36 protein-coding genes (1 of these 36 only partly in view) are annotated in these 46,280 nt (G+C 70.4%); 17 read left to right on the top strand and 19 right to left on the bottom strand.

Annotation, left to right across the window (positions count from 1 at the left end):
- Positions 1-1,227: 1,227 nt before the first annotated feature.
- The gene (locus tag IMZ11_RS18665) at positions 1,228-2,007 is read right to left on the bottom strand and encodes a DUF4253 domain-containing protein (protein WP_228643146.1); all 780 of its coding nucleotides are present in this window, start codon (positions 2,005-2,007) and stop codon (positions 1,228-1,230) included.
- Positions 2,008-2,071: 64 nt separating this feature from the next.
- A complete protein-coding gene (locus IMZ11_RS18660; protein ID WP_228643144.1) occupies positions 2,072-2,752 on the bottom strand; it encodes a TetR/AcrR family transcriptional regulator in 681 nt (226 codons plus the stop codon).
- 124 nt (positions 2,753-2,876) lie between these two features.
- Here IMZ11_RS18660 and IMZ11_RS18655 point away from each other — a divergent pair, with 124 nt between their 5' ends.
- Genes IMZ11_RS18655 through IMZ11_RS18645 form a run of 3 tightly spaced genes read left to right on the top strand, consistent with a single transcriptional unit; the run spans position 2,877 to position 6,348 of the window.
- On the top strand, positions 2,877-4,454 hold the full coding sequence (locus tag IMZ11_RS18655) for a bifunctional 3-(3-hydroxy-phenyl)propionate/3-hydroxycinnamic acid hydroxylase (protein ID WP_228643142.1): 1,578 nt from the start codon (positions 2,877-2,879) through the stop codon (positions 4,452-4,454).
- 8 nt (positions 4,455-4,462) lie between these two features.
- Positions 4,463-5,335, top strand: coding sequence for an alpha/beta fold hydrolase (locus IMZ11_RS18650; RefSeq protein ID WP_228643140.1), 873 nt, complete (start codon positions 4,463-4,465; stop codon positions 5,333-5,335).
- Entirely contained in the window at positions 5,332-6,348 is a 1,017-nt protein-coding gene (locus IMZ11_RS18645; RefSeq protein ID WP_228643138.1) for a VOC family protein, read from the top strand. Before IMZ11_RS18650 ends, IMZ11_RS18645 begins: the two co-directional genes overlap by 4 nt.
- Before the next feature lie 27 nt (positions 6,349-6,375).
- Here the strand turns inward: IMZ11_RS18645 and IMZ11_RS18640 are convergent, their stop codons facing one another.
- Positions 6,376-7,347: a LuxR C-terminal-related transcriptional regulator gene (locus IMZ11_RS18640; protein ID WP_061261489.1), complete on the bottom strand. Its 972-nt coding sequence runs from the start codon at positions 7,345-7,347 to the stop codon at positions 6,376-6,378.
- Positions 7,348-7,463: 116 nt separating this feature from the next.
- On the opposite strand from IMZ11_RS18640, the gene IMZ11_RS18635 reads away from it, so the two are divergent.
- From IMZ11_RS18635 to IMZ11_RS18625, 3 genes are read left to right on the top strand one after another with little or no spacing between them, the layout of a single operon-like run.
- Positions 7,464-9,077 carry an ABC transporter substrate-binding protein gene (locus tag IMZ11_RS18635; protein ID WP_228643136.1) on the top strand — a complete coding sequence of 538 codons (1,614 nt, stop codon included), beginning with the start codon at positions 7,464-7,466 and terminating at the stop codon, positions 9,075-9,077.
- Positions 9,074-9,997 (top strand): ABC transporter permease, encoded by a 924-nt coding sequence (locus IMZ11_RS18630; protein WP_228643134.1) that lies wholly within the window; start codon positions 9,074-9,076, stop codon positions 9,995-9,997. Before IMZ11_RS18635 ends, IMZ11_RS18630 begins: the two co-directional genes overlap by 4 nt.
- Positions 9,990-10,904 carry an ABC transporter permease gene (locus tag IMZ11_RS18625; RefSeq protein ID WP_228643131.1) on the top strand — a complete coding sequence of 305 codons (915 nt, stop codon included), beginning with the start codon at positions 9,990-9,992 and terminating at the stop codon, positions 10,902-10,904. Before IMZ11_RS18630 ends, IMZ11_RS18625 begins: the two co-directional genes overlap by 8 nt.
- A gap of 95 nt (positions 10,905-10,999) precedes the next feature.
- On the opposite strand, the gene IMZ11_RS18620 is transcribed toward IMZ11_RS18625, so the two are convergent.
- The 3 genes from IMZ11_RS18620 to IMZ11_RS18610 are packed head-to-tail and all read right to left on the bottom strand — an operon-like array spanning position 11,000 to position 15,715.
- Positions 11,000-12,292: a M20/M25/M40 family metallo-hydrolase gene (locus tag IMZ11_RS18620; RefSeq protein ID WP_228643129.1), complete on the bottom strand. Its 1,293-nt coding sequence runs from the start codon at positions 12,290-12,292 to the stop codon at positions 11,000-11,002.
- A gap of 22 nt (positions 12,293-12,314) precedes the next feature.
- Complete coding sequence (locus IMZ11_RS46250) at positions 12,315-14,276, bottom strand: prolyl oligopeptidase family serine peptidase (protein ID WP_228643127.1); 1,962 nt, start codon at positions 14,274-14,276, stop codon at positions 12,315-12,317.
- Entirely contained in the window at positions 14,273-15,715 is a 1,443-nt protein-coding gene (locus IMZ11_RS18610; protein ID WP_228643125.1) for a C39 family peptidase, read from the bottom strand. The genes IMZ11_RS46250 and IMZ11_RS18610 overlap by 4 nt, the downstream gene beginning before the upstream one ends.
- 262 nt (positions 15,716-15,977) lie before the next feature.
- On the opposite strand from IMZ11_RS18610, the gene IMZ11_RS18605 reads away from it, so the two are divergent.
- Positions 15,978-16,316, top strand: coding sequence for a hypothetical protein (locus tag IMZ11_RS18605; protein WP_228643123.1), 339 nt, complete (start codon positions 15,978-15,980; stop codon positions 16,314-16,316).
- Positions 16,317-16,399: 83 nt separating this feature from the next.
- Here the strand turns inward: IMZ11_RS18605 and IMZ11_RS18600 are convergent, their stop codons facing one another.
- Positions 16,400-17,575, bottom strand: a complete 1,176-nt coding sequence (locus tag IMZ11_RS18600; RefSeq protein ID WP_228643121.1) for a DUF5925 domain-containing protein — start codon at positions 17,573-17,575, stop codon at positions 16,400-16,402.
- A gap of 120 nt (positions 17,576-17,695) precedes the next feature.
- On the opposite strand from IMZ11_RS18600, the gene IMZ11_RS18595 reads away from it, so the two are divergent.
- Entirely contained in the window at positions 17,696-18,553 is an 858-nt protein-coding gene (locus tag IMZ11_RS18595) for an oxidoreductase (RefSeq protein WP_228643118.1), read from the top strand.
- 115 nt (positions 18,554-18,668) lie between these two features.
- Here IMZ11_RS18595 and IMZ11_RS18590 read toward each other — a convergent pair whose 3' ends face one another.
- Positions 18,669-19,103: a VOC family protein gene (locus IMZ11_RS18590; protein ID WP_228643116.1), complete on the bottom strand. Its 435-nt coding sequence runs from the start codon at positions 19,101-19,103 to the stop codon at positions 18,669-18,671.
- A gap of 190 nt (positions 19,104-19,293) precedes the next feature.
- On the opposite strand from IMZ11_RS18590, the gene mtnA reads away from it, so the two are divergent.
- The 6 genes from mtnA to IMZ11_RS18560 all read left to right on the top strand — a co-directional run bounded on the left by mtnA (position 19,294) and on the right by IMZ11_RS18560 (position 28,638).
- Positions 19,294-20,364, top strand: coding sequence for an S-methyl-5-thioribose-1-phosphate isomerase (gene mtnA, locus IMZ11_RS18585; RefSeq protein WP_228643114.1), 1,071 nt, complete (start codon positions 19,294-19,296; stop codon positions 20,362-20,364).
- Between the two features lie 367 nt (positions 20,365-20,731).
- Positions 20,732-21,502, top strand: a complete 771-nt coding sequence (locus IMZ11_RS46245; RefSeq protein WP_228643112.1) for an N-acetylmuramoyl-L-alanine amidase — start codon at positions 20,732-20,734, stop codon at positions 21,500-21,502.
- Positions 21,503-21,663: 161 nt separating this feature from the next.
- A complete protein-coding gene (locus IMZ11_RS18575) occupies positions 21,664-23,481 on the top strand; it encodes a methylmalonyl-CoA mutase family protein (protein ID WP_228643110.1) in 1,818 nt (605 codons plus the stop codon).
- The gene (scpA, locus tag IMZ11_RS18570; protein ID WP_228643108.1) at positions 23,478-25,595 is read left to right on the top strand and encodes a methylmalonyl-CoA mutase; all 2,118 of its coding nucleotides are present in this window, start codon (positions 23,478-23,480) and stop codon (positions 25,593-25,595) included. The genes IMZ11_RS18575 and scpA overlap by 4 nt, the downstream gene beginning before the upstream one ends.
- On the top strand, positions 25,595-26,563 hold the full coding sequence (meaB, locus tag IMZ11_RS18565) for a methylmalonyl Co-A mutase-associated GTPase MeaB (protein ID WP_228643106.1): 969 nt from the start codon (positions 25,595-25,597) through the stop codon (positions 26,561-26,563). Before scpA ends, meaB begins: the two co-directional genes overlap by 1 nt.
- 131 nt (positions 26,564-26,694) lie before the next feature.
- On the top strand, positions 26,695-28,638 hold the full coding sequence (locus tag IMZ11_RS18560) for a CehA/McbA family metallohydrolase (RefSeq protein ID WP_228643104.1): 1,944 nt from the start codon (positions 26,695-26,697) through the stop codon (positions 28,636-28,638).
- 28 nt (positions 28,639-28,666) lie between these two features.
- On the opposite strand, the gene IMZ11_RS18555 is transcribed toward IMZ11_RS18560, so the two are convergent.
- The 6 genes from IMZ11_RS18555 to efeU form a co-directional block, all read right to left on the bottom strand.
- Positions 28,667-30,247: a hypothetical protein gene (locus tag IMZ11_RS18555; protein ID WP_228643102.1), complete on the bottom strand. Its 1,581-nt coding sequence runs from the start codon at positions 30,245-30,247 to the stop codon at positions 28,667-28,669.
- 15 nt (positions 30,248-30,262) lie between these two features.
- Positions 30,263-31,825, bottom strand: a complete 1,563-nt coding sequence (locus IMZ11_RS18550; RefSeq protein WP_228643100.1) for a serine/threonine-protein kinase — start codon at positions 31,823-31,825, stop codon at positions 30,263-30,265.
- Positions 31,822-33,423 carry a serine/threonine-protein kinase gene (locus IMZ11_RS18545; protein ID WP_228643098.1) on the bottom strand — a complete coding sequence of 534 codons (1,602 nt, stop codon included), beginning with the start codon at positions 33,421-33,423 and terminating at the stop codon, positions 31,822-31,824. Before IMZ11_RS18545 ends, IMZ11_RS18550 begins: the two co-directional genes overlap by 4 nt.
- Positions 33,424-33,555: 132 nt before the next feature.
- Positions 33,556-34,806 (bottom strand): iron uptake transporter deferrochelatase/peroxidase subunit, encoded by a 1,251-nt coding sequence (efeB, locus tag IMZ11_RS18540; protein WP_228643096.1) that lies wholly within the window; start codon positions 34,804-34,806, stop codon positions 33,556-33,558.
- A 58-nt stretch (positions 34,807-34,864) separates the two neighbouring features.
- Entirely contained in the window at positions 34,865-35,998 is a 1,134-nt protein-coding gene (efeO, locus tag IMZ11_RS18535; RefSeq protein WP_228643094.1) for an iron uptake system protein EfeO, read from the bottom strand.
- Positions 35,999-36,059: 61 nt separating this feature from the next.
- Entirely contained in the window at positions 36,060-36,920 is an 861-nt protein-coding gene (efeU, locus tag IMZ11_RS18530; protein ID WP_228643092.1) for an iron uptake transporter permease EfeU, read from the bottom strand.
- Between the two features lie 456 nt (positions 36,921-37,376).
- Between efeU and IMZ11_RS18525 the strand changes: the two genes are divergently transcribed.
- Together IMZ11_RS18525 and IMZ11_RS18520 are read left to right on the top strand one after the other, a co-directional pair.
- Positions 37,377-39,056, top strand: a complete 1,680-nt coding sequence (locus IMZ11_RS18525) for an ABC-F family ATP-binding cassette domain-containing protein (protein WP_228643090.1) — start codon at positions 37,377-37,379, stop codon at positions 39,054-39,056.
- A gap of 199 nt (positions 39,057-39,255) precedes the next feature.
- Complete coding sequence (locus IMZ11_RS18520) at positions 39,256-40,227, top strand: hypothetical protein (RefSeq protein ID WP_228643088.1); 972 nt, start codon at positions 39,256-39,258, stop codon at positions 40,225-40,227.
- 79 nt (positions 40,228-40,306) lie between these two features.
- Here IMZ11_RS18520 and IMZ11_RS18515 read toward each other — a convergent pair whose 3' ends face one another.
- From IMZ11_RS18515 to IMZ11_RS18505, 3 genes are all read right to left on the bottom strand, one after another.
- The gene (locus IMZ11_RS18515; RefSeq protein WP_228643086.1) at positions 40,307-41,365 is read right to left on the bottom strand and encodes a DUF916 domain-containing protein; all 1,059 of its coding nucleotides are present in this window, start codon (positions 41,363-41,365) and stop codon (positions 40,307-40,309) included.
- Positions 41,366-41,511: 146 nt separating this feature from the next.
- Entirely contained in the window at positions 41,512-43,041 is a 1,530-nt protein-coding gene (locus IMZ11_RS18510; protein WP_228643084.1) for a metallophosphoesterase family protein, read from the bottom strand.
- Positions 43,042-43,158: 117 nt separating this feature from the next.
- The gene (locus IMZ11_RS18505) at positions 43,159-44,370 is read right to left on the bottom strand and encodes a HupE/UreJ family protein (RefSeq protein WP_228643081.1); all 1,212 of its coding nucleotides are present in this window, start codon (positions 44,368-44,370) and stop codon (positions 43,159-43,161) included.
- Between the two features lie 176 nt (positions 44,371-44,546).
- Between IMZ11_RS18505 and IMZ11_RS18500 the strand changes: the two genes are divergently transcribed.
- A complete protein-coding gene (locus tag IMZ11_RS18500; protein WP_228643079.1) occupies positions 44,547-45,218 on the top strand; it encodes a hypothetical protein in 672 nt (223 codons plus the stop codon).
- A 159-nt stretch (positions 45,219-45,377) separates the two neighbouring features.
- Here IMZ11_RS18500 and IMZ11_RS18495 read toward each other — a convergent pair whose 3' ends face one another.
- Entirely contained in the window at positions 45,378-45,653 is a 276-nt protein-coding gene (locus tag IMZ11_RS18495; RefSeq protein WP_228643077.1) for a zf-TFIIB domain-containing protein, read from the bottom strand.
- A 97-nt stretch (positions 45,654-45,750) separates the two neighbouring features.
- A protein-coding gene (locus IMZ11_RS18490) for a phosphotransferase family protein (protein WP_228643075.1) crosses the window boundary here: on the bottom strand, positions 45,751-46,280 show its 3' end. It continues 667 nt past the right edge of the window; the window shows 530 of its 1,197 coding nt (coding positions 668-1,197); its start codon lies off the right edge, out of view; it ends in the stop codon at positions 45,751-45,753.

Here is a 46,280-nt window from a genome sequence, read left to right as displayed (position 1 = left end):
CGACCGCCGAAACCAGCCGATCCCGCGCGAACAACAGATCCTCCGCCTCGGCCAGACACACCCCCGCAGACTCCGGCACCACCGCGAGAGCCAGAGCGGACGCCATCTCCCGAACCGACGCCACCAACGGCCACGACACCCGACCCGCGCCCCTCGCAGTAGCACCGGAGGGGTCGTCGGCGCCTGAAGCCCCGGCGGCCTCGCCCCCACTCAGAGGCTCGCTCCCACTCAGAGGCTCATCTCCGCCGGGAGCTGCGTCCTCGCCCGGAGCGTCGCCGTCGCTGGAAGTCTGGTCACGGGCAGGGGCATCGGCATGGCTTGGGGCGGCGGCCGTGCTGTGGTCGGTGGCGCTCAACCTTCCGTCGTCCGTGGGGCCCTCGATGGGGAAAAGGGGAGATTCGAGAGAAACGCTGTGGTTGTCAGTGGCTGCGCCCGGCTTTTCATTGCCGGCGCGAGCGGAAGGAACGGAATCCTTGTCGGGGGCGAGAGCCGAGCTGCCGTCCGATTTCCAGGCCTTCGTTCGAGCCGTGATTTGTTCCCACCACTCGGCATCGCATGGACCGGCCTGAGAAGGGCGCTCGTGCCGCGAAAGGAACTCCGATGACCCGAAGAGCTCCATCACGCCCGCCCCCTCTCCTCGAATATTCGAACGCGCATATGAATAATGTCATGTCTGAACGAGTGATCGCAATGGATTTGTGGCGAGGATTAGGAAATTAGTTTGAAATCAAATTCCATAATATGTCCCTTATTAGTGGGCATAGTGGTGCACCACGGGTCGGAACGGACGAGGCGTCTTTTGGGTGGCCGACATGTGTCTGTCTACCGGCATACATCTGTCGATGCGTCTCGGGTTCGTCCGCCGCTTCCGGTTAGCGTGCCGTCACGCCCCTTCGGCGCTTGTTGCTTATCGGCGGGCCGACGTCGGCTCGCAACGGGTGGCGCATGATCCCTGACCTTCGCAACTCGATGGTCGTCCACTCATGGTCAGGGAGCGGTGACCTCGGTCGGGTCCGCATGCGCCGGTGGATGCTCTGCCATTCGGATTCCGGGTCTTGCCGAATCGCATGCGGTCACGGTCAGTCGCTTGGCGCAGTCTGAATCCACACAAGAGTTGGCCTGGGGGTGAAATGTCCCCGCTGGGCGTCATAATGGGCGATCGGGACCACTCTCCGCGTGCATTCGGTCCGCATTCTGGCCAATTAATTCAAGACGTCACATGCGGGATCAGTCCCACCAGAATGACCAGGCGTTCTTGCCGCAGATCTGCTCGGCGTAGTCCGCGAGCGTTCCGGGCCCCTGCAGGATGCTGTCGGGGCAGAACGTCCAGTGCTCGGCGGCGACGTGCAGCGCGTGCTCGAAGGTGGCCGGAGGCGCGGCGACGCTGAGGTCGAGGGTGTTGAATCCCATGCCGATCACCCGTACGCCGAAACGTTCCTCCCAGCTACGCACGACGGCGGCCAGGGGGACGGCCCATTCGTTGTGGTGCACCGCGCCCTGCCAGCCCATCACCGCGAGGACGTCGGCACCCCGCTCGACCGCCGCCAGCCCGAGCGGGGTGCGGCGTCCGGCCACGATCCGGGCGTACCAGTCGGCCACCACCTCGGGGTCGGCCACCAACCGGCCGGGTTCCGCTGTGCCCGGACAGTCCTGGCCGTAGGGTGCGAGGTCGGCCACCCCGCCGGCGAGCAGGTCCTGCCAGACCTCCGCCATGAAGGCGCCGGCCCGGTAGTTGTCGATCTCGGACGCCGGCTCCGGCGCGATCTGCCCCGCCGACCAGGGCTGTACGGAGTCCTCCAGGAGTACGGGCCACAGGCCGGACCGGGGGTGTTCGGCCCGCAGGTGGGCCCACAGCGACGCGGGGACGGGCGCGTCGCTGAGCCAGAACGAGGGGCGGCGGTGTGTCCGGAGCTTGTCGTACTCCGGATCCGGCCACACCAGGGACCCCGGCGGGAGGCCGGACGGGAGGGCGCGGTCGCCTTCGCCGTCCGGAAACAGCAGCCCCAAATGTTCACCATCGTCCGTTCTGATCGCCACTACACCAGGATCTCAGAATCACTCTCGGAGGGATCTAGGGAGTTCGCGGCAGTTCTTGTCGGCTTTCATCCGGATGTCGTCCGCCGCTTTCGGCGGCCATGCGGTCGGCCGCTTCGTAGACCATCCGCGCGTGCAGCTGGAACATCTCGATGAGGTCGACGCCGTCGCCGAGGATCTCCCGCTGAACGAACAGGCCGTCGGCGCCGGCGACGGCGTAGGTGGTGAGGGTCCGCACGGCCTGCTCGTCGAGGCCGGGCGCCAACGTTCGGATCACCTCGGTGACCTTCTGGCGGGCGATGTCGCGAACCTGGAGGAACACTGTTCGCCCCCGCGGCTCCTGCGGACGCCGCTCCATGGCGAGCATGAGCCCCAGGCGCAGGAAGTCCGGCGCCTCGACCAGCGACTTGGCCACTTCGGCGGCCATGGCGACGCCGCGCTCCAGCGGCGTTCCGGCCTCCTCTCCCGGCAACCGCACCGCCGCCAGCCAGGTCTGGAAGCTCTGCTCGATGACCTCGGCGATGAGGTCGTCTTTGTCCTTGAAGTGCCAGTAGATGGAGCTGGGCGGCAGCCCGCACTTGGCGCTGACCGCCGCGATGCTGGTGCCCTCATAACCACGCTCACCGGTGACCTCGATCGCGGCGTCGAGGATGCGCCGGCGCGACTCCACACCGTTGGCGCGTTTACGTACCGCGGATTTGGTCGGCGGCTTGGTCATCGGCGCGTCCCTTCTGTCGGTGCCCCTCGGTACTTGACCTCCTCAGGTGACCAGCTTAGCGTAGCGTTCACTCCAATTGGAGTGAACGCTACAACAAGAGTGATCCCTACAGTAAGGCGGCCGGGTGAACGATGACGATGCCTACGACGTGGCGGTGGTCGGATACGGCCCGACCGGCGTCACCGCGGCGAACCTTCTGGGCGCGATGGGTCTGCGCATCGTCGTGGTAGAACGCGACGCCGACATATTTCCGCGGGCCCGAGCCATCTCCACCGACGAGGAGGTCGTGCGCATCTGGCAGCGCAGCGGCCTGGCCGAGCGGCTCAAGCAGGACATGCTGACCGACCTGCCCATCGATTTCGTCGACGAGCAGGGGCGCTCCTTCGTCAGCGCGCACCTGCCCTCTCGCGGCCACGGCCATCCGCCGCAGATGTTCATCTACCAGCCGGCTCTGGAGCAGGTCCTCCGCGAGGGGGCCGCCCGCCATCCCAACGTCGAGATCCTGCTCGGGCACGAATGCCTGCGGGTGCGCCAGGACGACGACGGGGTCGAGCTGACCCTCGCCCACCTCGGTGACGACACTGTCCGGCGCCTGCGCGCCTCCTATCTGATCGCGGCCGACGGCGGCTCCAGCCTGATCCGGGCACAGCTGAACGTCGGCTACGAAGGACGCACCTACGAAGACCACTGGGTGGTCATCGACACCGAGATGCTCACGACCTGGCCCGGCCACGATCGGTTGCGCTTCCACTGCGACCCGTCCCGGCCGGCCGTGGACTGCCCGACGCCGCTGGGACACCACCGCTGGGAGTTCCCGATCCTGCCGGGCGAGGACGACAGGCGCCTGACCACCGACGAGGCGGTGCAGGACCTGGTGGCCCGCTACGGTGTCGCCAAGGACAGCATCAGAATCCTGCGCGCCACCGTCTACAGCCACCATGTCCGCTTCGCCACCCGCTGGCGCGTCGGCCGGGTCTTCCTCGCCGGTGACGCCGCCCACGCCATGCCGCCCTGGATCGGCCAGGGCATGGCGGCCGGGGTGCGGGATGCCGCCAACCTCTGCTGGAAACTGGCCGCGGTCCTGGCTGGAGAGCTCCCAGAGAGGGTCCTCGACACCTACGAAGCCGAACGGCAGCCCCACGTGCGGGAGATCACCAAACGCGCCGTGTTCGTCGGACGGATCATCACCGAACGGCGCCGGTTCATCACCCAGGTACGCAACCCCGCCCTGCGGGCGCTGGGCCGCGTGCCCGGCCTCCACCGGTTCCTGCAGGGCGCCAGCTGGATACCGGCCGCGCGCTACACCTCCGGGCTGCTCGCCGCACCGCGCACCCGTGCGGCCGGGTTCCTCCTTCCGCAACCGTGGGTCACCCGACCCGATGGCACGCGGGTGCGGCTGGACGACGCGCTCGGCCCCGGCTGGCTGTTGCTGCGCACCGGCACCGCCACGGCTCAGCCCTTCTGGACCCGGCTGGGCGTCCCATCGGTGACCCTCCGCCCCGCCGGATCCCCGGCCGCCGAGGACAGCCTGGTCGACGCCGACGGCGTCCTGCTGGCCTGGATGGCCCGGCACAGCGCCGCGACCGTCGTACTGCGCCCCGACGGATACGTCTACGCCGCGGCGCCCCAAGGAGCCCCGCTTCCGCCACCCCCACACGGATTCACGCCCGCGGCCCGCCCGGCCGCCACCACCAACCCCTGAGGACCGCCATGACCACCCAGACCACCTCGGCGGAGATGCGGGAGCATCTGCTCGACGTCGACGGTAAGAAGATCTTCGTCGCGGAGACCGGCGACGGCCCATCGGTGCTGCTGCTGCACGGCGGCGGCCCCGGCGCCTCCGGCGTCTCCAACTACAGCCGCAACATCGCGGCCCTGGCCACGGAGTACCGCGTCATCGTCCCCGACCTGCCCGGCTACGGCCGCAGCACCAAGGGCGTCGACCCCGACGACCCCTTCGGAGACCTGGCCGCAGGCGTCCGCGGCGTGCTGGACCGGCTCGGCATCGACCGGGCGCACCTGGTCGGCAACTCCTACGGCGGCGCCTGCGCCCTGCGCCTTGCCCTCGACACTCCCCACCGGGTCCACAAGATCGTGCTCATGGGTCCCGGCGGCGTCGGCACCACCCGCTCCCTCCCCACCCCCGGCCTGCGGAAGCTGCTCGCCCACTACACCGGCGAAGGCCCCTCCCGCATGAAGCTGGAGAGATTCATCCGCGAATACCTCGTCTTCAACGCAGCCGACATCCCCGACGCCGTCATCGACGAGCGGTACCAGGCCAGCATCGACCCCGAGGTGATCGCCTCTCCGCCGCTGCGCCGGCCCACCGGCCCCAACGCGCTGCGCACCCTGTGGAAGATGGACGTCACCCGCGACCGGCGACTTTCCCGCCTCCCCGTGCCGACCCTGGTGCTGTGGGGCGCCGAGGACAAGGTCAACCGGCCCAGCGGCGGCCAGGCGCTGGCCCGCATCATGCCGAACTGCGACCTCTACCTGGTCGCCAACACCGGCCACTGGGTGCAGTACGAACGCCCAGAGCTGTTCAACCGCCTCTGCGCCGACTTCCTGGCAGGCCGCCGATGACCACCTCCACGCCCACGCCGTCGGTGTTCGGAGCCGTCCACCTCGGCTATCTCGTCATCGAGACCGACCGCTTCGCCGACTGGCGCCGTTTCGGCACCGACGCCATCGGCATGCACCACGACACCCTCGACACCGATCGCATGCGCTTCCGCCTCGACGACCAGGAATGCCGCTTCCTACTGCGGCGCGGCCCCGCCGAAGACGTCGTCGCCATCGGCTGGCACGTCGACGACCACGCCACCTTCGAACAGATCGAAGCCCGCATCCGTACCCATGGCGTGCCAGTCACGGAGGGCACCGCGGAGGAGGCCGCCCTGCGCGGTGTCGAACGGCTCGTGCGCTTCCCCGGCCCCAAAAGGATCGCCCAGGAGCTCTACACCACCCCCGTGAAGGCCACCCGACCGTTGCGCATGCACAGCGCGGGATTCGTCACCGGCGCCTCCGGCATGGGCCACATCGCCCTGACCTCCACCAAGCCGGCACACATCCGCGGCTACTTCACCACCGTCTTCGACGCCCGCCTGACCGACTACATCGACGAGACCATCAGCGGCGCCAAACTCAGAATCCGCTTCCTTCGCGTCAACGAACGCCACCACTCCATCGCCGTCGCGGCCACCCGGGGCCTACCCGTCGACCCCATCCGCACCCGGATACAGCACCTCAACGTCCAGGTCCGCGAGCTGGACGACCTCGCGCAGAGCTATCAGCGAGTGTGCGAACTCGGCTTCGACATGGCCCTGTCCGTCGGCCAGCACACCAACGACAAGGAACTGTCCTACTACGCCCGCACCCCCTCCGGCTTCGAATGGGAGGTCGGCTGGAACCCCATTGTCGTCGACGAATCCACCTGGCAGCCCGCCACCCACCAGGGCATCAGCATCTGGGGCCACAAACCCGTAGGACAGACCATCGTCGACAAACTCGACCAATTCCGCCGCGGCGCCCGCTCACTGACCCGACACGAAGACGTTGTCCCCGCACTCAGCGGCACCGGCATCCCCGACGACTGACATCGCGAGCCGACAGGGGCTGCGCGCTCAGGGGAGATCCAGCCGGCAGAGGCCTTCGGCCAGGGCCTTCGTGGTCAGGCGCGTACGGCTGTCGCACCCCAGCTTGGCGAAGACGTGCTCCAGGTGGGTGGTGACCGTTCGGACGCTGAGGACCAGTGCGGCGGCGATCTGGGGGTTGGAGTCGCCCCGTGCGACCCGGGTGAGCACCTCCAGTTCCCGCGCCGTCAGCTCGTACGGCAGGGCGCAGGGACGCTCGGCGATGAGGGCGCCCTGGATGGAGCCGTGGAACCCGACACCGGCGCGGTGGACGCGAAGCTCGCGCCACTGGCCGGCCCCGTCGAGCCACAACCCGCGCCGGGAGAGCTCACGCGAGTCGATGAACTCGCGGGCCAGTGCCGCCATGGCCGGCTCGGTGGCCAGCGCGTCGGACGGGGGCCAGCCCGCCACGGTACGGCACCGCCCTCCGCGCTCGAACGCCAGCGCGCGGAAGCCCGGCGGCAACCCGAGCGTGTCGATGACGCACCGGGTGAGGTCCGTGACGTGCGCCAGCGCGGGGGAGACCGCGGAGATCACAGCGGTGGTCTCCGGAGGAAAGGCGTCCCGCGTGTGGAGGTGCAGCAGCCCGGTGTAGCGCCCCTCGGAAAGGAACAGCGGCGTCGTGATCCCGGCCTGCCAGCCGTACGGCTCCAGGTGGCGGCGGAAGTACCGCTCGGTGCCGGGGGAGCCCATGACCAGGGGCTCCTTCAGCGACATCGCCCGGCGATAGGGGGCGAGGCTGGTGTACTCCTCCGCGGCGTCGGCGTCGACGCGGGCGTACCCGGCGGACACCAATGACCGGTGGCGCCCGGTCGCCGGATCGAACGCGACGAACTCGTAGGCCTCCACCGGGATCACCTGACGCAGCGCCGTCATCGCACCGTGCGCCCCGTCCTGGGCTACTCGAAAGCCCAGTTCGGCGACCGCGTGGAGGTGGCGCGCGCTCAGGCTGATCTGATCCATGGGGTCCTCCAGGATTAGCGTGCCCGAGATCGGTTTGGCAAGGAATACGTAAACCATCCGATGTAGGCGCTTGAACCGCTCTTTACCCTCACCGCAACAGTAGAGGCGGAGGATCAGTGACGCTCAGCAGAAGACGAACCGCCGCGCTCGCGGTGGCGGCGGTCATCCTCGGCGGGGTCAGCGGATGCGGCGGTTCGGGCGACGGGCAGGACAAGCAGGGCGGCGGGGACGCGCAGGCGCCGAGCCGGTTCTCGGTCGCGCTCACCGAGCCGGACCACCTGACACCGGGCAACACGTCGAGCAGCTATTCGATCGCGGTGCTCGACACCATCTTCGACACCCCCGTGTACATCGACGCCGACGGCAAGCCGCAGATGCGCGCCGCGGAGTCGGTGACCAGTTCGGACCAGAAGGTCTGGACCATCAAGATCAAGCAGGGTCAGAAGTTCAGCAACGGCGAACCGGTCACCGCCGAGAGCTTCGCGGACTCGTGGAACGCATCGGCGTACGGTCCGAACGGCTGGACCAACAACTACTACTTCGGCAACATCGAGGGCTACGACGCGCTGAACCCCGAGGAGGGCCAGCCGACCACGGACAAGCTGTCCGGACTCAAGGTCGTCGACCCCAACACGTTGGAGGTCACCCTCACCGGCGCGTTCAGCCAGTTCCCGATCACGCTGGCGTACATCGCGTTCGCGCCGATGCCGAAGGCCGCGTTCAAGGACCTCAAGGCGTACGACCAGGCTCCGATCGGGAACGGCCCGTTCGAGCTCGACGGCGCGTGGCAGCACAACAAGCAGATCGCGGTCAAGAAGTCGTCCGCGTACGCGGGTGAGCGCACGGCCCAGTCGGACGGCGTCGACTTCAAGATCTACGCGAGCAGGGACACCGCCTACACCGACCTGCGGGCCGGCAAGGTGGACCTGCTGACGACGATCCCCCCGGCGAGCGCGCCCGAGGCGAAGAAGCTGCTCGGTGACCGCTTCGTGTCGACCGCCGGTGGCACGATGGACTACCTCGGCTTCCCGACGTTCGACAAGCGGTTCGCCAACGCCGACCTGCGCAAGGCCGTCTCGATGGCCATCGACAGGCAGGCGATCGTCGACGCCGTGTTCAACGGGGCGTTCAAGCCGATGTCGTCGCTGGTCGCCCCGCTCGTGCCCGGCTATCGCGAGGGCGCCTGCGGTGAGAGCTGCGCCTACGACCCGGCGAAGGCCAAGCAGCTCTTCGACAAGGCCGGAGGGTTCAGCGGCACGCTCAACCTGTACTTCTCCAACGCCGACCCCAGCTACGAGCAGTGGATGACCGCGGTCGCCAACCAGCTCAAGCAGAACCTCGGCATCCAGGACATCAAGTTCCGCAAGATCCCCGCCTCCGACTACCTGACCACGCTCAGGGAGAAGAAGGAGGACGGTCCGTACCGGAACAACTGGGTCATGGACTATCCGAGCCCGCAGAACTACCTCGAGTACATGTGGGGTGAGGGCAACCGGATGGGCTGGGAGAGCAAGCAGTTCAACGACCTCGTCAAGCAGGCCAACGAGGCGGCCAGCGTCGAGGCCAGCCTCCCGCTCTACCAGCAGGCCGAGGACGTCGCGCTCGCCGAGATGCCGATGATCCCGCTGTGGAACTGGCAGGACCAGTCCGGCTACAGCAAGAGGCTGGGCAACGTCAAGCTCACCGCGTACACCAACAACCTCTACACGATCACGGTCGACCGGCAGTGAGGTACGCCGTCCAGCGCCTGATCCAGGCCGTCCCGGTGTTCATCGTGACCACCTTCCTGATCTACACGATGGTGTTCGCGCTGCCGGGAGACCCGATACTCGCGCTGGCCGGCGACAAGCCGGTGCCCGAGCAGGTGCTCGACGTCATGCGCGAGCGCTACCACCTGAACGACCCCCTGCTCGTCCAGTACGGGCACTACATGCTCGGGGTGTTCAGGGGGGACCTCGGTGAGACCTTCACCGGGCAGCCGGTGAGCGAGCTGCTCCAGGACCGGTGGGCGGTGACCGCGCAGCTCGCGGTCACCGCCTGGATCTTCGAGCTCGTCGTCGGCATCGGCCTGGGGGTCCTCGCGGGCCTCCGTCGCGGCGGAGTCGCCGACACGGCCGTCCTCGCCGGTACGACGTTCGTCATCGCGGTCCCCGTCTTCGTGGTCGGGTACACCGCGCAGATCCTGTTCGGCCTCAATCTGGGGCTGTTCCCGACGGCGGGCACGGACGAAGGCTGGCCGGTCAGCTACCTGCTGCCCGGCATGGTCCTCGGCTCGTTCGGCCTCGCCTACGTCGCCCGCCTCACCCGGACCTCGCTCGTGGAGAACCTCCGCGCCGACTACGTCCGTACGGCCACGGCGAAGGGGCTGCGACGCGGGCGGATCATCGGGCTGCACGCCCTGCGCAACTCGCTGATCCCGGTGGTGACGTATCTCGGCATCGACTTCGGCAACCTCATGGCCGGGGCGGTGGTCACCGAGGGCATCTTCAACCTGCCCGGCATCGGCCAGCAGGTGTTCCAGTCCATCCAGCTCCAGGAGGGTCCCGTCGTCGTCGGCGTCGTCACCCTGCTTGTCATGATCTTCATCGTCGCCAACCTGGTCGTGGACCTCCTGTACGGCGTGCTCGACCCGAGGATCCGCCGTGCTTGAGACCATGCCCCAACCCAGGCCGGAACCCGTGTCCGACGTCCCGGACGAGACCGAGAAGGCCCGCGGCTCGCTGTGGCACGACGCCTGGATGGAACTGCGCGGGCGGGTCGTGTTCTGGCTGTCGGCGGTCATCCTCGTGCTGGCCGGCGCGATGGCGGCCGTCCCCGACGTGTTCGCCGCGATGGGCCCGAACGAGAACTGCAACCTCCGCATGTCGAAGCGGGGCCCCGGCGGCGGTGCGGTCTTCGGCTACGACCTGCAGGGCTGCGACTACTGGTCGCAGATCGTGCACGGCGCCCGGGCGTCCATCATGATCGGCGTCGCGGTCACCGTCTTCGCCTTGGTGATCGCCATCGTCCTCGGGCTGGTCGGCGGTTACTACGGGGGCGTGCTTGACGCGCTGATCTCCCGCGTGACGGACGTCTTCTTCGGCATCCCGTTCGTCCTCGGCGCGACCGTCGTCCTGGTGGCCTTCCCCGGCCACGGGATGTGGGCCATGACGCTGGTCCTCGTCGTGCTGGGATGGACGACGATGACCCGGCTGATGCGCGGTCAGGTGATCGCCGTGAAGGACATGGACTTCGTGGCCGCCGCCCGCATGCTCGGCGCGGGCGACCGGCGGATCATGTTCCGGCACATCCTCCCGAACGCGATCGCGCCGGTCTTCGTGGTCGCCATGCTCAACGTCGGCAACGTGATCGCCGGTGAGGCCACTCTCGACTATCTCGGCGTCGGGCTGCAGTACCCCGACGTGTCGTGGGGGCTGCAGCTCAACGTGGCCCAGGCGTTCTTCGCGGAGTATCCGCACCTGCTCGTCTTCCCCGCGCTGTTCCTCACCGCCACCGTGCTGAGTTTCCTCATGCTCGGTGACGTCGTCAGGGACGCCCTCGACCCGAAGCTCAAATAGCGGCCTCGGCGCCCCGGCGGAAACAGAAGTCTCCGGCACCGTCCTGACCCGGTACCGGAGACTTCGTCGTTCTCGGCTGTCCTGAGGCCGCGTTCTCAGGAGGCGGAGGGTGCCGCCGGGCCGTCGACGAGCAGCCGCTCCAGCACGCGGACGCCGAACTCCAGCCCGTCCACCGGCACCCGCTCGTCCACCCCGTGGAACATCCCGAAGTAGTTCAGGTCACGAGGCAGCATCAGCGGCGCGAAGCCGTACCCCCGGATGCCGATCTTGGCGAACGACTTCGCGTCGGTGCCGCCGCTCATCACGTACGGCACAGGGTGGCCGGTCGGATCCTCGGCGCGGAGGGCCGCGGTGAGGCTGTCGAACAGGCCCTCGGCGGGGGAGGAGACCGCGTCGTCGAGGCTGACGAACTCCCGGGTGACCTTCGGGCCGAGCAGCCGGTCGATCGTCTCCAGGAACTCGTCCCGGAACCCCGGGAGAAACCGGCCGTCCACGTGCGCGTGCGCCGCGCCCGGGATGACGTTGACCTTGTACCCGGCCTCCAGCATCGTCGGGTTGGCCGAGTTGCGCAGGACGCCCCTGAACAGCGTGGCCGCCTGGGGCAGCCGCTCGATCTCCTCGTCCAGCCGGTCGATGTCGATCGTCGTGCCGAGCGCGCGGGAGAGCCCCTCGATCAGTTGCGCCACCGCGGGCGTGAGCCGCACCGGCCACGCGTGGTCGGCGATCCGGACGAGTGCCCGGGACAGCTCCACGACGGGGTTGTCGGCGGCGGGCTTGGAGCCGTGCCCGGCGACACCCTTGGCCGTGAGCCGCATCCACGCGGTGCCTCGCTCGCCCACCGCCACGGGATAGATCCGGGTGCCGCCCTGGTGCCAGCTGAAACCGCCGGACTCGCTGATCGCCTCCGTGCAGTCGGCGAACCAGTCCCGGTGCTTCTCGACGACGTAGCCGGCGCCGTACTCGCCGGTGGCCTCCTCGTCGGCGACGAACGCGAGCACGATGTCGCGCCGGGGACGCACCCCGCGCCGCGCCCACTCGCGCACCGCCGTCAAGGTCATGGACAGGGTGCCCTTCATGTCGACCGCGCCGCGGCCGTGGACGCAGCCGTCCTCCACCTCGCCGGAGAAGGGGTGCAGCCGCCACTCGGACGGGTCGGCCGGGACGACGTCGAGGTGGCCGTGGATCAGCAGCGCGTCCGGGTCCGTGCCGTCACCGGGGATCCGGGCGAGCACGCTGGTGCGCTGCGGGGCGGACTCCACCACCGTCGGCTCGATGCCGACCTCGTCGAGCAGGCCGGCGACGTACTCGGCGGCCTTCCGCTCGCCGGAACCGGGATTGGTGGTGTCGATCCTGATCAGGTTGGAGCAGATGTCGGCGACCTCGGTCATGCGGTATCTCCAGGAGTGAACGTCACGGGTTGGGGCCCCTCAGCACGAGCGGCGGGACCTCAGGCGTCGGGAAGTCGAAGATCAGGCCGTAGAAGGCGAGCTCGGCTTCCAGCACCGCGACGATCGTCTCCTCGCGCCGCCACCCGTGTTGTTCCCCGGGGAACGCCAGGTACGCCCAGCGTCCGCCGTGCCGGTCCAGCTCGGCGGCGAACCGCTCGGCCTGGGACGGATCGACGATCGCGTCCTCCAGGCCGTGCATGAGCAGCGCGGGGCCGGACGCCTGGGCCGCGTGCAGCGCGGGAGAACGATCGATGTAGCGCTGCCGCGTCTCGGGGAGCGGGCCGATCAGCCCGTCGAGGTACCGCGACTCGAAGTCGTGGGTCTCCGCCGCCCAGCTCTCCGGGTCGGCGATCGCGTAGTGGGCGACGGCCCCGCAGAACACGTCGCTGTGCACCAGCGCCGCGAGGGAGGTCCAGCCGCCCGCGCTTCCGCCTCTGATGGCGACCTTCCCGGCCCGGCCGTCGGCGAGCAGCCGGCGTGCCACGGTCTCGGAGTCCCGGACGTCGACGATCCCCCAGTTGTGCCGCAGCCGTTCACGGTAGGCCCGGCCGTACCCGGTGGAACCGCCGTAGTTCACCTCGGCCACGCCGATGCCGCGGCTGGTGAAGTACGCGACCTCCAGGTCGAGGATCGGCGCGGCGGCGCTGGTCGGCCCGCCGTGCACGAACACGACGTACGGCGGAGGCCCCTCGGCCGTGCCCTCCGGTGAGGGCGAGCGGAGCGGCGGGTAGAGATGGGCGTGGACCCCGTCGATCGTCACCGACTCCGGCGTGGGCAGCAGCTCCGCCGGGGGCAGGTTCTTCGCGGGGGACAACGTCTCCCGCACGCCGGTCGCGAGCTCGATCCGCACCACCTCGTAGGGCCGGTACGGCGAGGCCGCCACGCCGACGACGTGGGTGCCGTCGGTGGACAGGGTCGGGGACCAGTAGGTGGCGTCGCCGCCGATCTCCCTCGGCGGCGCGCCGCTCTCGTCGAGCACGCCCAGCCGCCGCCGGTCGGCGGTGCCGTACATCGTGACGAGGCTGCCGCCGGAGACGGCGAAGAACGTCTGGCCGAGCTTCCACACGGCGTCGCCGAACTCCATGGGCAGCGGCGTGAGATTGCGGGCCACCGCGCCGGTCGACGCCGTCTCCGCGCCGCCCGTCTCCGCGCCGCCCGTCTCGCCGCTGTCCGGGGCGCCGGGCGGGAGGTCGAGCGGGACGAGGTGGATGTTCCACCAGCCGGTCGTGTCGGTCACCGCGTACAGGCTCCGCGCGTCGCGCCACTCGGCCTGGGCGACGGCGCCGCCCGCGACGACCGTGTACGGCCGGTCCCCGAGGGGGGCCTCCTCGGCGGAGGCTCCGGACGTGCCGTCGAGAGAGGCCACGCAGAGCTCGGTGGCGTCCCATGGCATGTCCGGGTGGTTCCAACCGATCCACGCGATGTGCCGCCCGTCGGGGGAGATGCGCGGATTCATCAGGAAATGTTGGGCTTGGATGACGACACGGAGCGGCCCACCGTCGAGGGGGACCGCCACGATGGCCCGATCGCGGCCGATCTCCCGTACGCACCACACCTCGTCGCCGTGGATCACGAGATCGCCGTACCGGGCCGGGCCCTCGGGGGTGAGCGGAACCGGCTCACCGCCGGGAGGGCAGCGGTAGAGCCGCTGGTCCGCCCAGTTGGTGAACACCAGCGAGCCCTGATGGGAACGCCACGACCGCCCGCCGTACTCGATCACCCGGTTGCGGGCGTTCCAGCCCTTGGGGAGCACGTCCTCGACGGTCCCGTCGGCGCGGCGCCGTACGACGCAGCGACGGCCGCCCTCATGTGGGCGCGGCTCATCCCACCACACTTCATTACCGGAAATTTCCACCCAAAGCGGTCGATCATCCACCCGGGCCACGTCGATGGCGCTGATGCTCACCGGTTCGGTTCGGCTCACCAGTTTCCTTCGGAGAGAGGGAGTGGGACGTCCGGCGGGTGGACCACATGGACGATCCCCCCGCTGCTGGAGCCGCGCAGCCAGACGTTCTGGAACGCCTCGCGCGGATAGACCCGTCGCACGGTCTCGTCTGAGGGTGCGGCCGGGTCGTTGGCGATCACGTCGCCCGCCGGAGTGATGCCGGTGACGACCATGATGTGCCCGCTGGTCGAGTAACCCGATCCGGGCAACTCATGCTCCTTGAACGACTGCGACGTGATCACCGGGATGCCCGCGCAGATGAAGAGCTCCAGCTCTGACAGTGAGCGTAGCCGGGTGACGAACCCCTCGAGCCCGTAGCGGCCCGCGTAGGCCACCCCGAACGGCCAGTTGCCGGTGCCCTGGTAGCCGTGGTCGTACATGTCACGCGCGGCGTGGTCCACGCCGGGGCACGGATCGTCGGGGGAGACCCACTCCAGGTCCTCCGGGGACGGGCCGCGCCCCCAGTAGCCCAGCACCATCGTGAACGAGGCCGGGCTGCACCAGGACTCGCCGCCGCCGTCCCACTGCGGCTGGTGGCCCGCGTGCACCTTCTGCGACCGGCGCGGCACGTTCAGCTCGACGCCCGCCGCCTCGGCGCGGGGCGCCCGTGCCGACCGCGCGTCCTGCGCGAGCCGCGCGATCCGGGTCGGCTGTGCGTCCCGAGCGTCGTGTGCGTCCTGGGCGTTCGGAGCGGGGGTGGCCGGTGTGGCCAGGAGGGCCGCCGCGGTCAGAGTGGCATGGGTGGCCTCTGCGGCCATCGTGGTGTTCGCGGCCGATGCCGGTTCAAGGGCCGGTTCAAGGGCCGGTTCGAGGGCCGGGACCTGGTCCGGGACCTGGTCCGGGGACTCGTCGGCGAGGGGCCGTCCGGCCGGCGCCGCTCCCGCGCCTGTCGTTCCCGTCACCGCGGTGCTGACCGCGCTCGCGGGTCCTCCGGGGGGCACGGCCGACGCCATCACGCCGATGGATCGTATCGAGGCGCCCTCGCCGTACAGGGTGATCCGGATCCGGTAGGCGACGAGCGGGCGGGTGGCGACGAAGGTGTCCACCGCGACGTCGCCGTCCTGGTCGCCCTGTCCGGGCAGGGAGGTGCGGTGGATGTCGGTGTCACCCTCGGCCCAGCGGCCCATGCAGTACCACTTGGTGAGGGCGCCGCCCACCGTGCGCGCCTGGAGCTCCACTTCCAGCCATGCTCCGGGAGGTGTGTTCGCGGTCCAGGACGGCACCAGCTCCGTCGCGGGGAAACCGATCTCCCGTTCCGGCGAGGTCCAGCGGGTGTACGTCCAGCCCCTGCCACCGTCACCGTCGATGTCGCCGTTTCCGCCGGGGTTGCCGGGTGGGAGGCCGAACGGATCGAGGTAGACGGCCACGCCGCTCTCTTGGCCCTCGAAGGACCACCGGTGGAGTACAACGCTGCTCACGCGTGCCGACGACGGGGTGACCACCTTGTTGATTGTGGTTTGCGACCCTAAGCGGCGCATCGGATGGTTTACGTATTGGTTTACCTAACCGAAACATTGACCGTGCATGCGGTGGGCTGCGTTCACCTCCGGACCGGACATATGCGACAAAACGGTGCGTAGTACTCTCGTCACTGTACGTCGAGGGCCCCTTCGCAGGCGGACGCGTATGGCACCACACATGCGGACACCTGAGGTGAGGCCGTCAACCGGGGGTGTCTGCATGGATACATTGCGCCTCGTCCTGGTTTTCCTCCATCTCATTGGATTCGCCGCCCTGCTCGGCGGTTTTCTTCGCCAGATGCAGCTGCGAATGATGGTGATCGGCCGTCCCGTCATCATCGCCGCCGTCGCCCAGTTCGTCACGGGCGCCGCGCTCGTATGGGTCCGTACCGCGCTCGACATGTCGGTCGCCGACGCGAAGATGATCGTCAAGGCGGGCCTCGACCTGGCCATCCTGCTCCTGGCGGTCGCCGGAGTGCGGGCCAGGCCGCCGTGGATGTTCTACGGCGTCGGCGTCCTGGCCGCGGCGGCCACCGGAGTCGCGGTCTTCTGGGTCTGACCGGCACCGCGTGCCGGGGATCGGCCGATGCGATCTGTGCCGCACGCGCCGACGATGATGTGCGCCTCGTCCGCCCCTCGGCCTCAGAGGTAGAGGCCGGTGGAGGCGGTGGTCTCCGGTGCCGCGAGCCCGCGCCCCTCCCGGAGCGCGAACAGCTCCGCGAGGGTGGCTCCCTCCGGCCCGATGCCCGCCGCGCCGTACGGGGAACCGGACGCGCCGGACGCGGTGCCGGACGTGCCGTCCGACGTGATGAGCCAGGCCGCGGCCTCGTCTGGAGCCAGACGTCCGATCTCGATCTGCGCCAGGCATCGGCCCGGCCGGACCACCGCGGGGTGGAGCTGGTTCAGGTCCTCGTTCGTGGTGATCGCCACGAGGACGTCCCGGCCCTGTCCGAGCAGGCCGTCGGTCAGGTTGAGCAGCCGGGACAGGCCCTGACCGGTGGACTGCTTGGCCTCGGCGCGGATCAGCTCGTCGCAGTCCTCCAGAACGAGCATCCGCCAGCGGTGCTCCTCGTCGTGGTCGGGGCAGTCGCAGCCGACCGCCACGTCCATGAGGTATCCGGGGTTGTTGAACAGCCGCTCCGGATCGAGTACGCAGTCGACCTGGCACCAGCCGGCCCACTCGCGGGCGAGCGTACGCAGCAGAGTCGTCTTGCCGGTCCCCGGCGGGCCGTGCAGCAGGAGCAGGCGGCCGTTCACGTCCTTCGGCGTGATCGCCATGAGCTGGTCGAGCCGGGTCTTGGCGGCGCGCGGGTAGTTGGGCCTGATCCCGTCCCACGGGGAGGTCGTGATCGGCTTCGCGGAGCGGCGCTTGCCGTGGTCGGACAGCCACACGAAGCCCATCGCGACGTGGTCCTCGTCCTTGGCGACCGTGTCCTCCGCGCCGCGGGTCGCCTCGTCGAGCACCGAACGGGCCAGCTCCTCGCTGGTCGCGGTCACGGTGAAGGTGGCGGACCTGCTGCTGTAGCGGACCATCCGCAGGGTCCAGCCCTCGCCAGAGATCAGGCGTGACTCGTGACCGTCGCTGTGCTGGGCGACCCGGAGCACCCGCCCGCCCGTAGGGACCGTCGCGGCGTCCAGCCGGACCCGGTCGACGGTGGTGCTGCGGGACCACGGTTGCGTGCCCGTGGCGAACGGCGAGAGGGCGAGCGCGTCGATCACGTCGGCCGGGCTGTCACCGTCGTCGAGCCACACGTTCATCGGCAGCGGCTCGCGGGGTTCGGGGCTGGAGGAGAAGTCGACCTCCTTAACGATGGACATGCCTGCCATGATCCTCGTGCATTGTCGGCGTGTCGACGGATTTAGCACTGTTCGTCGATTACGTGTTCGCACCTCCCATCAGCACAACCACGATCCAGCCGGAGAACTAGGGTGGCGATCATGACGGCAGGACGATGGGCACTGGGCGGCGACTTGAACGTCGCGAGGATCGGGTACGGCGCGATGAAGCTGACCGGGTGGCCGAGGGGAGAGCGGCCCAGCCGGGACACGGCCCTGGCCATTCTGCGCCGGGCCGTGGAACTCGGGGTGAACCACATCGACACCTCGCACTACTACTCGCGTGACGGGGTGGCGGCCAACGAGCTGATCCGGGAGGCGCTGCACCCCTACCCGGACGATCTGGTGATCGTGACCAAGGTGGGCGCGCTGGTAGAGGGCTCCGATCTCGCCCTGCCGGCAGTGGAGAAGACCGGCCTCACCCCCGACAACCTGCGCCGTGGCATCGAGGCGAATCTGCTCTCGCTCGGCGTGGACCGCCTGGCCGTGGTGAATCTGCGGATGGGCGACCTCGACCGGACCGAGACTCCCTTGACCGCGCCCCTGGAAACCCTCCTCGCGCTGCGCGAGGAGGGCCTGATCCGGCACCTGGGCATCTCCAATGTCACAGCCGCCGAGTTCGCCGAGGCACGCAAGATCGCGCCGATCGCCTGTGTCCAGAACCCCTACAACCTGGCCCGCCGCGACGACGACCCACTGATCGACGCCTGCGCGGAGGCCGCCATCGCCTACGTTCCGTTCTTCCCGGTCGGTGGCTTCCAGCCGATCACGGCCGAGCACCTGGACGCGGTCGCCGCACGCCATCGTGTGACCGTGCCGCAGGTGGCCCTGGCCTGGCTGCTGGCCCGATCACCGAACATCCTGCCCATCCCCGGCACCGGCTCGCTCGACCACCTGGAAGAGAACATCGCCGCCAGCACGCTGAAGTTGAGTGCGGAGGACATCGCCGAGCTCGGGTAAGGGCAAGGCGACCTGTCCCCGCCGCGGCCGTCCTGACCGTTCCGCCCGGGATGACAGGTCGGTCGTTCCCTCCCTCGATCCACCATGGGGCCCGCGGGCCGTCATGGGGTCGGCGTCAGGCGGGCACCTTCCGCTGGAGGAACTCCAGGCGGTTGCCCATGGCGTCGTGGGCGTAGAAGCGGCGGTGGCCGGGGAAGTCGTCGTCCCAGACCACCTCGACACCGTGTTCCGTCAGGCGGGCGGCCAGGCCGTCGAGGTCGGCGACATGGATGCCGGGATGAGCCTTGCGAGCCGGCCGGAAGTCCTTCTCGACGCCCAGGTGGATCTCGACGGTGTCGGCCCGCACCCACAGCCCGCCGCGCGCGGCGAGCGCCGGCGGCTTGGGGATCTCGATCATGCCGAGCACGCCGACGTAGAAGGCGCGGCAGGCGTCCTCACCGCCGGGCTCGATCGCGAGCTGGACATGGTGCAGGCCGTAGCCGAAATCGGATACGTGGTCCGGGCCGTATCCCTTGCTGGAGATGGTGCTGGAGATGGTCTCCTCGGTCATGGGTTCTCCTCAGCGTTCGCCGGATCCGGTACGAGTCCGCATCAGAGATGACCTTCGCATGGCACGACATATTTCGCACATCCCCGATATACCTCTGGATGCCAGGTATCTCTGTGGAGACGCCGCGCATGTCGCATGTCGCATGTCGCATGTGCCATGCCAGGGCTGATATTTCGGTAGTTTGCCCGGTATGCGGACGATCGACTGGGTGGACGGCGCCATCGAACTCGTCGACCAGACCCGGCTTCCGGGGGACTGCGTCTTCCTGCGGATCGAGAGCGTCGCGGGCCTGATCGGCGCCATCCGGCGCCTTGCCGTACGCGGCGCGCCCGCGCTCGGCGTCGCCGGGGCGATGGGGGTCGCGCTCGCGGCGCGTACCGGCGAGCCGATCGACGCCCTCCGGGCGGCCAGGCCCACCGCGGTCAATCTCGCCTGGGGTGTCGACGAGGCGGCCCGGCACCTGCCGGACGCCGACGCCGTACTCGCGCGGGCCCTGGAGATCCGCGACGACGACATCGCCGCCTGCTATCGGATGGGCGCCCTCGGCGCCGACCTGGTACGCGAACTGACCGCAGGGCCGGACCGGTCCGGTGCGTCCGGTGCGTCCGGCGGCACGGGCGGGTTCCGCCGGATAAGGGTGATGACCATATGCAACACCGGCGGTCTCGCCGCGGTCGAGCGCGGCACGGCCCTCGGCGTCGTCCAGACTCTCCACGAGCGGGGCCTGCTCGCCGAGACGCTCGCGCTGGAGACCAGGCCGCTGTTGCAGGGGGCGCGGCTGACCGCCTGGGAACTGGGCAGGATGGGCGCGCCGCACCGCCTCGTCGTCGACGGGGCCGGGCCGTACCTGCTGGCCAGAGGAGCGGCCGACGTCGTGCTCATCGGCGCGGACCGGATCGCCGCCAACGGTGACACCGCCAACAAGATCGGCTCCTACTCCCTGGCGCTGGGCGCGCGGCGCGCCGGGGTGCCGTTCGTGGTGGTCGCGCCGGAGACGACGATCGACCCGGCGATCACCTCCGGCGACCGGATCGAGATCGAGGATCGGGGCCCCGGCGAGGTCCTCTCCATCCATGGCGTACGGCTCGCGCCGGAGGGGACGGGTGCCGCCAACCCGGCGTTCGACGTCACCCCGCACGACCTGATCACCGCCGTCGTCACCGACCGCCGGGTCATCCGCGTCGATCGCGGCGAGACGCCGTACGCGCCCGGGACGCCTGAACGCTGGCCCGCGGGGGAGGCGGCGGACCTCACCCTGTGACAGGGCCGCACTGTGACAGGGCCGCACTGTGACAGGGCCGCACTGTGACAGGGCCGCACTGTGACAGGGCCGCACTGTGACAGGGCCGCACTGTGACAGGGCCGCACTGTGACAGGGCCGCACTGTGAGGGCGGCGCGGGCGTCACGGGGCCTCGTGGGCGGTGCGATGGAACGCGGCACATCGACCAATTAGGGCGCCAGGAAAAATCTGGGAAACGATGTTATTTGCCAGGTATGGGGGTTAAGGTCTCTCTGCCAGTAATCCCCCGATCGTGTGCGCGTCCGCGATCGACCGCCGGTTCCGGTCCGATCCCGGGCAGGGACTCCGGCGCCTCCTGTCCGTCGTCGCTCACACGGGAGTACATCCGTGGCCATCGACCTCGTGTCCCGCGCAGAGTGGGGTGCCCGTGCCCCAAGGGGCTCCTACTCGCGGCTGACCTCCACAAAGGGCGTCAAGGTCCACTACACCGGAGGAAGGGTCGATCCGGCGATCGTGGACGACCACGCCCGGTGCGTCGCGGTCGTCAAGTCCATCCAGGGCTTTCACATGGACGGCAATGGCTGGATGGATATCGGATATTCAATGATCGCTTGTCCGCATAGAAAGGTATTTGTCGGGCGAGGTCCGCACAACCTGCCCGCGGCCAACGGGTCCGGCCTCAATTCCGGCCATTACGCCGTACTCGGCCTGGTCGGCAACTCCGGGTTGGTCGAGCCGCCCGAAGGCGTCCTGCACGCGATTCTCGACGCGGTCGACTACCTCCGGGCCCAGGGCGGTGCGGGCAAGGAGATCAAGGGCCACCGCGACGGCTATTCCACCGACTGCCCCGGCGCCGCCCTGTACGCGTGGGTCAAGAAGGGGGCGCCACGCCCGGGTGGCGGCGGGCAGGAACCGGATCCGGAGACCACTCCGAAGTGGCCGGGACGTCTCCTGAAATATCCGCCCATCATGCGGGGCGACGACGTACGCGACTGGCAGCGGCAGATCGCCCGGCTCGGCTACACGATCGAGGTGGACGGCGCGTACGGCCCCGAGTCCACGGCAGTCTGCGTCCGCTTCCAGAAGGACAGGAAGCTCGACCCCGACGGCGTCGTCGGGAAGCTGACCTGGGACGCCGCCTTCACGCCGCTGCCCTGACCGGGCGGCGAGGCGGCCTCGCTCTCGGCCTCGCCGGGGATCCCGGTCGCCCGCCGGTCGCCCGCGGATCATCGCCGGCGGCCCGCGATGTGAGACGTCCCCTCCCGGACATCGGGACCCCGGATAATTGTTCTGGAGGCCGTGCGCCTAGCATCCCTCGCATGACGGTGCCGCCTCTTGAAGTCGCCGCAGCGTTCCCGCCTGGCACGCGGGAGCAGTGGCGCACGCTCGCGCTCGGAGTCCTCCGGAAGTCCGGTGTCCTCGCCGAGGACGCCGCGCCCGCCGCCGCGGAGGAGGCGCTGTCCTCCACGACGTACGACGGCGTGACGATAGCCCCGCTCCACGACGCCTCCGACCTGCCCGGCGCCCCACGCGTCGTCCGGTCCGCGGGCCCATGGGGCGTACGGCAACGCCACGCCCACCCCGACCCCGCGGTCACCAGGGAGGCCGTGCTCGCCGACCTGGAGAACGGTGTCACCTCCATCTGGCTGGACCTGTCCTCCCTCGGCCCCGAGGCGCTGCCCCGGGTGCTCGACGGCGTGTACCTCGACCTCGCCCCGGTGGTCCTCGACGCGGGCGACCGGGCGGCTCCGGCGGCGACCGTCTTCCTCGACCTGCTGGCCGAGCGGGGCGTGACCGCCCCCGGCGGCAACCTCGGGCTGCCCGCGCCCGTCACGGGCACCCTCGATCCGGCCGTCGCCACGCTCGTACGGCGCTGCCTCGCCGAGCAGCCGGCCCTGCGCGCGTTCGTCGTGGACGCCCTGCCGTACCACGACGCGGGCGGCAGCGACGCCGAGGAACTGGGCTGCTCGATCGCCACGGGCGTCGCCTGCCTTCGTGCCATGACCGACGCCGGGATCTCCGTCGAGCAGGCGCTCGGGCTGCTGGAGTTCCGTTACGCGGCGACCGCCGACCAGTTCATGACGATCGCCAAGCTCCGGGCGGCCCGGCGGCTGTGGGCCAGGGTGGCCGAGGTCGTGACGACGACCGCGACGACCACGACGACCACGACGACCACCGGCGGTCCCGGTGAACAGCTCCAGCACGCGGTCACCTCGTCGGCGATGATGACCGCGAGGGACCCCTGGGTGAACATGCTGCGCACCACGCTGGCCTGCTTCGGCGCCGGGGTCGGCGGCGCGGACGCGGTGACCGTTCAGCCGTTCGACGCCGTCCTCGGCCTGCCCGACGCGTTCGCCCGGCGCATCGCCCGCAACACCCAGTCGCTGCTGCTGGAGGAGGCGGGTGTGGCCCGCGTCCTCGACCCGGCCGGCGGCTCGTGGTACGTCGAGCGGCTCACCGCCGATCTGGCGGAGCACGCCTGGGCGTGGTTCCAGGAGATCGAGCGCGCGGGCGGGATGGCCGTCGCGCTGGAGCGGCTCGTCCCCGAGCGGCTCGCGGCCACCCGCGCCGCGCGCGCGGACGGAGTGGCGCACCGCCGCGACCCGATCACCGGGGTCAGCGAGTTCCCCCACCTGAGCGAGAAGCTGCCGGAACGCGAGCCGGGCCCCGGCCTCGCCGTGGCGGGCGCGGCCACGGAGGTGGGCCTGCCCCGGATCCGGTACGCCGAGGAGTTCGAGGCGCTGCGCGACCTGGCCGACGCCAGGGACGAGCGGCCCACCGTGTTCCTCGCCACGATCGGCCCGGTCGCCGTGCACACGGCCCGCGCGTCGTTCGCGGCCAACCTCTTCGCGGCGGGCGGCGTCGCCACCGTGACCAGCGGGCCGGGAACCGACGCCACCGCGATCGCCGAGGCGTTCCGCGACGCGGGCACGCCCGTCGCCTGCCTGTGCTCCAGCGACCGGCTGTACGGCGAGCACGCCGAGGCCGTTGCGGCGGCTCTCCGCGAGGCGGGGGCGACGCGCGTCTGGCTCGCGGGCAAGGGCGAGTATGAGGGAGTGGACGACCGTGTGTACGCGGGATGCGACACGCTCGGCGTGCTCCGCACCACCTTCGACGACCTGGGAGTGAACCGATGAACATTCCTGACTTCTCGGGAATCGACCTGGGATCCGCCGCGGGAGCCGCACCGGACGTCGACGGCCGGGCGTGGGAGACGCCGGAGGGGATCGAGGTCAGGCCGTTCTACACGGCCGATGACCTCAAGGGGATCGACTTCCTGGAGACCTACCCCGGTATGCCGCCGTACCTGCGCGGTCCGTACCCGACGATGTACGTCAACCAGCCGTGGACGATCCGCCAGTACGCCGGGTTCTCCACGGCGGAGGAGTCCAACGCGTTCTACCGGCGCAACCTCGCCGCCGGGCAGAAGGGCCTGTCGGTCGCGTTCGACCTGGCCACGCACCGGGGCTACGACTCCGATCACCCCAGGGTCGCGGGCGACGTCGGCATGGCCGGCGTCGCGATCGACTCGATCTACGACATGCGACAGCTCTTCGACGGGATCCCCCTCGACAGGATGAGCGTGTCCATGACCATGAACGGCGCGGTCCTGCCGATCCTCGCGCTCTACATCGTGGCCGCCGAGGAGCAGGGGGTGGCACCCGAGAAGCTGGCCGGGACCATCCAGAACGACATCCTCAAGGAGTTCATGGTCCGCAACACCTACATCTACCCGCCGGGCCCGTCGATGCGGATCATCTCCGACATCTTCGCGTACACCTCGCAGCGGATGCCGAAGTTCAACTCGATCTCGATCTCCGGCTACCACATCCAGGAAGCCGGGGCGACCTGCGACCTGGAGCTGGCCTACACGCTCGCCGACGGCGTGGAGTACCTCCGCGCCGGTGTGGCCGCGGGCCTGGACATCGACGCGTTCGCGCCGCGCCTGTCGTTCTTCTGGTGCATCGGCATGAACTTCTTCATGGAGGTCGCCAAGCTCCGCGCGGCCCGGCTGCTCTGGGCCGAGCTGGTTCGCGGCTTCGGCGCGAAGAACCCCAAGTCGCTGTCCCTCCGCACGCACAGCCAGACCTCCGGGTGGTCGCTCACCGCGCAGGACGTGTTCAACAACGTCGTACGGACCTGCGTCGAGGCGATGGCCGCGACCCAGGGCCACACCCAGTCGCTGCACACCAACGCGCTGGACGAGGCGCTCGCCCTGCCGACGGACTTCTCGGCCCGGATCGCCCGCAACACCCAGCTCCTGCTCCAGCAGGAGTCGGGCACCTGCCGGGTGATCGACCCGTGGGGCGGCTCCTACTATGTCGAGCGGCTCACCAACGATCTCGCCGCCAAGGCGTGGGGCCACATCCAGGAGGTCGAGCGGGCCGGAGGCATGGCCCGCGCGATCGACCAGGGACTGCCCAAGCTCCGCATCGAGGAGGCCGCGGCCCGCACCCAGGCGCGCATCGACTCCGGCCACCAGCCGGTCATCGGCGTGAACAAGTACCGCCCCCAGGCCGACGAGCCCATCGAGGTCCTGAAGGTCGACAACACGGCCGTGCGCGAGCAGCAGCTCGACAAGCTCCGCAGGCTGCGCGCGGAGCGCTCGCAGGCCGACGTCGACGCCGCCCTCGCCGCGCTGACCACGGCCGCCGCGCAGGGCGGGAACCTGCTGGAGCTCGCCGTGGACGCCGCGCGCGCCAAGGCGACCGTCGGTGAGATCTCCGACGCCCTGGAGAAGGTGTTCGGACGGCACGCCGCGGAGATCCGTACGATCTCGGGGGTGTACCGGGAAGAGGTGGGCGAGAGGGTGGACGACGTCCGCGCGGCCTGCGCCGAGTTCGAGAAGTCCGAGGGGCGCCGCCCGCGCATCCTGGTCGCCAAGATGGGCCAGGACGGGCACGACCGGGGCCAGAAGGTGATCGCGACCGGGTTCGCCGACCTCGGCTTCGACGTGGACGTCGGCCCGCTGTTCCAGACGCCGGAGGAGGTCGCGCGCCAGGCCGTGGAGGCCGACGTGCACATCGTCGGCGTCTCGTCCCTCGCCGCCGGGCACCTCACGCTGGTCCCGGCGCTGAAGCGGGCGCTGGCCGACCTCGGCGCGGACGACATCATGATCGTGGTCGGCGGCGTGATCCCGCCCGGCGACTTCGACGCCCTGCGTGAGGCCGGGGCGGCGGCGATCTTCCCGCCCGGTACCGTGATCGCCGACGCCGCGCTGGACCTCCTGCGCGCCCTCTCCCACGCCTGATGACCGAGAACCAGCTCAACGACTACGTCAACGGCGTGCTCGCGGGGGACCGGCGGTGGATCGCCCGGTCCATCACGCTGGTGGAGTCCACCCGCGCCGACCACCGTGAGCTCGCCCAGCGCCTGCTCGCCGAGCTCACCCCGCACGCGGGGAAGGCCCGGCGGGTGGGCGTCAGCGGCGTGCCCGGAGCGGGGAAGTCCACGTTCATCGAGGCCCTCGGCACCCACCTCACCGGTCGCGGGCACCGGGTGGCGGTGCTCGCGGTCGACCCGTCGTCGAAGCGGTCCGGTGGCAGCATCCTGGGCGACAAGACCCGGATGGCCCGGCTCGCCACGGACCCGAACGCCTTCATCCGGCCGTCGCCCACGGCGGGGACGCTCGGCGGCGTCGCCACGGCCACCCGGGAGGCGATGGTCGTCGTCGAGGCCGCGGGCTACGACATCGTGCTGGTGGAGACGGTCGGCGTCGGCCAGTCGGAGACCGCCGTCGCCGACATGGTCGACACGTTCCTCCTCCTCACCCTCGCGCGTACGGGCGACCAGCTCCAGGGCATCAAGAAGGGCGTGCTGGAGCTCGCCGACGTGATCGCTGTCAACAAGGCCGACGGCGAGCACGAGATGGCCGCCCGCCGGGCCGCGCGTGAGCTCGCCGGGGCACTCAGGTTCCTCCGCTCGGGTGAGACGGCCCCCGTCCTGACCTGCAGCGGCCTGACCGGCGCGGGCCTCGACGAGCTGTGGAAGCACGTCGTACGCCATCAGGAGGGCGTCGACCTCGCGGGCAAGAGGCGCCGCCAGCAGGTCGAGTGGACCTGGGCGCTGGTGCGGGACCGGTTGCTCGCCCGGCTGCACGAGAAGGCCGGGCCGATCGCGCCCGAGATCGAGCGGCAGGTCCTCGACGGAAGCCTCACGCCGAGCCAGGCGGCGGACCGGATCCTCGCCGTGTTTCCCGGTGCGGTCGGGGATATGTGACGAGCGGGTCGCCTCGTTTCCTCCGAGGTGTTAGATACCGCTACCCCTGGGTGAGTACCGCCGTCCGCGCGCGGCTTTCGGTCCAGAGTGCCGTGTGAATATGGCCCCGTTAGCGATTACGGGGAGGCACGATGCATCACGACCCGTTGCTGCCGCCGCCGGTGGCGCGCGCGTTGGAGGAGTACAGGCACCTGCTGACCGAGCACGGGATCACATGGGGGGAGCCGCCGCTCGACTACGTCCGGATGATGACGTTCCTTCGGTTTCCCGAGGAGGCGGACCGGATGGACATCGGCGCCGACCTCGACGCGGCCTTCAGGGACGTGCTCGGCGAGACCCTGCCGGACGGGCTCGTCGCCCTCCGGCTCACGCCCCACGGCCACCGCTTCGAGCCGGGGGCCGTACGCGCGGTGGTGGCCGCCGAACCTCTCAGGGTCGTGCTCATCGTCGACTCCTCGCGCGAGGCCGCGACCGCCGTCGAGGTGGACGGCACGCCGTACGAGATCCGGGCCCGGGGGGCCCTGTTCGTGGACATCCGGAGCGACTCGGTCGTGACCGTGGACGGCGAGCCGGTCGACCTGTCCCCGCTCCGGCGGCACGCCGTACCCTCGCGGCTGCGGCTGCGGGCCGGCTTGCCGTGCCGCTGGAGCGTGACATCGGAGGGCGGCCAGGGGTGGTACCCCGAGGGCGCGCCGCACCGCGTCGACTACCACGGCAGTCCGTTCTTCCACGGCGACGACGTCGTCCTCGACGTCCCCGCCGAATCGCTCACCGTCCGGGTCACCCGCGGCATGGAGTATGACCGCGCCGAGGTGACTCTCGTGCCCGAGCCGTGGCGGGAGACGCTCGTCGAGCTGACCCCCGAGCGGATCTACGACGCCGCCGCGCGCGGCTGGTACGGCGCCGACCTGCACGTCCACCTCAACTTCGCCGGTGACCTCGTCGCCCCGCCCGCCGCCGCCGCGTTGATGCAGCACGGCGAGGACCTGCACGTGCTCAACCTCGTCGCGGGCAACGTGTCGGGCGAGCGCGTCTACGACCGGGAGGCGCTCCAGCACTGGGCCGGACGCGACCTTCCCTGGTCGGACGCCGGTCACATCGCCCGGATGGGCGTGGAATACCGCAACGACCTGTTCGGGCACGTCCACGCGTTCGGGGTGACGACCCCGCCGGACCGCTTCCACACCGGCTTCGGCGGCGACACCGACTGGCCGCCGAACGCGACCGCCTGCGGCGAGATGCGGGAGACCGGGGCGGTGCTCGCCTACGCGCATCCCTTCCACGTTCCGATCACCTCTCCGGAAGAGATCATCGGTGAGGGGCGCAGGAACTGCTCGGCCAGGGCGGTCGTGGTCGACGCGGCGCTCGGCCTCGTGGACGGCATGGAACTGCTGCACTTCTCCGACATCATCGGCACCGCGGAGGTCTACCGGCGGCTGATCGGCGCGGGCAACCGGCTCGCCGCGCTCGCCGGGACCGACAGCATGTTGTCGTTCACCCGCCAGGAGACGGTCTCCAGCCCGCTCGGCTGGGAGCGCGTCTACGCCCGGCTCGACGGTCCCCTGACCGCTGAGGCGTACGCCGAGGCCATCCAGCGGGGCCGTACGTTCGTGACCACCGGCGCGTGGCTGGAGCTGAGCGTGGACGGTCGCCAGATCGGCGACACCCTGGACCTGTCGCCCGGCGACCAGGTGACGATCCGGGCCACGGCGATCGGGCCCGAAGTGGAGCGGTTGGAGATCCGCACCGCCGACGGCGTACTCGCCGAAGGAGGCGGCGGCGAGCTGACCGCGGCGCTCACCGTGACCGAGCCGACCTACCTCGTCGCGATCGCCTCCGGCGGCAGGCACCCGAGATCGCTGCACCGGCAGGTCTACGCCCACACCAGCCCGATCTATCTCGACGTGGCCGGACGGCACGTCGCCCGCGCCGACGACGTCCGGTGGTGCCTGCACTGGCTGACCCTGCTGGAGGAACTCGTACGGGGGCAGGCCCGGCTGGACGGCGAGGGACAGCTCCGCGACCATCTCGACCTCGTCGAGAAGGCGCGCGCGGTCTACCGTTCCCGGCTCTGACGGATCTTCCCCGACGGATCCGCTGGGCTCACTCCGTGGCGAGGGCCTGCGCCATCGCCCTCGCCACGGCCATGGCCCCGGCCAGGCTCTCCTTGCCGCCCATGAGCCGGGACTTGCGGGAGTTCAGCGGAGCGCCCTTCGGCCGGTCGGCGCCGTAGAACTCGACGGTGACGACCACCGGACCGTACAGCGCGGTCACCTGGCCGATGCCGGCGTGCACGGTGGGCGTCCGGTTCGTCCGGTACTGGCGGAACGCGGCGTCACCGAGGCCGGTGACATCGGTTGACCTGTACCAGAACAGGCTGTCGGTGATGCCGCTTCCGGCCCACTTCCTGCCCTTCGCCCGCTGGTCGACGAACTGGTTCTTCGCTCCCTTGGGATCCTCGGCGCCGACCCGGTTCGTGAAGCGCTGGACGGTGACGAACATGCCGCGCATCCGCGCCTTCGCGCCCGCGGCGAGGTCGCGGTTCAGCCAGGCGCACTCGACCGTGGTCGAGGCGCCGTCCTGCGTCTGCGTGGCCTTCGGCGTGGCACCCGGCGCGTAGCGCAGCGCGACCGGCGACGCCGTCGAGCACTCGGCGGGCAACGCGATCGCCGAAGGAGACGCCGAGGGGGCGGCCGACGGCGACGCGGCCGGGGTGGGGGCCGCGCTGGACACGGTCGAGTCGACGGGGGCGGTGGCGCCGCCGGCGTCCCGCCAGGCCGCCACGGACACGGCCACCTCGCCGAGGACCCCGGAGACCTCGCGGAGCGCGTTCTCCTCCGTCACGCCCTGGGAGCCCTCCATGGACAGGATCGGGGCGTCCTTGCGCTGCTGGCCGGCCTGGTATTTGACCTGGATCACGATGTTGCCGACCCGCCCGATCCCCTGGCCGAAAGAGTACTTGTTGCTCTTGGCGTCCCGCGCCCAGGTGTAGCGGGCGAACGCCTCCTCGCCGACTCCGGGCAGCGTACGGACCTTGGAGCTGTAGTTCTCCCTCGTCGAGTGGGTCTCGGCGTACTTCCCCGAGGTCAGCTCGGCGTCGTAGAAGTTCCTGGCGACGCGGAGTGCGGTCAGCTCACCGTCCGCGTCGTACCGGGTCAGCTTGACCTCGATGCTGCGTGACCTGATGTACTCCCCGAACGAGAAGTTGTCGTTGCGCAGGGTGCAGATCCACGTGATGTAGCCGCTCGCGTCCTGCCGGTCCCAGGTGTCCCTTGTGGTCGTCGCCTGGGGGACCAGCCGCTCGACCGTGGCCTGCTTCGGCATGGCGCACGCGTCCGGCGGCGCGACCGACGTCCGTGCCGGGGAGGCCGCACCCGCCGCGCGTTTGTCCGCGCCCTGCCCCGGCCCTTCCTCCGAGCGGAGTACGACGAACGCGGCGACCGCCCCGGTGGCGGCCAGCGCGGTGACGGTGGCCACGACCGGAACCACCCAGCCCCGGCGGCGCCGCGTGTCCCGCGAGATCGGCCCGACCAGCGTGTGCTGCCTGATCTGCTGGGGGTGCCCGAACTGTTGAGGATGCCCGATCTGCTGGGGGTGGCCCGTCGGCGCGGTCGGCCCGGCCGTCCTGTGGCCCGGCCCCCCGGCCGCCGCCGGATGGGTGGGGCCGTGCTCCTGGCTGTCCATCTGTCTCCTCGGGGATCAGCTGCGGCCGATCGCGTCCGCGGCGAGTCTCGCGGCGCGTTCCGCCGTACGCCGGGCGGCCGGGGTCACCTTCGGGCCGTCCAGCCGGTGGTACTCCACTTCGGTGATCAGGTTGTCGGTGCGGAACCAGACCGTGCTGGTGGTGGACTTCTGGAAGGCGTTCGAGACGTCCTGGGCGAAGGCTTCGTCGCCGGTCCCGCGCACGTCCCGGACGGCGTACGTGGTCTCGGGGAAGGCGGTTCCCCGCATGGAGGCACGCGCGGAACGGCGGCCGGAGAAGGACAGGCGGGCGGCGTCCGGGCCGCTGCCGCCGTCCCGGGCCTGCTCGGCCCTGAGCCGCACGGTGATCGTCCGCCAGACGATCCCGTTCTTGCGGAACCGCCACGCGCACTCGCCCGCCACGGTCGCGGTGTCGGTGGGGCCGCCGAGGAGCTCGCCCGCCTGGGCGTCGGTGAGCAGCCCGCACGGTCGCGGAGCGGTGGGGAAGCGGCCCGCGTCCGCCACGGCTTCCGGGCGGAGGGCGAGCCAGCCGACCGCGCCGGTGGCGACCAGGGCGAGCAGTGCGCCGCCCGCGATCAGCGCCGGTTTCCGCCGCGCGGGCGGCGCCTGCGGCGAGGCAGACGGGACGGACAGGGTCGGCGGTGCGGTCAGCGGTGCGGTCGGTGGATGCGGTGACGGCACGCCGACGGTCATCTCCCGGGTCGTCCCGCCTCGGGAGGCGATCCCGCGCAGGGTCTCCCGTACGGTCTCGGGGGACGGGCGGGCCGCCGGGTCCTTGGCCAGCATGGCGAGCAGGAGCGGGCCGAGCACGGGACCGGCCCGCATCGGCGCCGGAGGATCGTGGAAGAGGACCGCGGCGGCGACGGCGGCGGGCAGGTCACGTTGGAACGGAGCGCGTCCCTCCACGGCCGTGTAGAGGGTGGCACCCAGCGACCACAGATCGGACGCGGGAGTCGTGGGCGCTCCGGAGAGCCGTTCCGGCGCCGCGTATCCGGGCGAACCCGCCGAGGCGAACGAGGCGGTCGGCTCGGCCTGCCCGGCGTCCCCCGCTTCCCCGGAACGCTCGGGCGACGCGGTCGGGACGGCGATGCCGAAGTCGGCGAGCATGGCCCTGCCGTCCTCGTCGAGCAGCACGTTGGCGGGCTTGACGTCCTGGTGCAGGATGCCCTGGGCGTGCGCGGCCGAGAGGGCGCCGAGGACGCGCAGGCCGATCTCGGCGACGTGGTGCGCGGGCAGCGCCCCGTCGCTCCTGATCGCCCGGTCCAGGGACCGGCCGCCGACCAGATCCATCACGATCCACGGCCGGCCTCCGTCGAGTACGACGTCGTGGATGACCACGATGGCCGGATGACTGAGCCGCGCGGCGGACCGGGCCTCCTGGATCGCCCGCCCGCCGAAGGCGCGCCTGGCGTCCTCGCCCAGCCCGGCCGGGACGCGGACGTCCTTCACGGCGACGTCGCGATGGAGCATCTCGTCCCTGGCCCGCCACACGGTCCCCGCGCCGCCTTCGCCGAGAGTCTCCAGCAGGCGGTATCGGCCGGCCAGCAGCACGCCGCTCATCCCTTCGCGCGCAGCGCGGCGTCGGCCATGCGGGCGGCGGTGAGCGTCGCGCTGCGGATGTCGTCGTCGGTGGGCGTCGTGGACAGCGTCGCGTAGGCGGCCTCGACCACGAGGTCGCCGACACGGAAGAGCACGACGCCGGCGTAGGCGTGGCCCTGCCGCGTCGCGAACTCGTAGGCGAGGGCCTCATCCCCGACGCCGTCGACGGTCCGGGGCGTGGTCTGCGTGAACGTGATCGGCCGGGTCTGCCCGATCTCCTTCCAGGTCCAGTCGCCCTTCTGGCCCTTGGCGTACTTCTTGGCCAGGCTCTCGAAGAGGAGCCGCGAGGACTCCTCGGTCATGGCCCAGGGGTCGGGCGTGTCCGAGTCCTTCTTGGGGATCAGGCTGACACCCTCGCCGCTGACGGTCCATTCACAGCCCGCACCGGATGCCCTGCCCTTCGGGGCGGGTGCCGTACGGATGAGCTGGTGGACCTGGTCGCCGGTGAGCAGGGAGCAGAAGTCGACGGGGAGGGTGAACGACGGCGGCCCCGCCTCGGCGTCGCCAGGAATCACCACGAGCGTCACGACGAGGGCGGCCGCGGCCGCCACGGCGACACCGGCGCCGCCCAGGATCCAGCCCCGCCGGTCGGCCCATGACCGCCCCGTCGCGCCCGCATGCCCCGCCGGCGCGGCGGGCCCGGCCTGCCGGCCGGGCGCGGTCGAGGCGTTCCGTACGTCCGGGAAGCCCGGCTGGGCATGCGGGCCGGGTGACACCGGGGCGTACGGTGCGGGGGAGCGACCTTCGGCGACATCGGTGAGCAGGCGCTGCGCGGTCGCGGTGTCGGGCCTGGCCGCCGGATCGCGGTCCATCATCCACGTCACCAGCGGTCCGAGCGTGCCCGCCCGCCGGGGCGGCGGGGGAACCCTGCTCGTGAGCGTGGCCTGGAGCCGCTCGACCGGAGACCCGCCGTACGCGGGCCCGCCCTCGGTGGCCAGGTACAGGGTGGCGCCGAGGGACCACAGGTCGGAGGCCGGACCGCCGGCCGCGCCGTCCAGCCGTTCCGGCGCGATGAAGCCCGGTGAGCCGATCGTCGCGTCGGCGGCGGTCAGCGTGGCATGGCCGTCCAGCTTGGCGATGCCGAAGTCGGTCAGGACCGCGCGCCCGTCGTCGCTGAGGAAGACGTTGGCGGGTTTCACGTCCCGGTGCTGGACGCCGTGCGCGTGTGCCTCCCGGAGGGCGTCGAGGACCTGCGCCCCCAGCCAGGCGGCCCGGTCCGGAGGAAGCGGCCCCCGGTCCTTGACCTCGTCGGCCAGCGTGCGGCCACGCAGCAGCTCCATGATGATCCACGGCCGTCCGTCGTGGACGAGCACGTCATGGAGGGCGACGATGCCGGGGTGCCGCACCTGCGCGGCGGCGCGCGCCTCGCGTACGGCGCGTTCGACGGCTTCGGCACGCTGCGCCTCGTCGAGGCCGTCGGGCAGGCGGAGCTCCTTGACCGCCACCTGGCGTTCGAGCATCTCGTCCCACGCCAGCCAGACCGTGCCCATCCCACCGCTGCCGAGGGGACGGCGCAGGAGATAGCGAGAGGCGAGCCGTCCCCCAGAAGACTCGGGCATATCGGGAGGATAGTGGATGGAGTCGATGTGAACGTCGGGTTGGGAGTGACTGAAGCGATCCTGTTAGGCGTCCCACGTGGCGGGGCCGACAGGACCGGACCCGCAGCTGCCCACCCCATGAGACGAGCCGCGTCAGGTGAAGAGCGCGCGCCCCCAGTAGTCACCCGCGTCGGTCACGCCGGGCGGGCAGGCGTACAGGCCGCTGGAGACGTGCTTGATGTACTCGTTGAGGGCGTCCTTGGCGGCCAGCTCCCGCTGGATCGGGACGAACTGCTTGTGCGGATCCCGCTGGTACGCCATGAAGAACAACCCCGCGTCGAGACGTCCCAGGCCGTCGGTGCCGTCCACGAAGTTGTAGCCGCGCCGCAGCAACCGGGCGCCGCCGTGGATCGAGGGATGCGCGAGCCGTACGTGGGAGTTGTCGGCGATCACCGGCTGTCCGTCCGATCCGGCCTTCGCGAAGTCGGGTTCGTCGAACTCCGCCGCGCCGGTCAGCGGCGCTCCGGCGCCCTTGTTCCGCCCGAAGATCGCCTCCTGCTCGGACAGCGGGGCGCGGTCCCAGGTCTCGATGTGCATCCGGATCTTGCGGGTGACCAGGTAGCTGCCGCCGTCCATCCAGGCCGGGCCGTCGCCGGCGGCCGCCCACAGGTGGTCGCCCAGCATCTCGGTGTCCTCGAGCTTGAGGTTGGCGGTGCCGTCCTTGAAGCCCATCAGGTTGCGCGGCGTCGCCTGGGCCCGGGACGTCGAGGACGTACGGCCGAAGCCGAGCTGGGAGTAGCGCACCGACACCTTGCCGAACCCGATCCTGGCCAGGTTGCGGATGGCGTGCACCGCGACCTGCGGGTCGTGGGCGCACGCCTGGACGCAGATGTCGCCGCCGGAGATCTCCGCCAGGATGTCGTCGCCGCGGAACGCGGGCAGATCGGCCAGGGCGGCCGGCTTCCTGTCGGCCAGCCCGAACCTGTCGTCGAACAGCGACGCGCCGAAGCCGATCGTCAGGGTCAGGCCGGAGGCGGGCAGCCCGAGGGCCTCGCCCGTGTCGTCCGGCGGCGCCTCGGGGTCTCCGCCGACCGCGCCGAACGTCCCCGCGTCCTTGCCCTGGGTCATCCGCGCGGCGGCGGACGTCCAGTCCTGGAGCAGCTCGACCAGCTCGGCCCGCTTGTCCGTCGTCACGTCGAACACGACGAAGTGCAGGCGGTCCTGGGCGGGGGTGACGATCCCCGCCTGGTGGGCCCCGTAGAACGTGACCGGATCGGACGTCGACGCGGCGTGCGCCGCCCCGGGCAGGTCCACGACCAGGGTGCGGGTCGCCACCGCGCCCGCCCCGACCGCGGCCACGCCGGCCGCGCCGAGTCCGAAGAGCTTCCTGCGGCTGATGTTCATGCCCTGCTCCGTCCCGAACGGCTGTCGCCGATGGTCCTCACGTGCCGACGATTCGTGGCTACTTGCTGACGGTGGAGGCGATCCGGCTGATCGGCTCGGACAGAGCGTTGATCACGTCGGACAGCTTCTTCAGGTCGTCCTTGGACAGGTCGGTGTGCAGCTTCCAGCCGTCGCCCTGGCGGTGGGTCTCGAGCGCGGCCTCGGCGGCGGCGAACTTCTCGTCCAGGGTCTTCACCAGCTCGGCGTCACGCTCCTCGAGGACCGGGCGGAGCGCCTGAACGGCGGCCTTGGAGCCCTGGAGGTTGGCGTCGAAGTCCCACAGGTCGGTGTGCGAGTAGCGGTCCTCCTCACCGGTGATCTTCCCGGTGGCGACCTCGTCGAGCAGGCCCTTGGCGCCGTTGCCGAGTTGGAGAGGCGAGAGCGTCGCCTCGTTCGACTTCTCGACGATGGTCTTGATGTCGGCCATCAGCTTGTCGGCGATCGGGCCGTCCTCACTGACGTCCTTCTCGACCCAGAGGTCCTTCTCGATGCGGTGGAAGCCGGTCCACTCCTGGCCCTTCTCCACGTCGTTCTCGCGGGCGTCGATCGCCGGGTCGAGGTCGCCGAAGATCTCGGCCACCGGCTCGATGCGCTCCCAGTAGGTCCGAGCGACCGGGTAGAGGTTCTTGGCCTTCTCGATGTCGCCGGCCTTGACGGCGTCCACGAACTCCTGGGTCTTGACGAGCAGCGTCTCGCTCTGGGTCTTGATGTAGCGCTTGTAGCTGGCGGTGGCCTCGGAGAGCTTGGCGTCGTCGCTCAGCGGCTTGTGCTCGCCGGTCACCTTCAGCGGGTTCCGGATGCCCTTGCCGATCATGCCCGGCTTGCACGTCGCCTCGTACGTCCCGGCGGGCAGCTCGACCATGACCTCACGGGTCAGGCCGGGCACGATGTTCTCCACCTCGCCCATCACCCGGTCGCCGCCGGCGTAGACGTAGAACTCCGTCACCTTGCTGCCGCTGTTGGTGATCTGGAAGGTCGAGGTGCCGGCGGGGAGCTCCGCCGTGGCGACCTTGCACTCGGTGTCGTTGGCCGCAACGGTGATCTTGTCAGGCTTGGCCGCGCCGCCGGACGCGGAGGAGTCGGTCGTGCCCGAGGAACAGGCGGCGGCGAGCAGGCCGAGGGCGGCGAGGGCGACGACGGCGGGGGTGCGCATTGCGGAGGACTCCAGTTCTGGGAAAGCAGGATGGGGCGTCGGACGGGGCGGTGGCCCGCGCTCAGGAGGCGGGCACGGTGGGGGTGTCCCCGGCCGGTACGGCAGGGCCCCGCGTCGTCTTCGGCCGGCCTGACGGGCGGAGGAAGAGAATGAGGACCGGGACGGCGTAGACGACCCACGCGACCATCTCCAGCACACTCGGCTGCGCCGTGATGTTGAACATGCCGCTCAGCAGCGCGGAGTACCAGGCGGACGGGTCGAGCACGCCGCTGATGTCGAAGGCGTAGGTGGTCAGCCCCGGCAGGATGTCGGCCTCCTGAAGGTCGTGCACGCCGTACTTGAAGATGCCGGCGGCGACCAGGATCAGCAGCAGGCCGGTCCAGGTGAAGAACTTGGTCAGGTTGATCCGCAGCGCGCTCTTGTAGAGGCCCCAGCCGAGCACGACGGACGTGAGCAGGCCGAGGCTGATGCCGATCAGCGGGCTCGCGGTCGCCGCGGCGCCCTGGGCGGCGGCGAACCAGATGAGGGCGGTCTCCAGACCTTCCCTGGCCACCGCGAGGAAGGCCATGACCACAACGGCGGTGGAGCCCAGCTCCAGGGCCTCGCCGAGCTTGCCGCGCAGGTCGCTGGACATCCGCCGCGCCGCCGTGCGCATCCAGAAGATCATGAACGTGACGAAGACGGTCGCGGCGATCGACGTGACCGCGTCGAACAGCTCCTGCTGCATCTGGTTCAGATGTGCGGCGGTGAAGGTGAGCAGGGCTCCGAACCCGACGGAGAGAGCGACGGCGCCGGCGACGCCCGCCCACACAAGTGGGAGACGGTCGCGGCGGTCGCTTTTCACGAGGAAGGCGACGAGTATGGAGACCACGAGGGTCGCCTCCAGGCCCTCACGAAGGCCGATGAGGTAGCTCGCGAACACGTGCCGCTCCTGCGAGATCGAGTAAGGGTTACCTTATTTAGGTCAGCGTTACCTTACCCGTCACCTGAGGCCCTCATCCAGGGGGGTACCCATTTGTCACTCCAGTGACGTTCGCCACGTCGCACCGCCTCCGGGCCGCTGTGAACCGGGCGATTAATGGGTGGCGGGCAGCAGGGGCGGTGCGTACAGTGAGGTCCGCCCTGTCACCTCCCGTCCGGAGAGCCCGTTGAAGTTCTGAGGTCGCCGACACCGCGCCCGTGACCGCCGCCCATCGCGGCAGGTCGGCGCATCGACCTCAGCGGACCGTCTCCTCGCAGGGTTCTCCGCCCAGGCTCCTCCGCCGGGCTCCCTCGCCGGGGTGTCCTCCCTTCCGGGCATGTGCCCGCGGTGTCCCTCGCATGTCGCGCGGCGGTAACCCCGTCGCACCGTTCGCCACGACCTAAGGGGAGCCGCCTCATGTCATTTCCGATCGTCTGCAGTGATCTGTCGTTCTCCTGGCCCGACGGCACGCCGGTGCTGGACGGGCTGGACCTCGCGTTCGGCACCGGCCGCACCGGCCTGATCGGGGTCAACGGCTCCGGCAAGTCCACGCTGCTCAGGATCATCACCGGAGAGCTGACCCCCGCCCGGGGATCGGCCGACGTCAATGGGGAGATCGGCTATCTGCCGCAGAACCTCCCGCTCGGCGCGAGCCGTACGGTCGGCGACCTGCTCGGCATCACGCCCGCGCGCGCCGTGCTGCACGCCGTCGAACGCGGAGAGATCGACGGCGTCGACTTCGACGCGATCGTGTGGGACGTCGAGGAGCGTGCCGGGGCGGAGCTGGCCCGGCTCGGCCTCGGCACGGTGGACCTCGACCGCACGGTGGCCACGCTGTCCGGAGGGGAGACGATCCTGGTCGGCCTGGCCGCTCTGTTCATGCGGCAGCCGGACGTGCTGCTGCTGGACGAGCCCACCAACAACCTCGACATCGACGCGCGCGAGCGCCTGTACGACGCCGTCACGTCGTGGACGAGGACCCTGGTGGTCGTCAGCCACGACCGGGCGCTGCTCGACCTGGTGGACCAGATCGTCGACCTGCCGGTCAGGCGGACGTTCGGCGGCACGTTCAGCGAGTACGAGGAGGTGCTGGCGGTCGAGCGGGAGGCGGCCGAGCGCATGGTCCGCGCGGCCGAGGGCGACGTCCGCCGCCAGAAGCGGGAGCTGGCCGAGGCCAGGACCAAGCTCGACCGCAGGGTTCGGTACGGCAAGAAGATGTACGACCAGAAACGCGAGCCGAAGATCATCATGCAGGAGCGCAAGCGCCAGGCGCAGGTGTCGGCGGGCAAGCACCGCTCCATGCACGAGGAGAAGCTGTCGGAGGCGCGCGACCGGCTGACCGAGGCGGAGGAGGCGGTGCGCGACGACGCCGAGATCCGGGTGAAGCTGCCCAGGACCGAGGTCCCCGCCGGTCGCACGGTGCTGACGGTCACCGGGCGGGCCCTCCGTGGTCCCGCGACCGCCGCACCGGTCACGATCGCGCCGATCGAGGCCGAGGGCGAAACCGAGGACAGGATCGAGGACGGGATCCCCCGGCCGGGCAAGGTCCTGGAGGAACTCGTCGTACGCGGGCCGGAGCGCATCGCCCTGCTCGGGGCCAACGGCTCGGGCAAGACCACCCTGCTCAGGAGGATCGCCGGCGAACTCGACGCGTCCGGGCTGGTCCAGGTGGACGTGCCGGTGCGCTACCTGCCGCAACGGCTCGACGTGCTGGACGACTCGCTCAGCATCCTGGAGAACGCCCGCGCGTTCGCGCCGACCGCGCCGGTCAACACGATCAGGGCGCAGCTCGCCCGGTTCCTGTTCCGGGGTGACCGGGTCGAGCAGGCGGCGGGCACACTCTCCGGCGGCGAGCGCTTCCGTGCCGTACTGGCCGCGCTGCTGTTGGCGGAGCCGGCGCCGCAACTCCTGCTGCTTGACGAGCCCACCAACAACCTCGACCTCGCCAGCGTGCGGCAGCTGTCGCAGGCGCTGGCGGCCTACCGGGGGGCACTGCTCGTGGCCGGCCACGACCTGCCCTTCCTGAGGTCGATCGGCGTGCGGCGCTGGCTCAGGACAGACCGCGACAGGGGGCTGGTCGAGATCGACGCCCCCTGACCCGGTCGCCGAGCACATCCGCGGCCGTCCGCCGGATCCGCTCCAGGGACGTGTTCCGCGGATCCGTCCGGGGTTTCCACCGAGAACCCGCCCCCGGACAAGAGCGGCAGGTCGGACGAGGCCGGTCGTTTCGTACGAGTCAATAGTCGGGAATCTTCCAGGTTGACACATCCTGACTCGTGCCGAGACAGTTGTGCGGGTGATCTCCCCGCGACTCTCCGCGCTCGCGCTCGCCGCGACCTTGACGTTGACCGTGACCGCCTGCACCTCGGGTGGGAGCCGGGGCTCCTCCGGCTCCGGCTCCGGCGGTTCCGCTTCGGGATCCTCCGGGGGATCGGCGTCGTCGCCGAGCGGAGCTCCCGCACTCACTCCGGAGGCGTACCAGGTCGAGCTGGACGCCGCCGGCCAGCCGGTGGCGAACGCGTTGCGGGACATCTCCAAGGCCCGCACGCTCAAGTCGCTCGGCCAGCGCGTACAGCGTGCGCAGACGGCCGTGGCGGCGGCGACGGAGCGGCTGGAGCCGCTGCGGCCGCCCGCCGAGATCGGCACCGAGCACACCGACTACCTGGCGGCGTTGCGCGCCATGGACGGCAAGCTCGACGAACTGGTCCAGGACGTGGACGGGCGGTCCCTCTGCACGGCGTCGAGCGTGCTCGCCCGGCTCGGCAAGTCCAGCGAGTTCGGGAACCTGAAGGAAGCCGGGGCCGATCTCGCCGGGGGAGGGGACTACCGCGGCGGCCTGATCAAGTTCTCGCCGCCGAAGGAGCGCACTCGCCGTCTCGCCAGCGGCACGATCCTGGTGTCGGGCATCCGCGGTGGGCGCGGCGGCCTGACCGTGAAGAACGGCACGGCCGGCGACAGCGTCGTCACCCTGGTCCTGGGCAAGAAGAAGGCCGTCAGCGTGTACGTCCGCAAGAGGTCGACGGCCAAGGTGTCCAACATCAAGGACGGCAAGTACCGCGTCTACTTCACGAGCGGCACCGACTACGACCGTGCGGCGCGGAGCTTCACCCGGAACTGCAACTTCTCGAAGTTCGACGACCCGCTGCCGTACAAGACGACCTACACCTCCACCCAGATCCGCTGGGACAACTGGACCCTGAGCCTCAACAAGGTCGTGGGCGGCAACGCCTCGACGAGCGACGTCTCCCCGGACGACTTCCCCGCCTGACGCCGCCCCGGCTTCGCTTCCCCGGTGGGCCTCCGCTGCGTGCCTCCGTCCCGCGGGTGCGCGGTGGCGGCCCGAACGATCATGCAGAGGTCTCCCGCTCGCGAAGCGCCTGTTCGGCCGCCTCCTGGACGCGGAACCTGGTCTGACGGCGGCGCCGGGAAGTCAGAGCCGCGACGACGATCCCGCAAAGGGCGATGAGGAGAAGCAGCAGTGCCCAGGGGATGGTCCAGGCGTGCGTGGTGCTCTCGACGGTGGCGAGCGGGGCGACCGAGCCCGACGCGTCGGTGAGCAGCGGGATGAGGGTGACCGTCCCCGTCAGTCTCAGCGCGGGAGCCACTCCGTGTACCGGCACGGAGACCTTCCAGGTGTCGCCCGGCAGCAGCTGGGGCGAGTCGTCGATCTGGGGCGCGTGGACGCCCAGGCGCCCGAAGGGGCCGGACGCGGCCACCGCTTGCCGAGCGGTGAGGATGGCGTTGCCCGTGTTGCGGATCGTGTACGTGACGGTGGCGTCACCCTTCCCGAACGGATTGGGCGTGCCCGAGTAGCGCACGCGCATGTCCTCTACAGACAGGGCCGGCTTGAGCTCTCCACCCACGCGCAGACGGATCCGGATGCCGAGACGCCGGTCCCCGTCGATCCCGTCCGCTGCGCCGGCCCGGGTCGGCGAGGTGACGATGCCGCCCATGTATTCGCCGGGCGCGGCGTTGTCCGGAAGAGCGACCGTGAACGGCATCTCGACCGACTCGCCGGGCCGGACCGTCACGTCCGGCCGGTTCGTGTGGACCCACGCACCCACCCCTGCCGACTTCGCGTCCCTGGTGATCAGGTCAAGCCGGCCCTGCTCGGTGGTGAATCCGTCCGCGGCATAAACGACCATATGGAGCGGCGTTGTGCCGTGGTTGACGATCACGAGACCGTCCTCGAGCCGCCCGCCCGGGTCGAGGGTGTAGTTGTAGTTCGGCCGGCCGGTCCCGAAGTCGCCCGAGGCCGTCGTGACCGCCCAGGAGACCTCACCGTCCGCCGCCGCGGCAGGTCCTGTCCCCACTCCGAGGAAGCCGAGCGCGGCGAGCAGCACCACGACGCCGGCCTGGGCGAGGAATCCGGCGGCTGTGGTCGTACGCGGTCTGGGCGGGTGCATCTGATGGTCCTCGGGCAGTTCTGGAAGCGGTGGGATGGAAGACGTGGCGTGGGGTGGGCACCCGGCGGTGCCCACCCCACCAGTCGGGGTGGGCCGGATCGGCTCGGCGCGGTGAGCGTGAGGTGCCCGGCGTCACCCTCGGTCGGCTACTGAAGCCAGCCGGACGCAGCCGCGGTCGGCTTGTTCGCGTCGCCCTTGTTGTCCTGCGTGTGGATCACAACCTTGTCGACGGCGGAGCCGACCCCCGGAGCGGCGTCGGCACCGTTGTTCGGGCCGCACCACTTCACCTGGCCGAGCTCCACCGCGGCGTTGGGGGCGGCGCAGGTGCCGCTGCGGATGTTCTCGACGACGAGCTTGTTGCCGCGCACCTGGATCCTCACGTAGGTGCGGACGTGTTCCTGGTCCTCCACCGAGTTGGCCCAGTGGCTCTTGGGGTTCAGCGGGTCGGGACCGAAGTTCGGGTCCTTGGTCACGTCGGGAGCGGTGAGGTCGTAGTACTTCGAACCCGACGCGGAGTTCGCCGTCACATAGATGACACCGCCCGGGCCCTTGACCACCGAGTCGGCACCGGGCTGCTCGTCCTTGTCGGCCTTCTGACCGTTCTTGATCACGTAGCTACGGGAGTAGCTGTGGTCGTGACCCTGCAGGACCAGGTCGACGCCGAGCTTCGAGAAGGCGGTCGGGAAGTCCTGACGACGCTGCTTGTTGTCGCCGTCGTTCGCGTGGGCGGCCGGCGAGTAGATCGCGTGGTGGTAGATGAGCACCGTGTGCTTCGCGTCGGCGCCGTGCTCCTTGACGACATCGGTGATGTAGTCGATGTGCGCGGCGTCGGAGCCATTGGTGTAGGCGTTGCTGTTGATGTCGATGAACAGGACGTTCTTGTACTTGAACCAGTAGTCACCGCCCGACCGGGTCGCCGCGCTGCCGTTGTAGTACGGCGCGGAGCGGTCGGTGTTCGGCGTCCAGAAGTGCTGCTCGTACGCCCTGCCGCCGACGTCGTGGTTGCCGATGGTGGCGGCCCACGGGTACTGGCGCAGCTTGTCGGGCGCGAGGAACGCGTTCCACTGCGTCTCGGTGTTGGCGGTCTCGACCTGGTCACCGCCCGAGACCAGCAGCTCGGCCTTCGGGTTGGCGGCGAGGGCGACGTCCAGGGTGTCGAGCCACCCGGCACCGTCCTTCGCCACATTGCCGGACGAGCCGATCTGCGGGTCGCCGAAGAACAGGAAGTCGAGGTTGTTGCCGTTGAAGTCCTGGGTCGTGAAGGAGTACGTCGGGGACCAAGCGCCCTCGACACCCACACGGTAGGAGTACGCGGTGTTCTGCTTCAGGCTGTCGATCGTCCCGTGAGCGTTGTAGCCGCCGTTGACGCTGTTGGCGGTGACCGTGGCCGGGAAGGTGACGGCGCTTGTGGGGAACTCGCCGTTGACGAGCTTGGACGTCGGCGCGACCTGGATCACCTGCGCGGTGCCGGCCGAGGAGTACCACGACACGACGCGCTGCGTTTCGTTGGCGCCCACACCGAGGACGATGCCGGTGAGCGTCGCGCTGTCAGCGTGGGCCGCGGTCGTCAGGCCGCTGCCGAACACAGCGGTGACACCGATGGCCGCGGCGGTGGCGCTCATGGCGACCCGGCGCAGAACAGGCCCGGGGCCCTGTGTCCCCTTGTCGAGCTTCATTGGTTTCCATCCATTTGGGGTTATTAGTGAGGTTTGTCAAGATTCCGTAAAGCGGTGACTCGGAGGTGAACGTGGGGTGGGCGGCCTGTTGCGCTTGCCGGAAGTTGTGACGTGATCTCAGATTCCGAGAACTCGTTGCACGAACCACACCAGGCCCATCACGGACACACCCGCTGCCATCACCCCGGTCGTCCACAGCCCCGCCGCCGGTCGGCGGTGGCGCAGCAGGGCGAGCAGCGGGAAGACGACGACGATGATCGCCAGCTGGACGGCTTCGATGCCCACGTTGAAGACGAGGAGCGACCACAGAAGCGTCCACGACCAGGCCTGGTCGATCCCCAGTGCCGCGGCGAAGCCGAGCCCGTGCACGAGGCCGAAGCAGAAGACCACCGCGAGCCGCGTCCAGCCCGCGCGGTCCAGGCTGAGGTGGCCGCGGCTGAGCGTCGCGAGTTCTGCGGCGTGCGATCGGCGTCGCCGGATCCGCCACAGATGCCAGCCGGCGACGACCGCGATCGAGAGGGCGATGACGGGCTCGACGAACGACGCGGGCACCTCCACGAGGCCGAGGGCGGCGAGGATGAAGGTCACCGAGTGAGCCAGCGTGAAGGTCGTCGCCGCCAGCACGATCTCGCGCAGGCGGCGCGATCCCGCGATGAGCGCCAGCAGGAAGAGGATGTGGTCGAGTCCGCTGAGCAGGTGCTCGGCTCCGAGTCGGAAGAACTGCCAGAACCGCTCGAACCAGGACTGCCGCGTGGAGAACGACCGATGCTGAGCGTCGAGGGCGGTGCTTCCGGACTTCAGGTCGAGGTCGTAGGTGACGATCGTCTTGCTGTCGCGTACATAGCCCTCTGAGCCCGGGAACAGCCCGCTGCGCACCTCGTGCGCGTCAGCGGACTCCGGGCACCGGTAGTCGAGGATCAGCAGCGCGTACGGGACACCCTCGCGTTGCCCGACCGTGAAGTCGCCGTCCCGGACCGGGGTGCACGCCTTGCCCCCGGTCGTGACGCCGAAGCGCTCGGTCACGTACGCGACCACCGAGTCGGCGTGGGCGTCGAGCGCGGCGGCCTGCTCCGCCGCGTCACCGGCCTCGAACGCCGCGGTGCCCGCTCGGAAGAGCGGATCATCCTTCTCGTTGTCGGCGGCGGAGACGACCAGCAGGTCGTACTCCAGTTGGAGCTCGGTGCGGACGTGCCCGGTTTCGGGCGAGGCGAGGTCGGCGTAAACCGTCGAGGTGAACCCGTGGGCGAGAGCGGGCGCGGCACTGAGCAGGACGGCCACGGCTACGGCGGCGATGACGGCACCGGCACGACGCCGAGTGGCGGGGGACATATAACTCCTTTTCGGGCTTGGCGTACGAAATCTGCTCGGCTGAGATGAACGAACGGCATCTCGCGGTCGAACCGGTGACGAACCAAGCCCGGCGGGTGACGGCCCCCGCCCCGAAGGCCCCGAACAATGAGGTAGGAAGTAGGCGCACTTCCCGCCACCCCCGGAGGACGATCTCTATGCGCTCTCGACTCCTGCCTGCCAGCACACTGGCCGCGGCAGTCGCGACCGCTCTACTGCTCAGCGGATGCGGCTCCGGCGACGACTGGTCCCGGCCGCACGCGAAGCCCACCGCCGTCGGCACCCCCGGCGCGGGGTTCTTCCCGGACGCTTCGCCCGCCCCGGAGGCGACGATCACGCCGCGACCCGGCTCCTGGAACGGGGTCCGTCCGTCGGAGGGCTACCGCGTGGTGCTGCTCACCGTGGGGGACGACCCTCAGACCGAAACGCTGGTGAGCGCCGTGACGGAGTGGGCCGAGGAGGAGAACGTCAGCCTCAAGACCCTCACGGCCACGCGGCCGGACCAGTTCGTTCCGCGCATCAGCAGCGCGATCGCCATGAAGCCCGACCTCATCGTCAGCGCCGGCAACGACCTCATCGACGCCCTGGCCCTGGTCACTCCCAACCACCTCGACCAGCAGTTCCTCGTGGTCGGCGCCGAACTGGCCGAGCCCACGGCGAACGTCACCGCCGCCGACTGGACCGGTGCGTCGTTCCGCGGCGAGGGCCTCGGCATGTCCTCGACGTACGATCCCGCCACCTTCACCCCCGAACGCGCCGGGCGCGCCGTCCGGGCCGGTGCCGCGGCCGTGCTCAACGGCTTGACCGGCATCGTGATCTGGCTCGACTAGGGAGTGTGCAACACACGCTGCCTGTCGGCGAGAGGAAACGGCAAGGGCCGCGATCCTTTGTGAATCGCGGCCCTCGGGCTCCAGGAGCCAGGCTTCGCCCCCGCGGGCTCCGGGCGGTCCGCCTTCGGCCCGCCGGTCCGGCCTGCTGCTCCCGGTCGTTCAGCTTGAGAACAGCATGCCCACCCAGCTGCGGTCGCGGCGGTGGCCGTAGTGCCCACCACCGTGGCCGCCGTGCGGAGCGCCCCAGCCCGGGGCTCCGTGCGCGGGCGGCGGTGGCGGCGCGTAGCTCTGCTGCGCCCACTGGGTCTCCAGGCGGGTCAGCGTCTCCAGCTCGCCGTAGTCGAGGAAGATGCCGCGGCAGTTGTCACACTGCTCGATGTGGATCCCGTTGCGGTCGAACGTCCGCATGTTGCCGCGGCACTTGGGGCACTGCATCAGGAATCGTCTCCTTGATCGCGTTGCTGCTCCGTACTGCTTTGTATTGCATCGTGCTGCTCTGTGCTGCTTTGGACCGCCCGGCGACCGCTTCGCCTCAGGCGGGCGCGGCCGCGAGGATCCTCCGGCAGGAGGAGACCAGCGCCCGCGCCGCGTCGTCGAGTGGTCGCCCGGCGCGGCTCGCCGTCGCGACCGCTGTCGCGGCCAGTTGGACGGTCAACGCCCGGGCCGGCAGGTCGAGTTCCCTCCACGGATCGTCGGCGCCGACCGCGCGCCCGCCTGCGGCGATGTAGGCCCCGAGGAACCGGTCCCATGCCGAGGTGGCGAGCAGTCCGGCCGCGAACCAGGCGGCGGGCCGGGCCAGATCCCACGCGGGATCGCCGACGCCGAGATCGTCCGGGTCGATCAGCGTCCACGTCCCGCCGATCCTGACGAGCTGGCCGAGGTGCCAGTCTCCGTGCACCAGCGTGCTCCGTCCGGCCGGGTCCCGGCCGTCCGGCGGCATCGGACGGCCCGGACGCGCCGCATGTCCCAGCCCTTCCAGCTCTCCCGGCTCTCCAGGTCCTCCCGTGGCGTCGTGGCTCCAGGGCAGCGTTTCGTACGCGCCGCGGATCTCGGGCGGGACGT

Source organism: Microtetraspora sp. AC03309, assembly GCF_020826795.1.
Classification (GTDB): Bacteria; Actinomycetota; Actinomycetes; order Streptosporangiales; family Streptosporangiaceae; genus Microtetraspora; species Microtetraspora glauca.
Note: the sequence above shows the minus strand (reverse complement) of the source record. Positions and strands in the feature narration are given on the sequence as shown.

What these genes read in the sequence shown, in the direction of transcription:
- IMZ11_RS18660 (WP_228643144.1), bottom strand. Translation starts at nt 2,752, where the DNA reads ATGACCAAGCCGCCGACCAAATCCGCGGTACGTAAACGCGCCAACGGT.
- IMZ11_RS18650 (WP_228643140.1), top strand. Translation starts at nt 4,463, where the DNA reads ATGACCACCCAGACCACCTCGGCGGAGATGCGGGAGCATCTGCTCGAC.
- IMZ11_RS18645 (WP_228643138.1), top strand. Translation starts at nt 5,332, where the DNA reads ATGACCACCTCCACGCCCACGCCGTCGGTGTTCGGAGCCGTCCACCTC.
- IMZ11_RS18640 (WP_061261489.1), bottom strand. Translation starts at nt 7,347, where the DNA reads ATGGATCAGATCAGCCTGAGCGCGCGCCACCTCCACGCGGTCGCCGAA.
- IMZ11_RS18620 (WP_228643129.1), bottom strand. Translation starts at nt 12,292, where the DNA reads ATGACCGAGGTCGCCGACATCTGCTCCAACCTGATCAGGATCGACACC.
- IMZ11_RS18605 (WP_228643123.1), top strand. Translation starts at nt 15,978, where the DNA reads ATGGATACATTGCGCCTCGTCCTGGTTTTCCTCCATCTCATTGGATTC.
- IMZ11_RS18600 (WP_228643121.1), bottom strand. Translation starts at nt 17,575, where the DNA reads ATGTCCATCGTTAAGGAGGTCGACTTCTCCTCCAGCCCCGAACCCCGC.
- IMZ11_RS18595 (WP_228643118.1), top strand. Translation starts at nt 17,696, where the DNA reads ATGACGGCAGGACGATGGGCACTGGGCGGCGACTTGAACGTCGCGAGG.
- IMZ11_RS18590 (WP_228643116.1), bottom strand. Translation starts at nt 19,103, where the DNA reads ATGACCGAGGAGACCATCTCCAGCACCATCTCCAGCAAGGGATACGGC.
- mtnA (WP_228643114.1), top strand. Translation starts at nt 19,294, where the DNA reads ATGCGGACGATCGACTGGGTGGACGGCGCCATCGAACTCGTCGACCAG.
- IMZ11_RS18575 (WP_228643110.1), top strand. Translation starts at nt 21,664, where the DNA reads ATGACGGTGCCGCCTCTTGAAGTCGCCGCAGCGTTCCCGCCTGGCACG.
- scpA (WP_228643108.1), top strand. Translation starts at nt 23,478, where the DNA reads ATGAACATTCCTGACTTCTCGGGAATCGACCTGGGATCCGCCGCGGGA.
- meaB (WP_228643106.1), top strand. Translation starts at nt 25,595, where the DNA reads ATGACCGAGAACCAGCTCAACGACTACGTCAACGGCGTGCTCGCGGGG.
- IMZ11_RS18560 (WP_228643104.1), top strand. Translation starts at nt 26,695, where the DNA reads ATGCATCACGACCCGTTGCTGCCGCCGCCGGTGGCGCGCGCGTTGGAG.
- IMZ11_RS18555 (WP_228643102.1), bottom strand. Translation starts at nt 30,247, where the DNA reads ATGGACAGCCAGGAGCACGGCCCCACCCATCCGGCGGCGGCCGGGGGG.
- IMZ11_RS18550 (WP_228643100.1), bottom strand. Translation starts at nt 31,825, where the DNA reads ATGAGCGGCGTGCTGCTGGCCGGCCGATACCGCCTGCTGGAGACTCTC.
- IMZ11_RS18545 (WP_228643098.1), bottom strand. Translation starts at nt 33,423, where the DNA reads ATGCCCGAGTCTTCTGGGGGACGGCTCGCCTCTCGCTATCTCCTGCGC.
- efeB (WP_228643096.1), bottom strand. Translation starts at nt 34,806, where the DNA reads ATGAACATCAGCCGCAGGAAGCTCTTCGGACTCGGCGCGGCCGGCGTG.
- efeO (WP_228643094.1), bottom strand. Translation starts at nt 35,998, where the DNA reads ATGCGCACCCCCGCCGTCGTCGCCCTCGCCGCCCTCGGCCTGCTCGCC.
- IMZ11_RS18525 (WP_228643090.1), top strand. Translation starts at nt 37,377, where the DNA reads ATGTCATTTCCGATCGTCTGCAGTGATCTGTCGTTCTCCTGGCCCGAC.
- IMZ11_RS18515 (WP_228643086.1), bottom strand. Translation starts at nt 41,365, where the DNA reads ATGCACCCGCCCAGACCGCGTACGACCACAGCCGCCGGATTCCTCGCC.
- IMZ11_RS18510 (WP_228643084.1), bottom strand. Translation starts at nt 43,041, where the DNA reads ATGAAGCTCGACAAGGGGACACAGGGCCCCGGGCCTGTTCTGCGCCGG.
- IMZ11_RS18505 (WP_228643081.1), bottom strand. Translation starts at nt 44,370, where the DNA reads ATGTCCCCCGCCACTCGGCGTCGTGCCGGTGCCGTCATCGCCGCCGTA.
- IMZ11_RS18500 (WP_228643079.1), top strand. Translation starts at nt 44,547, where the DNA reads ATGCGCTCTCGACTCCTGCCTGCCAGCACACTGGCCGCGGCAGTCGCG.
- IMZ11_RS18495 (WP_228643077.1), bottom strand. Translation starts at nt 45,653, where the DNA reads ATGCAGTGCCCCAAGTGCCGCGGCAACATGCGGACGTTCGACCGCAAC.